This window comes from Bartonella refiksaydamii (assembly GCF_902652675.1).
In the GTDB taxonomy this organism is placed as follows: domain Bacteria; phylum Pseudomonadota; class Alphaproteobacteria; order Rhizobiales; family Rhizobiaceae; genus Bartonella; species Bartonella refiksaydamii.
Window position 1 is genome coordinate 1 of sequence record NZ_LR736301.1, and the last position, 44,806, is coordinate 44,806.

Genomic DNA, 44,806 nt, shown 5'->3' on the forward strand with positions numbered 1-44,806 from the left:
ATAAATTGGTACAAAACCTAGTGGCAAAATATACAAAACCTGCCGTCAAGCTACATACAGTCAGGCTACAGTCAAGCTACAGCCATTAAAGAGAAAGTAGACTAATATGCAAACTATGGAGCGGGCGATGGGATTCGAACCCACGACCCCAACCTTGGCAAGGTTGTGCTCTACCCCTGAGCTACACCCGCTCACCGATTCGAAACATATTTTGCTTCAGATGCTGCTTGTATGGCGTAGGCTTTTGCGAATTGCAACAAAAAAATAACATTTCTGTTTGATTTATTGACTCATGTTTCAAAAAGAGAAATAAGGATTGATTTTGGAAGATTCTTCAGTAATAAATTACTTCCTTTAATTGATTGTTGCAAAAAGGGGCGGAGTAAGATGTTGAGAAGAGTAAATGTATTATGGATTGCAGTTGCAGCTGTTTTTATCATCAGTAGTTTTGCAAAGGCGAGTGATCACGTTAAACATGTTAAAGTTGCACTTACACAAATTATGGTACATCCTGCTGCAGATGCAGTTCGTAAAGGTGTGGAAGATGCGCTCGCAGAAAATGGTTATAAGCAAGGTGAAAATTTCGAACTCACTTTTTTATCAGCGCAGGGCAATATTTCTACAGCAACCCAAATTGCACGTAAATTTGTTGGTGATAAACCTGATGTGATTGTTGCAATTAGTACGCCTTCAGCACAGACAATGTTCGCAGCAACGAAAACAATTCCTATTGTCTTTGCTGCGATTTCTGATCCTATGGGAGCGAAAATCGTGTCTTCGCTTACCAAGCCTGGTGGCAATGTGACTGGAGCTTCTGACCGTATAAATGTTGTAGAAAGCCTCAAGCTTTTGCAAGAAGTGAAACCAGATTTGAAAAAACTTGGTTATCTTTATAACGCTTCTGAAGCCAATTCTGTTTCAACACTTAAGGTGTTAAAAGATGCAGCGAACAAAGTGAGAATAGAAGTCATTCCTTCATCGGCGTCTAAACCTTCTGATGTTCAGGCGGCGACACGCGCTTTGGTTGGTAAGGTGGATCTTATTTTTATTCCCGCTGATAATACGGTTCTTTCTGTTTTAGAGGGAGCATCAAAAGTTGCACAGGAAACAAACATTCCTTTATTTACTGTCGATTCTAACTCTATTGGACGTGGTCCTTTTATGACTCAGGGCGTAAATTTCTACGATGTGGGGGTTGAGGCTGGGAAATTGGTTGTGCGTATTCTGGAGGGTGAAAAGCCTGGAGATATTGATGTTGTGCATGCAGCTAATAATGACCTCCGAATTGATATGAAAGCAGCCAAAAAAGCTGGTATTGTTATACCTCAGACAGTTATTAAACGCGCAACAAAAATTCTTCAATAGGTTTCCATTCATATGACGTTGACACAGTAAAAGTATGTTAAATTTTCATGGAGTGGTCTTTGGATGAGTATATTTGCGTTTTCTGGTGCTATAGAGTTAGGCCTTGTTTATGCATTTGTTGCACTTGGAGTTTATCTTTCGTTTCGCGTTTTAGATTTTCCTGATTTAACTGTCGATGGTTCGTTTCTTCTTGGATCATGTGTTTGTGGTGTTTTGATTCTTTTAGGTTTCAACGCATGGATTGCTATGGCATGTGCTTTTTGCGCGGGTATGGTGGCAGGTTTATTAACAGCTTTGCTGAATTTACATTTTGGTATTTTAAATCTTTTGGCTTCCATTTTAACAATGTCAGCACTTTATACGATTAATCTTCGTATTATGGGGATTATGGGAGGCTCTAATGTTAATTTGGCACTTTCTGATACTGCTTTAACACCCTTGTATGATTTGTTTGGCTTGCCTGATATTTTTGTGCGTCCTCTTTTTGTTGGTGCTGTATTGCTGGTTGTGGCATTTTTGGTTTGGCGCTTTTTGGAAAGTGAAATCGGTCTTGCTATGAGAGCGATGGGTGCTAATCCACGGATGGCTACGGCGCAAGGGGTTCATACGTCAGCGTTGATTTATTTTGGCATGGGGCTTTCAAATGCTTGTGTTGCGCTTGGTGGTTCTCTTTATATTCAAACTGCGATTGCTACCGATATTACCGGTGGAGCTGGTACAATTGTTTTTGGTTTAGCGGCGGTTATTATTGGGGAGACTCTTTTTCGTACGCGCAATATTTTTTGGATTATTGTTAGCTGTATTGTGGGGTCTGTACTTTATCGTGTAGCAGTGCAATTTGCGTTTGAGGCAAACGGGATTGGTATTGATACGTCGACAGATCTTCAATTGATCACTGCGCTTTTAGTTGTTTCAGCCCTTGTTATACCACGCTATTGGGGGAGGCATAAACATGATTGAGTTTTCTCATGTTGGGGTTACGTTTAAACCGAAGACGCCTTTGGAAAAACAGGCATTAATTGATATTAACCTCAAGATTGATCGGGGCAGTTTTGTTACGGTTATTGGTTCAAATGGTGCTGGTAAATCAACTTTGCTTAGTGTTTTAGCAGGTGCAACTCTTCCTACGGAAGGAAAAGTGGTGATCAATGGACAAAATGTTTCTAGGCAATCTGTAAGTGAGAGAGCTGGGGGGGTTGCTTGTGTTTTTCAAGATTCATTAATAGGAAGTTGTGGTTCTTTAACAATTGAAGAAAATTTGGCTCTTGCTGCTCTTCGGGGGAGTCGCCGCGGTTTGCGTTCAGCCTTAAATCATGAAAAACGGCAATTTTTCCGAGATGAAATTGCTCAATTAGGTATTGGTCTTGAAGCGTATATCCATAATCCTATGGACAGTTTATCAGGTGGACAACGTCAAGCAGTTTGTCTTGTGATGGCTACTTTAGCGCATGCGGATGTTTTATTGCTTGATGAACATACCTCAGCATTAGATCCAGGAATGGCTGATTTTGTGATGCGGTTAACCGAAAAAATCGTTGAAGAGAAAAAATTGACAACTATTATGGTAACGCATTCTATGCGTCAGGCTCTTGATCATGGAGATCGGACATTGATGTTGCATGGTGGAAAAGTGATTTTTGATGTGTGTCAAGAAGAACGTAAGGGTTTAAATGTAAATGATTTAATTGGTATGTTTCAGAAAGTTCGCGGGGAAGCCCTTGATGATGATGAACTGTTAATGGATTAATATTTTGGCTCAGAAAAAAGCGCATGAAGTTGACACTTTTCTAACGCGTCTTTCACGTTCTTTTCCTATCGTTCTCATTTACGGACCAGATCGCGGTCTTGTTTGTGAACGTGCGCAGCGTTTTGCTAAGCTTACACAAGTTGCGGTAGAGGATCCATTTTCAACGATTCGTTTGGATGCTACTGAGATTGATAAAGATCCTGCTCGTTTAGGAAATGAAGCGCGTACTTTATCGCTTTTTGGGGGAGATCGTTTGATATGGGTTTCTCATGGTGCTAACCAAAAAGGTTTTCTGACAGCTTTAAAGCTTGTAATTGAGGAACCCCCAGAAGCGTGTTTTATTCTTATTGAAGCAGGGGATTTGAAAAAAGGAACGGGTTTACGCAATGTTGTTGAAACGGCATCAAACGCGATGGCTCTTCCCTGTTTTGCGGATGATGCTCGTTCTCTTGATGGCTTGATTGATGAGATTTTAGGGCATTTTAAGAAAACCCTTTCTTTGAATGCGCGTAAGTGGTTGCATGAAAGTTTGGGAGGGGATCGTCTTGTTTCACGCAGTGAATTGGAGAAGCTTTGTCTTTTTGCTTCAAATGTCCATATTACTCTTGAAGATGTGAAAGCTATTGTAAGCAATGTGAGTGCTCTTTCTTTAGATGAAGTGATTGATGCTCTTCTATTGGGTGATGTATCAAGTTTTGAAGCTCATTTTAGTCGACATGCAACACTGCATGGTGCGCTTTTTTTTATTTTGAGTACGGCACAAAGGCATTTCCAGCAATTACAGCTTTTGCGTTATCAAGTGGAGGTTGAAGGGAAAGCGCCTTTTACAGTGGTTTCTCAAGCGCGACCACCGATTTTTTTTCAACGGAAAAAAATAGTTGAACAGGCTTTAAGATATTGGAAATTAGAGCATATTTCCTACGCAATGGAGAGAATTCAAAGCGCTGTTTTAGATAGCCGTAAGAATCCACTTTTGGGTGAAGCTATCATTCGTCAAGTTTTGCTAGGGCTTACAATTGCTGCGCGGCGCAAAATGGCTGGTTAAAATATTCAGTTGTGTTTTTGGTGGTTTATTTGAAAACCTTTTATGAAATAAGTTTTTTCTCATAAGATTTATTTGTTTTTTGAAAGCTAAAGATAGCGGTTTTCAAAAGTGGATATGACATAATTTGCATTTATCATTCTTGTAATCTGTTATGGTGATAATCAGAGGCTTATGGAGAGAAAACTTTTTGTTTTTATGCCTTTGATGAAAGATAAATATTATTTTTATCTATGAATTTGTTTCATAATAAGGATATTAAGTTACTCACAGAATTTTCTTTGTGGGAGAACGCGTTTGCCTCATTGGCTTGATTTATGGCGTTGAGGGAAGAAAACATACTTTTAGAATTACGGCATCTTTTTGCACGATTTGTTTAACGGAATTTTCAACATTAGAAAATTATATTGACTGTTGTTATCAGAGAGTTTGGTACAATGTAACTCAAGCACTATACGAAGATTAGTATCTGTTTAGTAATGCATGCTTGTAAGCAATGAATTGTCAGATTTTAGGGTTTGATGTTACGTTTTCTATTACTTATTTTTTGTGCATTTTCTAGGTAAAAATGATCTGTTAGTGGTTTGCGCAGAAGATTATTGGGCTGCGTGTGGTTTTATTTGTTCTTTTATCGGTTGTGGTTTTTTAAATGTTTGGTACATAAATCTTGAACAAATAGAGAGAAAAATCGTGGTTTTGTTACCTTTTTCAAAGAGTTTTTAAAGGTGAAAGATGCTCCATATTCAGTTTGAAAAAATAGCACTCATTGGAATCGGTCTTATTGGTTCTTCTTTAGCAAAAGTGATTAAAAAGAAAAATCTTGCAGTTCAAATTTCTATTGCAACACGACGGCAAGAAACTTTGAAAAGGGCGCGTGAGTTGGAACTTGGGGATTTTTATACAACCGATAATGCAGAAGCTGTTGAAGGGGCAGATTTAGTGATTGTCTCTGTTCCTGTTGGAGCGAGTGCAGAGGTGGTAAAAACTATTCGTAATCATTTAAAGGCGGGAGCGATTATAACTGATGTTGGCTCTACAAAAGCCTTGGTTATTGAGGAAATGGCGCCTTTATTACCCAAAACAGTTCATTTTATTCCTGGCCATCCGATTGCGGGAACTGAATATTCAGGACCGGATGCTGGTTTTGCTGATTTATTTATGAATCGCTGGTGTATTTTAACTCCTTTTGCTGAAAGTGATGCTGTAGCTGTCACACAATTGACAGCGTTTTGGGAGGCTTGTGGTGCGCGTGTCGAGAAGATGACTCCTAAACATCATGATCTTGTTTTGGCGATTGTTTCGCATTTGCCGCATTTGATTGCTTATAATACTGTTGGGACAGCGAGTGATTTAGAAAAAGTGACGAATTCAGAAGTGATTGCTTATTCTGCGTCGGGTTTTCGTGATTTTACGCGTTTAGCATCTTCTGATCCTGTTATGTGGCGAGATATTTGTTTGCATAATAAGGATGCTATTTTAGAAATGTTGAGCCGTTTTAATGAAGGGCTTGCTTCTCTAGAACGGGCAATTCGTTTGGGAGATGGCGAAACACTTTTTAACTTTTTTACGCGTACGCGTGCTGTGCGTCGTAGTATTATTGCTGCGGGACAGGAAATTGATGTTCCTGATTTTGGACGTCATAATGTTTCTAAAGAGAGGGGATAGAAACAAAGTTTTTTCTAGAAATCTATATTCCTTTAAGTTGCGAATTGCCGTAAAGAAGATAAGTGATTGATCGGGTACAGATGACTAAAGTTTAAAAGGTTTTATGTGTGCAAGATTATTATCTGTGGCATGTGATGCATAAGGAGATCACGAGATTTAGAAGAAGGGCTCCCGAATTAAGGGGTTGTGGATCTTTATATAACGCGTTGCTTTTTTGTGCTTATGTTAAGGATTATTTCTAGGCAATCTCACGCACTGCGTTTATACTTAGATTGCTCTTTCGCGGCATTTGGCATATTCTGAAGTTTTAAAAAGTTATTTGGTATGTATCCAATTTGTAATATCACAGGTTGCTTTGGGTAGGTTTTTGTAGACGCCTACCTGTTTTGCCGACTATATGAATGGGTTGATATGGATAGATTTTATCGTCTTTGGTAGGTGTTCTTTGCGGTTTTGCTACGAAGTGAGGCTTGACCATATTGATCATTGTACTTTATAATTGGTAGAGGTTCGTTTTTAGATTTTAATGATTTTTATAGAGCTTGAATAAGTTAGAAAGAGTGTTACCAGAAAGTATTAAGATTTGTTAAGAAATATCTTTTGGTATAGCTATCGTATTCTTGTTGATGCAGTAAGCCATTATTGGCGTGGTAATGGTAGTGCTTTTGCCAGTCATATCGCTCTTTCTGGGCTTTTAGCATTTTTCCCTTTCGTTATTTTTGGGACATCTCTTGCCAGTTTTATCGGTGCTTTTACTTACACGCCGCAAAAAATAAAAGCGCTTGTACAGTTGTTGCCAGATGTCATTGCAGAGCCTTTATTTCAGGAAATTATCAATGTTTTAACTATTCAGCGAAGGGGTGTGTTAACACTTTCTGTCATTGGAGCAGCCTATTTTGCTTCTAATGGGATAGAGGCTTTGCGTACAGCTTTAAATAAAGCTTATCGCGTTGTTGATCGACGTAGTTTGTTGTTTTGTCGTTTTCAAAGTTTGTTTTTTGTAATTCTTGGTACCGTTGGTCTTGTTGTGATCAGCTTTTTATTGATTTTGGCACCTTTACTGATCAAAATTATGCAAAATCATTCTTTTTTTATTACCGAATATATTGGTATAATTCGTTTATGGCGTTACATAATTGCAGCAGTTGTTCTCTTTGTAAGTCTTTTGATCGTTCATAAATGGTTACCAGCAGAGCGGCGGAAATTGGTAGATATTTTACCAGGAATCGTAGTAACGATGTCAGTGTGGTTTATGGCTTCTATTGCTTTTGCGCAATATTTAACGATGTTTGATTATATTTCTACTTATGCGGGGTTAGCATCTATTATGGTTGCGATTATTTTTCTTTACATGTTGAGCGCAATTTTTATTTTGGGAGGTGAAATAAACGCAGCAATAATGTTTTATCGCAAGCATTTACGATTTTCAGATGAATGAAAGAACCTATTATTGTGTGAAAGCCAAGTAACGAATACACGAGCAAAACCTGCCATCACTTTGTTGATTGATGCAGATGCTTGTCCTGTAAAAGCAGAAATTTATCGTGTTATGAATCGTTATCAGTTAAAAACCTTTGTTGTAGCAAATCGTTTTTTCTCTCTTCCAGATGAAACACTCATTGAAAGAGTGGTCGTTTCTGGCGGACTTGATTGTGCGGATGATTGGATTGTAGAACATGTACATGAAGCTAGTGTTGTTGTTACTAGTGATATCCCTTTAGCAGCACGCGTTGTGCGGGCTGGAGGCGTTTGTCTTTCGCCAGTGGGGCGTGTTTTTGATGCAAGTTCAATCGGTCAAGCGTTAGCTATGCGCAATTTGATGGAAGATTTACGAGGACAAGGGCATATAACAGGAGGACCTCGTCCTTTGTCTCGCAAAGATCGTTCTGCTTTTTTGTCAGCACTAGATCTCGTTATACAACGTTTAAAAAGGCGCGGTTATTAGGTTATTGTGCTTCTTTTATAACAGCTTTTATAAGCGCTTTTGCATCATCATTGGCCCATGGAGCTGCACCATTGAATGAAGCAATAAGGTACCCCTCTTTATTGATAAGAAGTGTGACGGGTAACCCTAAAGCAAGCCCTTGTTTTCTAACGTTGTTGAAAATATCCATTGTTTCATCGCGATAATAGAGTAAATTATCAGCGTGAACATCTTGTAAAAATTTCTGAATTTTTTCAGAAGAGGCTGTTTTGTCTATATTAATAGCTATGACATCAAAATTTTCTCCACCCATCTCACGTTTTAATTGCGCTAGTTCGGGAATTTCCGTGCGGCAGGGGGCACACCAAATAGCCCATAGATTGATCAACAGCGGTTTTCCGGTAAATTCAGCGAGTTTGTGATCTTTTTTTTGAATATCTTTGAAAGAAAGTTGATTCATATCTGAGAGTGTATCAGCAAACCGCATGTGGGTAAAAAAGCCTTTTGCTGCTTTTCTGATTGCTGTTATTTTTTCTTCTTGCGTTTTTTCGGCATTTTTTCCGGAAATGGTGAAAGAGGACATTATCTTGTCATGAGGGCTTTTTATTGCGTATAAACTGATAGCGGCTAAGATCACGATAACAAAAAATGATGCGATGAAGAGCTTCTTTTTGTTCTTCTTTTTTTGAGTTTGAGGAATCATGGTTTTTATCCTTTTTATGGGTGTTTTCAGAGTATGACAGGTAAGAAGTTAAATAACCAATATGGGGTGACTATTTTATAGCAGGGCCTGCGGCAATTATAGAAAAAATTAATGCTGCGATTGATTTTGGTCAAAAAATTTATCGGCAACATATTGAAGGTTCACTTGCTCATGCTGCTATTTTGGTGCAAACGGGGATTATTTCACAATCAGATTATGAAAAAATTGTTCATGGTTTAGAGCTTATTCGTCAAGAAATTGAGGGCGGTAGATTCGTTTTTTCCCGAATGCTTGAAGATATTCATATGAATATTGAATCACAGTTGAGAGAGTTGATTGGTTCTGTAGCAGGGTATTTGTATAGACGGCGCCTTTACGCAATGATCAAGTTGCTGTTGATTTACGTCTGTAGGTATGTGAGGCGTCGCAGAGAATAGCAGCAAGCTTTAAAAAGATTAATAGGGCAATTGCTTGTTCGAGCAGAACAGCATATCGGTATCTTTATGCTAGGTTTTATGTATTTACAATCGGCACAGCCTGTAACATTTTATCTTATATGATGGCTTATGCTGAAATGTTTGATCGAAGTTTATCACGAATATGCGATGTAGTTAAGCGAATGAATGAATCGCTCTTGTGGGCTACGGCTTTGTAAGTACAAGCTTTCTGATTGATCGTTTTATGACGGCAAAAGCGTTAGATTTTCAAGAACCAGTATGTAATTCAATTGATAATGTTTTTGATCGTGATTTTGCGTTGGAGTTTTTAAGCGTTGGTGCTCGTTGTGCAACGCATCTTTCGCGTTTAGCAGAAGAAATTGTCCTTTGGTTTGAGTGAATAATTTCATTTTATTCGTTTATCTGACGCTTTTTCAAACGGTTTATCCATTATGCCACAAAAGAGAAATCTTGATGTTGCGAAATTTGTGCGTGTAAAAAGTGGGTAGCTGAATGGGGATGCGATTGGATTGTTAACAGTGTGAAAGAATTGCCACTTGCTCATTCAAAAGATATGCAGGAAGATAAAGAATGTTTGGTTTGATGGGGCTTTGTGTCTAGAGTTAGCGCTGGAAGTAATGACAGGGATTATGGGTGATCTTAAAGTTAATAAAGGAGCTGTGAAACAAGCAGCTGATTCTGGTTATGTAACCGCAACTTATGCAACAACGACGAATTTTGTCGATTGATTTGTGCGTGAGTTAGGGCTTCCTTTTCGTGAAGCACACCATATTATGAGGTGTGGTATAGCATTGGCAGAAACGAAACAATGTGCTTTGAATGATTTGCCATTGGTTGAACTTCAAGCGATATATCCAGATATTCATGTGGCGTTTTTTGATTTTTTTTCGGTTGAAAAATCAGTTAAAAGCCGTAAAAGTTTTAATGGAACAGCGCCTTCAGAAATATTTTGTCAATTGCCTATTGGAAAAAACGCCTTGTAACTGTCTGAATGGTTGGATTGTAAATCCAAAAAATAATAAAAAGAAGTATTGATAGGAGAAAAAAGGGCGTATGAAAATCATTTTAAAGAATTTAACAATTGTCCTTTTGGGGTGTGTTGTTATTGTTGGGTGCGGTCGTAAAGGGCCATTAGAGGTGCCTTATTCAACTATGGAAAAGCCTGTGCGAGGAGCACCTTCTACTAAAAGTGAAGAAGATAAACCTTTTGTGCTTGATCGTTTGATACAGTAAGGGGAGAATATGCATTTTTTCACTTATCATCAAGGCATACTTCATGCTGAAGGGCTTTCGCTTTCTGCTCTTGCTCAGGATGTTGGAACACCTTTTTATTGTTATTCTGCTAATGCGTTGGTGGAGCGTTTTCAAGAGTATCAAAGGGCATTTCAAGAGATGCCCAGTTTGATTGCTTATGCGGTTAAAGCCAATTCTAATCAAGCTGTTTTACGGCTTCTTAGCTTGAATGGATCGGGAGCTGATGTTGTTTCAGAAGGTGAGTTGCGGCGTGCTCTTGCTGCTGGGATTCCTGCGAAGCGTATTGTTTATTCTGGTGTTGGTAAAACAGTGCAAGAGATAGATTTTGCCCTTTCTCAGGATATTTACTGCTTTAATGTTGAATCAGAGCCGGAACTCGAACAATTGTCAGCTCGTGCTGTTGCACTTTCAAAAACAGCACGGATTTCACTACGCATTAATCCAGATGTTGATGCAAAGACTCATGAGAAAATTACAACGGGAAAATCTGAGAATAAATTCGGTATTCCGCTGTTGTTGGCAAGAGAAGCCTATAAAAAAGCGGATTCTTTACTTGGATTACATGTTTGTGGTGTCGACATGCATATTGGCAGTCAGATTTGTGATTTAAAACCATTTGAGGAAGCATTTCTTATTATAACAGATTTTGTGCGTCAATTGTGGAGCGATGGTTATGCGATAACGCATATAGATATTGGTGGTGGGCTTGGTATTGCATACGGTAATGAACAGCATAACATACCTTCTCTTTTTGATTACGCAGCGCTTGTAAAGAAGCATATTGCACCTTTAGGGATCAATATTATCGTGGAGCCGGGACGTAGCATTGTTGGCGAAGCTGGTGTGTTGGTGACTTCTGTTCTCTATTTAAAAAGAGGGAAAGGGCGAAATTTCGTTATTGTTGATGCGGCAATGAATGATTTTATACGTCCAACGCTTTATGATGCTTGGCAGAATGTAGTGCTTGTGAAACAAGCACCAAATGATGTGCCGCTTATTCGGGCAGATATTGTTGGTTCAGTTTGTGAAACCGGAGATTATTTGGCATTAGATCGTTGTGTTCCTATCTTGGCACCAGGTGATCTTTTGGCATTTACGGGAGTGGGCGCTTATGGTGCGGTGATGGCGAGTACCTATAATAGTCGGCTTTTGGTGCCAGAAGTTCTTGTTCAAGATACGCGTTACGCGATTATTCGTCCGCGTCTTGATTATGCGCAATTGATAGGCTGTGACCATATTCCAGATTGGCTCGAGTGTTGTTAAGTGTTTGTGGTCTTATTTTTACTAAACTTTGATGAAACAATTTATTTTCTGGAAATAGTTTTGTATGGGTTTTATAATCATAATTCGCCACTGTAAAAGGGGACAAATTTTTGTCTATGAAAAATGAAAACATTAGAAGTTTTGCAAGAATAAAGCTTTTGTATGTGCGCATTTTAATGTGGTTTATCCTCTCATTTGAGCGGATATGGGTACAATTGTTGCCGTTTTTCTTAATTCTTAGTCTCTTTTGTTCGCTTAGTTGGTTTGGTATTTTTGGTATTCTAGATTATTGGCTACATTTACTCTTACTTGGGTTTATGCTTTTTTTTGCTGTGGGGAGTTTGTTTTTTCTTATTCATTTTCGGTTTCCTACAACGAGGGAAATTAATCAGCGTCTTGAAAAAGAAAACGGTCTTAAAAATCAGCCTTTAAGCGTTCAGACGGATCATTTATGTTCCGAAAATAGTGAAGATTTTAGTGCTATTGTTTGGCGTGAACATCAACGCCGTATGGCGAAGCAATTATATCATTTAAAAACCGGATTTATCTATCCTAATAGTGCAGCTCGTGATCCTCTAGCACTGAGGACTTTATGTATTCTCCTTTGTGTGTGTGCCTTTAGTTTTTCTTTTGGCTCATGTGGGGGGCGTTTGGCAGATGCGTTCGATTTCCGCCCTCTTGTTGATGAAACATCCATGCGGATTGATGCTTGGGTAACACCTCCTGCTTATACCGGTGTTGCGCCTATTTATTTAACAAAAGATGAAAAAACACAGCTTGCAGTTCCTGAAGGGAGTAACGTCGTTGTACGTATTTTCAATGGTGCTGGTGTTACGGTGGAAGCAAAATTTGAAAAAGATGCGCGCGAAGTTTTGTTTTCAAAGAAAAATGAAAAGGTGGCTTTGGATGATTCAGTTGTTCATTTTGAAACACATTTAAAACATTCAATAGTTTTGTTTGTCTCATCACGCCACAAGCAACAACAGTGGCATTTGCAGGTGATTAAAGATCAACCTCCAACAATTCGTTGGCTAGAAAAACCGGGGCGGATTTTGACTGGTTCATTAGAACTTCAGTATGAGCTGGATGATGATTATGGTGTGACAAAAGCTTTTGTTGCAATAGAGCCTTTTTTAAATCAGCACAAAAATACTTCCTCTCTTTATAAGGCACCTGAAATAAAACTTCTTCTTCCACGTGGTGGAAAGGGTAAAATGAGGACGGTACAAGATGTAGCGACGCATCCATGGGCTGGTTCAGAAGTTAAAATAACTTTGGTGGCAGAAGATGGTGCGGGGCAGCAAGGTCGTAGCAAAACTTTTGTTATGACATTACCACAGCGTGTTTTTTCTAATCCTGTTGCGCGCGCAGTGATTGAATTGCGTCGTTTGCTGGTTCTTAATGCTTGCGCAAAAGAGCATGTACTTGATATGCTTTCTGCTTTGTTTGTGCGCCCAGAAGAGGGGCTTAAAAATATCACACATTTTCTTGTTTTACAGAGTGCCTGGACAAGGCTTTCTATGGCAGAAACAGAGGATGATTTGCGCAGTGTGGTCGATTATTTATGGCAGATAGCTTTGGGTATTGAAGGCAATCAGTTCGAATCTGTTCAGAAAAATTTAAAACAAGCACAAGCTGCTTTACGTGATGTACTTCGTTATGGTGCTCCAGCTACAGAAATTGAACGCCTTATGGCAGATTTACGTCAAGCTATGGATGATTATATTCACACTTTGGCTGAAAATGCACAAGACAAGAGCAGCCCTAACAAAGGCAATTTTAGCCGTCCAAATCTTTCAGAAGATTCATTACAAAAAAAGCTCGATTTAATTGAAGAAATGGCCAAGGTGGGCTCTTCATTAGCAGCCGAACAGCTGTTGGCTGAAGTTGAACAGACTCTTGATCATTTGCAAGTGCAAAAAGGTAATCAAGGTGAGGAGAAGAGTCAGAGTAAATCTGCACAAATGAAAGAAAAAATGGATCATCTTGGAGATTTGATGCATCGTCAGCAAGAAATTCTCAATGAAACACATCAATTAGAAATGGACCAACAGCGTGGAGAAACTATACCGGAAAAGCAAAGAAAATCTTTAAAAAAACGTCAAGCTGAGTTGCAGTCTGAATTATCAATGTTAGAAAAAGAATTATTAGCGCAAGGGTTTAAACCAAATGGTGCATTCAAAAGGGCAGAAGAAAAAATGAACTCTGCAGAAAATGCTCTTGAACACGGAAATAATAAAATATCCATACAAAATCAGTCAGATGCTTTAGAATCTTTGCGGCAAGGTGCGCAAAATATTTTAGAAAAAATGCGTGAAGTACTTAAAGAAGCCGGAGAAAATCAAAATGCTGTTTCTAGTCCTGAAGATCCGCTGGGACGCTCACTTTCTCCAAAAACGGATCAAGAAGGGCAGGAGGGTATGGCTATACAACAAGAAAGTAATCAAATGCGTGCGCGACAAATTTTGGAAGAAATTCGCAAACGTCTTGGTAAGGAGCATATTCTGGAAGAAGAAAAAAACTATCTTGAAAGACTGCTTCATTTTAATTAATCACTTTGTATTTCTTTTAACTGATGTCAAAAAGGATGCGTTGGAAGTTTTTTCAGGATGCGAAATTCAAGGATAAAAAGAATGGTGAAAGTGCTTGTCATGAAGTGATCCTAGAATATTCTATACGTTTTTTGTTATTTGGGTTTAAAGTATAAAATATTAAGGTTTCCGTCATGGCGGAGAGAAGGCAGGAATCCATATAAGTGGGATATGAAGCCTTGTGATGTTTGAAGTTTTTTTCTACACGGTATGTTGAGTTGGATATAATCACACTGAAAGATTTTTACGCTTCGGCACTTGGGCTGTGTGTGCAGGTAACGCTGTGTGACCAATTAAATTTATGGTGGCCTGATCTTACTGATAAACGGGTTATGGGTTTGGGGTATGCACTTCCTTATCTTTCTGTATTGCGTACACGTGCGCAACAATGTTTCGCTTTTATGCCTGCTGCACAGGGTGCTTCACCTTGGCCTTGTGCTGAGAAAGTCGCTACAGCACTTGTTTTTGAAGAAGATTTGCCGCTTTCTGATGCTTCAGTTGATTGTATTTTACTGGTACATGCGCTTGAATATACAGAAAATTCATACGAAACATTGAATGAAATATGGCGTGTTTTAGCTCCCAATGGCAGCTTGATTGTTATTGTTCCTAATCGCCTTGGCTTTTGGGCGCGCAATACTTGTACACCTTTTGGTTACGGCGAACCTTATAGTCGGCAACAGATTGTTCGTTTGTTTGAAAAAACAAATTTTATCTCTGGACCAGTGCAAGAAATTGTACATTATACGCCTTCTTCAGGTTATGTCTCGCGGTTATTCTCATTTTTTTATGAGCCATTTACACGCCATTTTTTGCCTTATTTTGGCGGACTCTTAATGTGTCAGGCAAAGAAACGTACTTATCAAGGCTTACTTGTACAGCGTCGACAATCGCGGCGTATTTTTATTCCTGCGTTATCTCCACAAGCTTACGAAAGCTCTTTTCACTTTGCTCCAAGGGATATTTTACGACAGTGTCCGTGAAGCATATAACGCAAAACCCATAGGGTACCGCCATTTTTACTTATGCGAGAGGGGCAAGTGGGTGCTATCATTCTCTCTGCTAGCTCAGAACGTCGCGACTTCTCTTGCATTAAAACGGTTTTTGAGAGATGTATTAAATTTTGTCTCAAATGGCTTTTTATATACACGCCTATCTTACTTATGATGTGCAAGCAAAAGGTTTCCATTAGTTCATTATAAGATGGATTTGCAATGAGACAAACTCACTCTATTAGATGCTCTCATTCCAGTAGCAGAACGGTAAATTATAATTATAAATCGAAGTGTTGTGTCTAATTTCTGTTTTATTCTGTTTTAGAGAAAAATTGAGGCATCAAAAGCGTTTTTGAAGTTGTCAATGTTCGAGAAGCTTTAAAGGTTTAAGCGATAGCCATTTTGATCGGTGATGAGAATTTGTGCATTAGAGGGGTCTTTTTCGATTTTTTGTCGTAAACGATAAATATGAGTTTCTAAGGTATGGGTGACAATGTTTTCGTTATAACCCCAAACTTGTTCTAACAGTGTTTCACGGCTCACGATTTTGTCATTGGTGTCATGGAGGTATTTAAGAATTGCTGTTTCTTTTTCTGTGAGGTGTGTTTTGTTGTTGTGTTGATCAATGAGAAGTTTTTGTCTTGGTTTAAAAGTATAGGGACCAATATATGAGATTATATCGTTATTTTGCTCATATTGACGTAATTGAGCGCGGATTCGTGCCAATAACACTGCAAAGCGAAAGGGTTTTGCTACATAATCATTAGCGCCTGCTTCAAGATCTAAAATGGTATCGCAATCTGTATCATGATTTGTGATCATGATAATGGGAGCGCGAAAGCCTTGAGTGCGCAATTTCCTAATGGCTTTATGTCCATCAAGATCAGACAGTTCAATACCAAAAATAGCGAGATCAACATTTTTCTCTTGGGTTATTGTTATACCTACTTCAGCCGTTTTTGCCTGGAATACTTCAAACTCCTCATACATTTGCAATTGTTCTACCAAAATGGGGCGCAGATCATCATTTTCTTCAACGATTAAAAGGGTGTAGCGGTTCATTTTTTTCCTTATAAAATCTGTTGATGCACCAAGTGGTGGAGGGTAGTTTCATGAAAAATGAGATTTTATGCAAGAAAAATTACAAAAGAAACGCTATAAAAAAACAAACTTTTATTGCTTCTATGGTTATGCGCCAACAAGCCGGTGATGACACGCGGGATATTTTACGCGTTGGTCAGAATTATTTTTTTTGCGCTCTAGGGCGAGTTGGTATTTCTGCTTTTAAGCGTGAAATTGATAGCACAGTACTTCTGGTTCATATGCCTTGTTTGAGCGAATTTCGTAGTAATTCTTGTCGTTCTTTCCTATGTTCCATTTTGCCTTTTCGTTGTATTCGAGTGCAAGATGATTGGTATGATGCAAGTGGTGATGCCAATTATAATTGCTTAGTACGCCTTCCTTCCTGCCGTAGTGCTGAAAAGATGCATCGTGAAGTGTGAAGATGGCCTTTATGCTATCGTTTTTATGTTGGATTGGAATAGTACAGAACAAAAAATAGCAAAAGGGAGTGCCATTTTTATGCATTTAGCGCGAGAAGATTATAGGCCGACAGAAGGATATATCGTGCTCTTTTGTCGTGACATGGAACATCTTTTGCTGCATATTAGCCAACGAGCAAAAATTATCGTTTTAGGTTGAAAACGTTTTCATCTCAAGGTTTCCCATCAAACAGATTTCTTTCCATTCATCTTCTGTTACAGGTTGTACTGATAAGCGGCTGGCATTGACCAGCACCATATTTTCCAGTTTTGTATTTGCTTTAATCTGTTTTAATGAAACTGGTGTTGGCATATCACAAAGTGCACGGATATCCACACATTCCCAGCGTGGATCAGAGGTAGTAGAGTCAGGATGTGCTTCAGCACAGACTTCTACAATGCCTACGATTTCTAATCCTTTATTTGAATGATAAAAAAAACCTTTGTCGCCATATTTCATAGCGCGCATATTGTTACGGGCTTGGTAATTGCGTACACCATCCCATTGTTCACCATCAGCACCTTTTTGCTTTTGCATGTCCCATGACCATTTATGGGGTTCAGATTTAAAAAGCCAATAAGCCATGCTTTCTCCTTTTCATAGACTGTTCTGTATTTCATAAGTCATGTGCGTTTTTATAAGCATCTGTATAACGTCATCAAATATGATTTTTAAAATGGAATAAAGAGTGCATATTATCGATTTGTGTTTTCTTGATTGAAAATTGTCGAATTGTGGTAGAAAAATGAGCCATATTTTTTATGTTTTCATATGATGTATGAAAATGTCTTATCTTCACTCATTTCCAGCAGAAAAGATATGCGTGTGGTTGAAGAATAGGCTTAAAGTAAAGCGTTAAATATAAAAAGTTTGGGTGTTTTTTAACTTTGGTCTGGGAAGGCTTGTCAATATGCTTGTCAATATGATTGTGTTGAGTTGAAAAAATGATGCAAGTAAATTAGTTTCAAAGGCTTAAAATCTACAATGATAATAGCCATACGGCAACGAGCAGTTGTTAAATGATGGTGTTCCGTATTGTTTTTCGTGGAGGATATAAGCACTGCTCTATTTTTCTTATGCTTTTGTTCCACGGCGTCCCATCCCAATTAAGGGAGCAGCTTTTTCGTCCAGAGGCCAGCGTGAGCGGGGGGCGATATCAAAGGGGCTTGTTTCTCCTCGTACGAGTTTTTGTGCACCGGCAAAAGCAATCATTGCAGCATTATCGGTACATAAGGAGAGAGGGGGAGCTATAAATTCAAAACCGTGTTGATGTGCGAGTTCTTGCAATGTGGATCGAATGGCTTGGTTGGCAGCAACTCCGCCTGCGACAACTAAAGCAGGTGGACGGCGTTTTTGATATTGAGAGAAGGGATATTGGTGGATAAAGTGTTGCAGAGCCAAATGAACGCGATCATATACTGTATCGGTAACTGCTGCTTGAAAACTTGCCGCAATATCGGCAACATCGCTTTCTGTAAGGGGAGCCATGGCTGTTGCTGCTTGTCGAACGGCAGTTTTGAGACCAGAAAAAGAGAAATCTAACCGTTTTTCACCTTTTAAAGGTCGTGGAAGAGGGATACGATTTTTATCACCCAATAAAGCTGCTTTTTCCAGTGCTGGACCTCCAGGATAAGGAAGACCTAAAAGTTTTGCTGTTTTATCAAAAGCTTCTCCCAATGCGTCATCAATAGTAGTTCCTAAACGCTGGTAGTTACCTATTCTGTGAACAAGGATTGTTTGTGTATGACCACCTGAAACCAACAGCAATAAATAGGGAAAATCAACATTATGCGTTAGAACGGCTGTTAAAGCGTGTCCTTCTAGATGATTTACGGCAATAAAAGGTTTTCCGGTGGCAAGAGAGAGAGCTTTTGCACTCATAACTCCGACTAAAAGTCCTCCTATCAAACCTGGGCCATTTGTGGCTGCAATGGCGTCAAGCTCTTTTAATTTTGTATTCGCTTTTGTTAGTGCTCTCAAAATTAAACTATCGAGAATTTCAACATGGGCACGGGCGGCAATTTCAGGGACAACACCGCCGTAAGGTGCATGATGATCAATTTGGCTCCAAACAATATTGGAAAGAATTTTACTGTTTCCTTTATTATTGTATTCCACGACAGCCGCTGCTGTTTCATCACAACTTGTTTCTATTCCCAACAGGCGCATTTCAAACAAAACCTTAAGTTGAAGATTCTTTCCTGTGTGCGTACCACGGACAGGCAAAGATGCAAAGAATTTCTCTTGGGGGATCTTCTTTTGGAGTTTATTTTTCTATGAAAAAATGTGGTTTAACACTTTTCGTGAATATAATAACAAGCTCTCTCTTTCAGTATAAAAGACTTCTTTATTTTCATTTATTTTCAATAATACAGTTTTATTAAATTATATCATTAAAAATATTTCTGATAGAGGTGTAATGTTAGAAATTTTGGTAAGGTTATACTTTTTGTAAAAAGAGTGTAAAACGAGCTATGGTATTTGAGAAAAGCTTAATTTTAAAACTTTTTTCATTTTATTATTTTATCGTTAAAAGAAATTATGCACAAAAAGTGATAGAAATGGTAGACTCTTCAAAACCAAAAGTTAAACCGCATTATACTGGTGATCGCCGTAAAAAGCCTGTGATTGAACATGAAGCTGTGAGCTATGATTCAGAGCAAGTCATACAAAACTCTGTAGAAACGGATACAGAGAAACAAAGTATGCAAAGTAAACACGGGTCTGGTTTGACTTGGCTGTTCTCGTTTATTTCAGGAATTTTTGGTGGTCTCATTGCTTTAGGCTTTTTGATAGGGTTTCAATGGGTGGGCTTGCTTCCTTTTTCTTTCATGGAAAGTCATGTTGGTGGAGAAAAAGCTTTACAAATTGCGGAAACCGCAAAAAGTCAAGGAGAAGAAATAAGAGAGCAATTGGAGCGGGTGTTTGAAGAAATTGATGCGTTGAAAACAGAATTTTCCTCTTTTTCATCACGACAGGTTGAAACAACGCGAAGTGATGAAGCATCGCAAGAAGAAAACAGAAAAGCTTTTGGAGTTTTAGAGGAAAAAGTAAGAGGTCTTGAAGAATCTGCGCAAGCCTTAGCAGGTGTATCAAAAGAGATAGAAACAGCTTTGTCTGCTGGACAAAGCAATGCAAATGATCTTGTTGTGTTAAAGCAACAGTTGAAGATTATGCAGGAAGAGATTTCTGCTAAAAATGATGAACATAAAATAAATACTGCGCTCTTTATTGCAATTAGTTCCCTCAAGAACGCTGTAGAACGTGGTGGGTCTTATAGTAATGAATTAAAATTGTTACAGCAATTATCACCTTCAATTGAGGGACTTGATCTGTTGCAAAAGACAGCTATGATAGGTCTTCCAAGTTCAGCGCAACTTTCAGCTGATTTTGCTCGTGTTGCAGATGCAATCGTTGGTACGCAAAATGATGTTGCATCAGATGTTGGTTTTGGGGGACGGATTTTGGCATGGATAAAAGGTCTCATTGTCTCGCGGCCAATTGGTAATGTTGAAGGAATGACATTAGGGGCGATTGCGGCACGGATGGAAGTTGCTATTCAGGCGGGTGATTATGAAAAGGCTTTGAGTGAATGGAAAACGTTGCCCCAAAATGCAAAAGATGTTTCGGTAGATTTTATTCATCAACTTGAAAAACACGTTACTGTTCATCATTTTCTTCAACAGTTGTTGGTGTCTGTGCAACAAGGGCCTTTTAAAGCAACAAAGATGTAAATAGGCTTAAGATGATACGTGCTTTTATTTATAGTTTTGTTGTATGTGTGCTCGGACTTGCTTTCGGATGGGTAGCTAACCACAATGGTGTTTTTGTTATAACATTTTTGCACTTTCGGTTTTCTTTTTCATTGCTAACAGCTTTAAGTGCGCTCATTTTACTGTTTGGAATGCTGGCGTTTTTATGGTGGCTTTTATCTGTATTTTTTTCTGTACCTAGTGCTCTTTCCAGTTACTTTTATAAACGTCACCAAAAGCGTGGTTATGAAGCTCTTTCACAGGGGCTTCTTGCAGTTTTTGCTGGAGATGGTATTTTGGCACAAAAAATGGAGGCACAAGTTATAAAATATTTTGCAGATAAACATGAGCCGTTGGTAAAGCTTTTACAAGCTCAAACCTTATCCTTGCAAAATAATTCTTTGCGCGCGATTGGTCTTTATGAGGAGATGAGAAAAGAAACACCGACAAAATTGGCTGGGCTGTACGGTTTGTTTCGTGAAGCTATGAAGAGCAAAGCTTATGAAGCAGCGCAGCAATATGCAGAAGAAGCATTGGCTTTATCGCCAGCACTTTTATGGGCTCATCAAGCAGTACTTGATCAACTCAGCGTGAGCGGGCAATGGGACAAAGCACTCGGTGTCTTTGAGCGAGCACAAAAAACTTTACCGCGCTCTGTCCGTTCAACTCAAGAGCGACAGCATATACAGGCTTTGTTGTTAAGTGGGAAGGCGCTTCATCTGTTCGAAAATCATCCTACTGAAGCACGTACCGCCATTTTGAAAGCACATAAATTGGCACCTGATTTTGTTCCAATAACAGTTATTGCTGCTGATATTCTTTATAAATTAAATGAGACGAGTAAAGCTGATAAAATGATTATTACAGCTTGGCAGAAAGAACTTCATCCTGATTTGGGAGCGCTTTATCTTGAAAGAGAAGAAGGGGCCATTGGACGATTAAAAAAGGCTAAGACACTTGCTTCTTATAATAAAGATACATTTGAATCGGCTTTCCTTATTGCCAAGGCTGCTTTGGATGCTGGTGAAACAGCACTCGCAAGGGAGGAGGCAAAAAAAGCACTTCAGTATCATCCGCGAGAAAGTGTTTATTTGTTGTTGGCAGATATTGAAGAGGCACAGGGAAATAATCAGGGAGCAGTGCGTCAATGGCTTTCTTTGGCACTTCGTGCTGAACGTGATCCGGTGTGGATGTGTGATGGGTCCATTTTTTCTTCTTGGTTGCCGGTTTCTCCAATAAGTGGACGTCTAGGTTGCTTTGAATGGAAAGTGCCTCCCTGTATGCCTCCTCTCACATTAGAGGCTGCCAATATTGTGCCAAAAAAACAAAATAAAGAAGATATTATAGAGAAAAGTTCTGGTGTTGAAGTTAAGAGGCTTGAAGAATTATCTTCTGTAGAGGATTCTTTTTTGCATAATATGCAGGTAGACAAACAAGATACAAGAAATGTCAAAGCTTTTAGTCGAACTCACTTAAATGTTGATGATCCAGGGATTAAAACAGAAGAAGAGGGGACTCCTTTGCCAAAGGAGAAGTTCCGTTTATTTTAAAAAAAGAGGGTTATAGTGAATATTGTTCGCTCAAATTATTCTATTGTGCTTAAAAAATAAAACTTTACTTGATTGTAAAAGTGAGTGGTTAAAAAATGTTTTTAAGTCAAAGGTGTCTTGATAAAAAGCTGAGAAAGAGCAAACCAAGAATTGCAGTCGTTATTCATCGTCGATCTACATATACTGGTCGTTTGGGGAAATTTTTGCAACAAAGCGGTTTTGTTCTTGATGTTTATCGTCCTATTTTAGGACAAAAGCTTCCCTATACATTGGAGCATTATGCTGGTGTTGTTATTTTGGGCGGGCCGATGAGTGTGAATGACAGGGAAGCATATATTACTGAAGAAATTGATTGGATTTCTTTGTCACTAAAAGAGAATAAGCCTTTTTTGGGTATTTGTCTTGGAGCACAAATGTTAGCGCAAAATCTAGGGGGGCGTGTTGGTACAAGAAGTGACGGAACTGTTGAAGTTGGCTGGTATCCCTTAGAAGCCACTCTACAAGGAAAGGCGTTGATGAATTGGCCAGAAATGGTCTATCATTTTCATGATGAAGGTATTTATGATTTACCTAAAGAGGCAGTGCTTTTGGCAACAGGTCATACATATCCTACACAAGCTTTCCGTTATGGAAACAATGCATGGGGTTTGCAATTTCATGCTGAATTTACTCGTGCTATGATGCGGCGTTTAGTGATTCGCTCAGCGCATAAATTGACCGAAAAAGGTGCCCAACCCGCTTCTGCACATTTGAAAGGTCGTTTAATCTATGATCAGGCTTTAAGTCAATGGTTTGAAAATGCATTGCAACGAATTTTTTGTACACCCGTCGTAAGTGTGTGAGAATTAAGAGTTTTAATCATTGTCTTAAGATAAGGAAAGTTTTCATTTTGACTATGTTTTTTTCATTGAAATCAATACGGAAAAGCCTTTCTTTAAGCTATCTATTTTGTGGGATATTTTGTCTTATTCTGATACTCATTTATAGCTCGTTCTGGTTTTTTTTTCACGTAAAATAGAAGATTGTGCTTCCGTTATACTCGCAAAGGCATCTTCGCGGGATATGATAGCGGTGTGCGGACATCTGAACAAGAATGGTTATCCGTTACGTATTGGTGTTGTTTGTGATCAGTTTCAATTTGCTTGGCCTTTGCGCGGGTTTTCTTTATCAACGGATCGTTTGACGGTTGGTGCACCAATTTATGCACCACAACGGGTAGAGTTAAACGTTCATTCTCCTGCATCAATTCTTTTTGCTGGAAAAGCTCCTATAATGTCACATTGGCACAATCTGGTAATTGAAACAGAGCCTTATTGGAAGGCGGGTAAAACATTGAAACTTATGGCTGAAGGGCTTGAAGTTTCCATCCTTAACACATCTGTTGAGGATCAAAAATTCCAAAGTAAATTGAAATCGCAGACGACTGATAAAAAGACAACACAAGAAAATGTTGAAGATCAGGTATCTTTGAGAGATGATGATGACACCGTTGTGTATCCATTAAGCCCAAAAAGTGTGCTCCCAAAAATAACGGCAGAATTTATACGGCTTGATGTTAAACACGAGAAGAATCGCTTATCGGGGCATGTTACTTTTGATAGTTTGGATTCTGCTATGTTTCTTGCACCTTACTTTGTTGATTTTCCAAAAATTGATGGCAATTTGACATGGGCACTTAATGAGGTACCTCATCTGTTTGAAAAGGGAGAAGACAGTTGGAAGCAGCATTTGTATGGAAAAAGTGGTATTTTAAAGCGTGGCGAATTAATTTTTCATACAGGCGGCACATTGCGTATAAGTGGACCTTTTTCCTTTGATAATGAGGGATATTTGACAGCAAAATTTGAACTTGCTTTTGTGAAGCATATGGAGCTTCTTACAACTATGCAGCGTTTATTTCCCACGCAAGCTAACAATCTTCAAGCTTTATTTTTTATTTTAGGCGCTATGCCTAAAAATGCAGATGGTATTCCAGTTCTACCTTTGTTGATTACCCATGGGTGGGCAAAATTAGGATTTTTAAAACTTGGCCGTCTTGCACCGCTTTAAGTTTGAAAGGTAGTATTGTACAGTTGAGCAATCATCCCTGCTGCAAAGGTAAAACGAGAAATATTGAGATCGTTTTCAATGAGGGCAGCAATGCGGTTTGTTACATTATGAATTTGCTCTTCATTTGTTTTGTTCCAAGCGGCAAATGAAGCCTCTTTCGAGCCATAATTTTTCAAGATTTTTGTAACAATTTTTCGCAAGCTTTCAGAGATATTTTCTTTGGCTTGGTTTAAAGCCATACTATCATAGTAATCAAGTACAGAAATTGTTCTACTTGCTTCATTAATGCGGTTTATACGAATGATTTGAGCCAGTGAAAAATAGATTTCTGCTGTTTTAATAAGGTCACTGTTGCTTTGTTTTGCAATCAAAGAAATGTCACAAATTATTGGAGCAGCTTCCAAGAGAGACAATTGCTTTGCTAAAGATTTTGGTGCTCCTTCTTCACTATAATGGAGCGTTTTTTCTTTAATTTTTTGATTAATATCTTTATCGTTGGAGTGTGTCAGTTGTTCTTCAATAATGTTACGGGCTTGCTTTATTGTTTTTACAAGTTCTTCTAATGGAGTTGAAAGGTCCATATTGCGCAACCCCCAATTTGTTGTCTCAAAGAGCATTGAAGTAATAGTTGCGTAAAATTTGTTTTGGACAAGACCAGGTATCTTATTATCAAGTTTATCAATTTGATCAGATAATTGGGGTATTTCAAAACCGTCACGGATTGTAATGAAAACACGAATAATATTTTCAACCTTTTGTTCTGTTGCATCTTGTAGTTGATTAACAAAAGTAGGCCCTCCACGATTCACAATATCGTTTGCAATCAGTGTAGCAATAATATTACGACGCAACTGATTATTAATGATTTCTTTCTCAAAATTTGTCTGAATTTGAGTTGGGAAATAGTGCAACAAGAGTGCATCAAAATAACAATCATCAATAATAGGACTGTGGACGATTTCTTCTTTTAGAGTTAATTTGGCATATGCCAAAATAACGGCGAGTTCCGGACGTATAAGGCCTTGACCTTGTGTTATTCTTTGCCGCAAAATTTGTTCATCAGGGAGAATCTCAACTCTACGATCCAGAAGTTTTTTCTGTTCCAAATCATGCATAAAACGTATTTGATAAGGCAAATCGGCAATACTTTGGCTTTCAGCTAAAGAAAGAGCAAGGGGTTGCAAATAATTGTTGCGTAGGACTAATTGTTCAACTTGTGGAGTCATTTTTTTCAAGAGTTCGTTGCGTGCTTCTTTGGTAAGCGTTTTTGCACGGAGCGCTGATGCGAGAACAATTTTGATATTGACTTCAACATCTGAACAATTAACACCTGCAGAGTTATCAATGGCGTCCGTATTGCATCGTCCACCGTTTAAGACATATTCAATTCGACCACGTTGTGTAACGCCAAGATTAGCACCCTCACCAATAACTTTTGCACGAACTTGTTCACCGGTAATGCGGAGTGCATCATTTGCACGATCCCCTACTTGTGCATCAGTTTCTGTTGTTGCACGGATATAGGTACCAATGCCGCCAAACCATAAAAGATCAACAGGTGCTTTGAGAAGTGCAGAAATAATTTCAAAGGGGGTTCCCGTTTGTTGTTCAAAGCCAATGGCTTGTGCTGCTTCGGGTGAGAGAGTAATGGTCTTTGCTGTACGTGAAAAGATGCCACCACCCTTTGATAATTTTGTATGGTCGTAATCCTGCCAGCTTGAACGAGGAAGTTGAAAGAGGCGCATACGTTCTGCATAGCTCTCAGCTATGTTTGGATCTGGGTCAATAAAGATATCGCGGTGATCAAAGGCGGCGATAAGTTTTGTTTGTTTGGAAAGGAGCATTCCATTGCCAAAAACATCGCCAGACATGTCACCAACACCGATACAGGTAAAGGGAGTTGTTTGAATATCGCGATTAAACAATTCTCGAAAATGTCTTTTAACTGCTTCCCATGCACCTTTAGCTGTAATCCCAATGGCTTTATGGTCATAGCCTGCTGAACCTCCAGAGGCAAAAGCATCATCGAGCCAAAAGTGGTTTGCTTGGCTGATGCTGTTTGCTGTATCAGAAAAGGTTGCTGTGCCTTTGTCGGCAGCAACAACAAAATAAGGATCATGGCCATCATGGCAGATAATGTCGTGAGGGGGGGTTATTTTGCCGTTAACTAGATTGTCGGTGATGGAAAGCAAAGCCGTGATAAAGTCAATATAAGCTTGTCGCGCGGCTTCTATAATTACGGCACGGTCATTGGTTTGGGGAAGACGATGAGGATAAAATCCACCTTTTGCACCAACGGGAACGATAACTGCATTTTTAACCTGTTGGGCTTTGACTAGGCTGAGCACTTCAGTGCGATAATCCAATGCGCGATCAGACCAACGAATTCCACCGCGGGCGATAGGACCAAAGCGCAAATGGACCCCTTCAACTTCTGGTCCATAAACAAAAATTTCTCGATAAGGGCGCGGTTCAGGTAAGCCTTCAATTTGGCGTGGATCCAACTTGGTTGCTAAAATACGCCGCGGGCTACCATTTGCTAGAGGGGTAAAGGCGTTGGTTCGTAAACTTGCATCAATGAGATTACGATAACGGCGTAAGATGAGATCATCATCTAAACCTGATACTTTCTGTAGTTTTTCTTCAATACGTTGTTGAATGACCTGTTGGTTTTTTTCTCGCTCTTTTTCTGTATGGCTTTGATGAAATTTCAAATGAAACAGAGCATACAGATCTTGGGTAATATCTGGGTAGGCGTTTAAAGTTTGGGCAACGCGGTCTTGTGAATAAGGGATTCCAGCTTGTTGGAGATAGCGTCCATAATGGCGCAAAATGACAATTTCACGCCAATCAAGTTGAGCGGTTTGCGTTAAAGCATTGAAGGCATCATTATCAGCATCTTGGGACCAAATAGCTTCGAATGTTTCAGCGTGCTTTTGACTGTTTTTGTCGAAATCAATACAAACTTGGAAGGCGCTCTCTAGTTGCATATCATGAAGATATACGGAGTGTTCATTACCATCTGGTAATTCAAGTGTTTGCTCAGCAATGACCCGAAATCCCATATTTTCAAGGAGTGGTACGCGCTTAGAAAGGGCTAGTGCTTTATGGCGGTGAAAAAGCCGAAGAGAAATGCCTTGTTTTTCTTTGTTGTGTGTATGATAGAAAGTAACGAAAAGCGGTTTTTTATCATGAAGACTTAAAATATGACCAGCATCTTCAATTGCATCTTCAGCCGAGAATAAGTCACGATAGCTGTTGGGAAACTGGCTAGCTAAACGCATTTGTTGATCTGTTGCTTTGCGGGTAAGAGCTATGGTTTGAACACTGTCTTCCCAACTGCGTGCTATGGAACGAACATTTTGTTCAAGCACTGTGCGCTCAATAACAGGGGCGCTTTCGCTCCCTTTTCGATGGATGATATAATGAACGCGGATGAGAGTGCTTTCTAAGAAGAGTGGATAGGATTCAAAAAAATCACCTTGGTAGAGTTCAACAAAGTATTCACCAATTTTTTCGCGAATATTGCTGCTATATTGGTCACGGGGAACATAGACAAGTATAGAAACAAAGCGCCCAAAAGAATCAATATGGGCGAGCACTCGTAGACGTGGGCGTTCGTCTAATTGCATGATAAGTTTGGCATTTTCTGTTAATGTATCAACATCAGAGCGAAACATTTCATCTCTTGGATATGTTTCTAAAACACTGATGAGTGCTTTTCCAGAATAGTCGGCGCGATTGTGTCCAAGGCGTTGAATAATGGTTTTTGCTTTTTCTTTTAAGAAAGGGATTTGCAAGATAGAGCGCGTATAAGCTGAGGAAGTAAATAACCCTACAATGCGCAATTCTCCACACAACTTGCCTTCTTTATCAAAGATTTTAAGACCAATATAATCAAGCCAAACAAGACGGTGAATTTTTGAACGGCTGTTGGCTTTCGTCACAATAAGCAAGTTATCGCTTTCCATAAAAGAGAGGATTTCTTGGGGAGGTTCTTCCACTCTTGCATCACCAATAATACGAATAGAGGTATCGGTGAGAATACCCAATTCAACGTCGCTGGCTGTAAAGGCTTTTGTGGGTTCTTGGTTTTTGGTGAAGTTATAAGTGCGCATGCCAAGGAAGATAAAATTGTGGTCCATCAACCAGTTAAGAAATTCAATGGCTTTTTCACCTTCTTGTTTGTAGTGTGCTGGGAGATTTGTTTGATAAGCATGGATATGCTTTTCGACTTCTTTAAGCATAGGTTCCCAGTCTTGTACAGCTGCATTAACTTGTTCAAGAACTAAGGTGATTTCATTTTGCAGTTTTTGTATTTGCTGTTCGTTTAATGGCTCTATATGAATTTGCATGAGGCTGATGCGCTGTCCAGAAGCGCAATCAAGTACGGGATGTGCAATCAAATAAATATGATTTTTGTGCTGATTAAAGATATTTAAAATCGAATCAAGCAGGAAGGGTTTGTTATCGTTGACAAGCGTGACAACGGTTATAGGTTTATGGTTGCGGGTCAAATTTTGTTCAAAGTAGATGGTGCTTTTTCCTGCTTGATGGAGATTAAAGGCTTTAATCGCGGTGGTTACGGCTTTTTGAAGTTCCTCATTCTCGTAACAAGCAATATCTTCTTTATCAGTATGAGCAAAAAGGATTTGTTCTATTTTATCTTGATTGCTTTTTATCTCTGATGTTTTTTGTTTTATCACAATATTTTTCCCTTTTTTGCTTTTAGCAGTCTTTACTTATTTATAAGAATAGGCCGTTATACCATTCTCTGCACTGTAGCACCTTCTTTTTGCGGGGAATAGTTATTTATATTGGAGATAATAAAATTATTTCTTCCACTTTATAAGTAATAATTTGGCATTTTAAAAAATTATGTCGATGAAAGGACATTTTTAGTGTTTTTTTATGTTAATAGTTTGTTTGTCAAAATATACAAAATGAAAGTAAATAAAGAATGATGTGTTTGCCAGAAAGACTTTTAAGTGGTTACCGATCCTTTATAAAAAATCATTTTTCATATAAAACAGCACATTATCAACAATTGGCGCTTGAGGGGCAAAAACCTGAGGTTTTGGTCATTGCTTGTTGTGATTCGCGCGCAGTACCAGAAACAGTTTTTGATACTAAGCCAGGCGAAATTTTTACGATACGTAACGTGGCAAATTTGGTTCCTCCTTTTTCTCCTGATAACCAATATCACGCAACATCAGCAGCTCTTGAACATGCGGTGCAGTTGCTTGAAGTTAAGCATATTGTTGTTTTTGGTCATGCGCATTGTGGGGGGATTAGCACTGCTCTTAAGGGGACATGTAAGTCTTTATCGTCAAATGATTTTATTGGTCAATGGATAAGCCTTTTGGCGCCAACAGCACAAGAGGTTGTTGGCAATAAGTCGTTGACTGTGTTAGAACAGCAGACTGCATTAGAGCAACTTTCTATTCGTCATTCGTTGAAGAATTTAGAAACATTTCCATGGATAAAGGCGAGAAAAGATCAGGGTATTTTAACGTTGCATGGGGTTTGGTTTGATATTTCAAGTGGTGAATTATGGAATATAGAACAGGAAACAGGTCGTTTTGTGCCTGTTGAGGTTTGGAACTTTGAAGTATAACGCTTGCTCTCTTTTAAAGATATTGTATGATAAATCTTGACAAAGCTAGGGTTTTATTGTTTGAAAGAGCGAGCTTTCGGTACAAAATTAACTTGGAGCCACTGACTGAGACCCCATTTTAAGGGTATAAAAAGATCTCAGAGGTCAACATCCGATAACGCGGTGCGTCCTCGGGTGCCACTTTGGTTTGTGTGTTATGCAGCAATGAGGTAGATAATGTTTGAATCCTTACAAGAGCGTCTTGGCTCCATACTGTCTCATTTGACAGGGCGTGGAGCTTTGTCGGATCAGGATGTAGCAGAGGCCCTGCGCGAAATTCGTCGCGCTTTATTGGACGCTGATGTTGCACTTGATGTCGCGCGTTCTTTTACCGATAGGGTTCGTGAAAGAGCTGTTGGGGCCGAAATTGTTAAGTCAATTAAACCTGGCCAGATGGTTGTCAAAATTGTTCATGATGAATTGGTTAATGTTCTTGGAAATGAAGGAGTTCTGAGTGATTTAAATGCACCAGCACCTGTTGTTATCATGATGATTGGTTTGCAAGGTTCTGGAAAAACAACGACAACAGCAAAGCTTGCAAAGCGTTTAACCGACAAAAATAATAAAAAAGTTCTCATGGCGTCATTAGATACACGCCGACCTGCGGCACAGGAACAACTCCGCCAATTAGGAGAGCAAGCAAAACTTGCAAGTTTGCCTATTATTGCGGGTCAGTCTCCCGTTGATATTGCAACACGTGCGGTACAAGCCGCTAAATTAGGTGGTTATGATGTTTTGATTCTTGATACGGCAGGACGTAACCATATTGATGAAGCTTTGATGCTTGAGTTGGCTGCGATTAAAGCGTGTTCTCTTCCTCATGAAATTATGTTGGTTGCTGATAGTCTTACAGGTCAAGATGCTGTTCATCTTGCGCGTTCTTTTGATGAGCGTGTGGGAATTACAGGAATTATTTTAACACGTATGGATAGTGATGGCCGTGGTGGTGCTGCTCTTTCAATGCGTGCTATTACGGGAAAGCCGATTAAAGCAATTGGAACTGGTGAAAAAATAGATGCTTTGGAAGAGTTTCATCCTAGTCGCATTGCTGATCGTATTCTCGGAATGGGTGATATTGTTTCTTTAGTTGAAAAAGCTGCTGAGACAATGGATCATGAGAAAGCGTCTGCTTTTGCAAAAAAAATGCAGGCTGGAAAATTCGATCTCAATGACCTTGCAGAACAATTGCAGAAAATGAAAAAACTTGGGGGAATGGGCGGAGTTATGGGAATGTTGCCGGGTTTTGGTAAGGTAAAAGATCAGATTGCTGCTGCGGGACTTGATGATCGTTTGTTTAATCGTCAATTGGCTATTATTTCGTCAATGACTCCCTTAGAGCGTGCTCGTCCTGAAGTTTTGAAACATAGTCGTAAACAACGGATTGCTAAGGGTTCTGGTACAAGTGCTGCTGATATTAATAAGCTTTTGAAAATGCATCGCCAAATGGCTGATATGGTCAAAGCCATAGGGGGTAAGGGAAAAAGCGGCTTGATGGGAAAAATGTTGGGAGGGTTTGGTTCTAAGATGGGGCTTGGTGGTATGGGAGCTGTTGTCAGGGATTCTGAAGCTTTGCCCGATTTATCGGGGTTTGATCCAAAGCAGCTCTCAACACTTCAAAAACAGATTGAAAGTGGTAATGGAGGGAAGGCTTTACCTGGTCTTCCAAGGCGTTGTGGGCCTGTTTTTCCTAGCCTTTCCAATGGTACTGCTGATAAGGGGTTGTTTCCTCAGCATCTCAAGAAAAAATAAGATGTAAAGAGAGAAGGAAATATCATGCAGGAAAAAATATTGGATGAATTGGCGCGTTTACGTACCTCTATTGATAATTTTGATGCAGCGTTGATCCATATTTTGGCAGAGCGTTTTCGTTGTACGCAAGCTGTTGGGCACTTAAAAGCCCGTTATGATTTGCCTACGGTTGATCCTCTGCGTGAGCAGCGACAAGTTGAGCGGTTGCGGCAATTGGCTACAGATAGTCATCTCGATCCTGATTTTTCTGAAAGATTTTTGAAGTTTATCATTAAAGAGGTTGTGCATCATCATGAGCTGATTGCTGAAGAACAAAAACAAGTAAATTTAAACGAAAGCCAGAGCTGAAAATAGGAGATAAAATATGGCATTAAAAATTCGTTTGTCTCGTGGAGGATCCAAAAAGCGTCCTTACTATCACATTGTGGTTGCAGATGTTCGTAGTCCGCGTGATGGGCGGTTTCTTGAGCGTGTTGGTGCATGGGATCCCATGTTGCCTAAAGATGGGCCACGTGTGAAGCTGAACGAAGAACGTATTCAATATTGGCTTGGTCAAGGTGCACAGCCAACAGACCGCGTTTTACGGTTTTTGGATGCGGCTGGTTTAAAAAAGCGTCCAATCCGCAATAATCCACACAAAGGTGAACCTGGTAAAAAGGCACAAGAACGTATTGCAGCAGCAAAGCAAGCTGCTGAAGAAGCGGCAGAGTCAACAGCAGAAGCCTGATTGCTTTTAAAAATAATCAATTGTTCTTTTAGAAGCTTTTATCGAGAAAAGTGATTGTTATCCGTTTTTGTTTATCAAAAACGGATCTTCACTTAATAAGGTGTTTGTTTTTTCTAAAATCAGTATGACTCTTTTAAAAGTCAATGGCGCGGCCTTTAATTTCCCAGTCTCCATAACGTGAAGGGTCTTTGCCGCCGCGTCCACCATTTTCTAAAGGTCTTTCTTCCTTTATTTCATGTTTACGCCTTTCCTCGGCTTCGTTTAGGGCGCGTTTTGCTGCGGGAGAGAGGGATTGTTGTTTATCTGCGGTTGCATTTTGATTGCTTATTTTCTTGTCTTTTTTATCCATTTTACACCTATTCCATTGAAGAAGCAGAAAGAAAACCCCATCATATAGGAATGATTGTCTTTTATCATGGAGTTTTTTGAGTAATGAATATAATGCGTACGGCAATGCTTTTGGCTTTTATGACCGCTCTTTTTATGGGGGTTGGTTATCTTGTTGGGGGGGGCAGTGGCATGATCATTGCTCTATTGATGGCAAGTGGTTTGAATTTTTTTTCTTATTGGAATTCTGATAAAATCGTTTTACGCATGTATGGTGCGCGTGAAGTTAATCAGTATTCCTCACCAATTTATTATAAGATTGTGAGCGATTTAGTACAAAAAGCTTCTCTTCCTCAACCAAAAGTTTATGTTATTGAAAGTGCGCAGCCAAATGCTTTTGCTACGGGACGTAATCCTCAAAATGCGGCTGTTGCTGCGAGTACTGGGTTGTTAGAGCAGTTGAGTGTGGAGGAAATTGCGGGCGTTATGGCGCATGAGCTAGCACATATTGAGCACCGTGATACGTTAACAATGACTCTGACCGCAACGATTGCAGGAGCGATTTCTATGCTCGGTAATTTCGCTTTTTTTATGGGGGGAACGCGTAATTCTTCAGAAAATTCTCATGGTGGGGGGCTTGGGGGCATTATTGCTTTGCTTGTGGCGCCTTTTGCGGCAATGTTGGTGCAAATGGCTATTAGTCGTACGCGTGAATATGCTGCTGATCGGCGGGGAGCTGAAATATGTGGTAATCCTTTATGGTTGGCTTCGGCATTGCGTAAAATTGCCGATGGTGGACGTGGAGTATACAATGAGGAAGCAGAGCATAATCCGGCAACAGCACATATGTTTATTATCAATCCGTTAAGCGGGGAAGGGGCCGATAGCCTCTTTTCTACCCATCCGGCGACTGCGAATCGTATTGCGGCTCTTCGTCGACAAGCAGAGGAGATGAAGGGGGCAATATCCAAAGGTATGGGGTGGAATAAAGAAGGTGGTTTGCATGAAAAAAGGGGGATAGGTTATGGAGGTTTTGATCATAATGAGCAAACTAGTGTATCAGGTAATCAGGAAAATGATGCTGTTCAACGCGTTACAAAACGCCCTTCTTGGCTTCGTTATGAAGATACAAAAAGATCTCGATCATAGAGCTTTTGAGGGGATAAAGGCATAAAGGTGTTGTTTTGAAGCACGAAAAAGCGGGGCGTGTATCCGAAAAAAATGTTCCGGGATTAGCTGTTCGGCAGGTGTGTGTGCGTCTTTTAGGGGCAGTGCTTGATAAGCATGCGTCTCTTTCAGGTTTAACGGATAATGAACATGGACATCCACAATATTTAAGGTTTTCACATCGAGATCGTTTATTGTGTCGTGCTATTTTGGCAGCGGCGTTGCGTCATCGGGGACAAATTACAGCTGCTTTATCACGCTTTTTGGTGCGACCTTTGCCTTCACAAGCATTTTCATTGCAGCATCTTTTGCATATCAGTATGGTACAGATTCTGTACCTTGATATTCCTGATCATGCTGCGATTGATTTAGCAGTGCGTGTAGCTAAACTTGATCCTCGTATGCGCCGTTTTTCAGCGATGGTGAATGCACTTTTACGCAATGTTGCACGTGAGGCAGATGTGTTGCGCCAACAGGTTCCTACCATTGAAGAGATTCCGGTGTGGTTTGGGGAGCTGTTAGTTTCAGCTTATGGAAAAGAAAAGGCTGAACAGATTTTAGAAATTCAAAGTGTTCCGCCGCCTCTTGATTTGACAGTTAAATCCGACAGTGTTGAATGGGCTAAGCGGCTTGGCGGTGTTGTTTTGCCCAATGGTTCGGTTCGGTTAAGCCATGTGGATTGTTCTGTTTCTGATTTACCAGGCTATAGGCAAGGGGCTTGGTGGGTTCAAGATTTTGCTGCGGCGTTGCCTGCTTGTTTACTTGGAAATATTCAGGGCAAAAATGTTGCTGATCTTTGTGCGAGTCCGGGAGGAAAAACAGCACAATTGGCTTTGCAGGGGGCTGATGTGACAGCCGTTGATATGTCTGCTAATCGGGTAAAGCGTTTAAAAGAAAATATGGAACGGCTTCATTTTTCAGTTCGCACTTGGCAGGGGGATGTGAGAAATTTTCATCCCAAACAGCTTTTTGATGCTGTTCTTCTTGATGCCCCTTGTTCTTCTACAGGAATAATACGGCGTCATCCGGATATTTTATGGACAAAATCGGTAGATGATATTGGCAAATTAGCGGCATTGCAATATGATTTACTCTTGGCGGCAATTGCTTTGGTGAAGAAGGGGGGGCGTATTGTTTTTTCCAATTGTTCATTAGCAAGAGAAGAAGGTGAAGATCTCATTGAGAAAATTTTATCGGCACGTGGTGACATTGTTTTAGAGCCTATTTGTGCAGAGGAAATGGGAGCACTGGCGCATTTGCTCTCTTTTGCGGGGACTTTGCGAACAACGCCTGCAGACTTTTGTCACCAAAATTTTACTGATGAAAAAAAAGTGTTTTTAGGAATGGATGGTTTTTTTGCAGCTCGCTTGCGGAAAGTATCTTAATTAACGGTTCATTTACTAAAATGGCCGAAATTGTACACGATTCAGTATATATGGAGATAGATTGTGGCAATTGCGGTAAAAGGACCTCAAGTAAAAACGTCGGATTTGGTATATGGGGCACACCAGTTTATACGGCGTTTATGGGTGGGACCGCTGTTTCGTTGGCGATTTTCAGGGTTTCGTCCCCATAAAATTTTAGCACATCCCGTTGATTTGCATTTAGCTGATCCGGTGATAGCACGCGAATTTTATCATGGTCGTTTTGCTTTTGCCGGTCATATTGTTCATTCTGGTGTTGCTTCCCCTTTTTCATTAGTTCCACCAACATCGGAATGGGAAGCTGCTCTTCATGATTTTCATTGGTTGCGGCATATGGCGGCAGCGGAGAGTGATTTAGCTGTGGCACATGCGCGTTCTCTCTTAGAAGATTGGTTTCATCATGGTGGCAAAAAGGTAACGGGGCTTGCTTGGAGTGCACCGGTTGTGGCACGGCGTCTAATTTCGTGGATCTGTCATTCGAAAATGTTATTACAAGGAGCAAGTGAACGGTTTGAGAAAAACTTTTTGCGTGCGCTTGGTTTTCAATTTCGTTATTTGCGTGTCACGATTTCGAGTATGGAAAACAATGACCAACGTTTACAAGCAGCAGTGGCTTTGACATTTGCATCTCTTGCTTTGCCTGTTTCTGCGGCAATGAAAAAAAAGGTGCAAACCTTTCTCATCGAAGAGCTTTCACACCAAATATTGGTCGATGGCGGACATATTTCGCGTAGCCCTATTATTTTACTCAATTTGTTATCGGATTTATTGTCTTTACGTTACCTTTTTATGCGTAGTAATGAAACAGCACCGCGTGTTTTGATTGATTCTGTTGAGCGTATGTTGCCAGCTTTACGATTTTTTATTCATGAAGACCAAACATTAGCGCATTTTAATGGAGTTGGTCCTCTTGTTCCCGAACGCTTATTGGCAATTTTACAGCTTGATGAGACTGCAGGGCATCCTTTTAGTTATGCACGCTATTCAGGGTTTCAACGTCTACAAGCCAATAAAACGACAGTGCTTGCGGATACCGGAAAGTTTCCGCCACGCTCTGCTGCCCAATACGCTTGTTCGGGGTGTTTGTCTTTTGAAATGTCTTCACATGGGAGCCGCTTTATTATCAACACGGGTGTTAATCCTTATGGGCGTGAAGAATATCGACATTTAGGGCGTTTCACTGCTGCACATTCAACAGCAACGGTTAATGATTGTTCGGTGGGGATTTTTCATAAAAAAAAGAGAAGTGGCACTTCATTTCTCCTTGAAGGGCCAACGGATGTTAAAGTGCGTCGTATAGAGGATTCAGAGAAAACGGGTTTTATTGCGAGCCATAATGGTTATGTGCGTCCTTTTAATCTTGTTCATGAACGTGGTCTTATTTTAGCGACAAATGGAGAAATGATCGAGGGTTTTGATCGCTTTTTTATGCCAAACAAGGAGCCTTCCAAGAGACATAGGATAGATCAAAGTGAACAAAATAATGTTGCTGTTCGGTTTCATCTTCATCCGCAAGTTCAAGTCAATTACGATGGCAAGCGTGTGCGTTTAGCTGTGGGGGATGAGCAAGTGTGGTATTTTATATCGCCTGACACTGATATTTGTCTTGAAGATTCCATTGATTTTGCTGCACTAACAGGACCACAACGCACACAACAGATTGTTTTATATTTTCGTCCTGCATTTCAGGAAAAGGTTCGTTGGCGTTTTATTCGCTGTCCGTTAGAGCAATGATTTGCTTTTTTATAACATTGATAAAGAAAGTTATTCTTTAGTGTATTAAAAAGCATACTATCCTTTCAGTGTATTTTGATAAAGGCATGTGCTATGAATGTATAAACTGGCTTTATGCATGTAAGCCAATTTTGTTTGAATTTTAACCATTTCATTTTTAGGGTTCCTGTTATGGGTGTTGTTGCAAAAAATTTTCCCATACCTGATCTTCATCGGGTCCGGCGTGTTCTTCTTTCTGTGTCTGATAAAACGGGCGTGGTTGCATTTGCAAAAGCGCTTCACGCTTACGGTATTGAATTGATTTCAACAGGAGGAACAGCTAAAGCTTTAATGGCTGCTGATTTACCGGTAAAAGATGTTGCCGAAGTTACAGGATTTCCGGAAATAATGGATGGACGTGTAAAAACACTTCATCCCTTAATTCATGGTGCTCTCTTAGGTGTAAGAGAGAATCCTAGCCATGCAGATGCGATGGAGAAACATGGTATCCATGAAATCGATCTTTTGGTCGTGAATCTTTATCCTTTTGAAAAAACTTCACAATCTGGAGCGGATAGGCAAACAATTCTTGAAAATATTGATATCGGTGGACCGGCAATGATCCGCGCTGCGGCAAAGAATCATGCTTATACAGGTGTTGTAACAGTGGTGCGTGATTATGCATTGGTTCTCGCTGAATTAAAGAAGCATGATGGGTGTTTAAGTTTATCCATACGACGTCAATTAGCAATGCGTGCTTATGAACATACTGCTGCTTATGATGCGGCGATAGCGGCATGGTTTGCACAGGATTTAAAAATTGAAATGCCATCTTGGCAAAGTTTTTCTGGTCATATTGAAAGCGTTATGCGCTATGGGGAAAATCCGCATCAACAGGCGGCATTTTATCGCAATAGTGATAAACGTTTTGGTGTAGCAACAGCTGAACTTTTGCAAGGAAAAGCACTCTCTTATAACAATATGAATGATACAGATGCGGCATTTGAGCTTGTGGCAGAATTTGATCCTAAAATGACTGCTGCTGCTGCTCTTATTAAGCATTCAAACCCTTGTGGTGTTGCAGAAGGGCGGAGTTTGAAAGAGGCTTATTTGAAAGCTCTACAATGTGATAATGTTTCGGCGTTTGGGGGAATTGTTGCTTTAAATCAACCTCTTGATGAAGAATGTGCGGAAGAGATTGTTAAAATTTTCACGGAAGTGATTATTGCTCCTAGTGCAACAATGGCAGCACGTGAAATTATTGCAAGGAAAAAAAATCTCCGTTTGCTGGTAACAGGTGATGTTCCTAATCCTCGTTGTGGAGGGTTGATTGCAAAAACGCTTGCGGGTGGGATTTTAGTGCAATCGCGTGATAATGTGGTAGTTGATGATCTTAAATTGCAAGTGGTGACAAAGCGGGTGCCAAGTCAAGATGAAATGCGTGATCTTCAATTTGCTTTTCGGGTAGTTAAACATGTCAAATCAAATGCTATTGTTTATGCAAAAAATAGCGCAACAGTTGGAATTGGTGCGGGACAAATGAGTCGTATTGATTCAGCAAAAATCGCTGCGCGTAAAGCTGAAGAAAGTGCACAAAGAGCAGGCTTAACAGAATCTTCTGCGAAAGGGTCTGTGGTTGCGTCGGATGCTTTTTTTCCTTTTGTAGACGGTTTATTAGCAGTTGCTGAAGCAGGTGCAACAGCGGTTATTCAACCGGGGGGATCAATGCGTGATGAAGAGGTGATTGCCGCTGCCGATGCGCATGGTTTAGCCATGGTTTTTACAGGTGTACGGCATTTTCGTCATTAACGGTTTTCGTTGGTGATCTTTTCGTATGAGATAAAGTTTTAGTTAAGCTTATCGTGTTGTAGGTGCATATCTGTTATGAAGTTATAGCACAACTCTTTTTTGTAATTTGCTCTATCTTATCTTCTGAAGAAAATGATTATAGGATTTGAGTAAAAAATATGAGTATTCTGCGGTTTTATAATAATTGGCGTCGTTATCGTCGGACGGTTAATGCATTGAGTCATCTTTCAATATATGAACTTAATGATCTTGGTATTTGTCGTGGTAATATTGATTCAATTGCACGGCTTTATTCTCGTAAATTTTTCTAAAATTTGTTTATAGGGGCATTTGAGAGAGTATTTTATTGTAAGGGGGAGTGTCTTATGAGGGCATTTTTTCTCTCTGTTTTTGCTGCAATAAAGAGGGCGCGTGTAAGGGTGATGTTTATGTATTTACCTTGGCGCTTGCTGTGTGCTGTTTCCTGAAAAAACAAAGGGAGTGGTGTGTAAAACTCTCAACACAATGGTGTGATGGTATGTTCTGTTGTGGAATAACGCTTTTTAAAGCAAGGCTATTTAACAGTTATGTTTTATAAGGTGAGTACCTAGCCTCTAATCTTTTTTAGTTTTTTTGCCGTAGCAGGAAAAGAAAGGCTCCTAGAACACCTGCAGCTAAGGTAAACCACGTAATAGCATAGACAAGATGATTGTTCTGAAAGTGTACGACAGTGAGACCACCAATGGGGAGGTCTGCTTGTGTGTCTGTTTTTTTGCTAGCATCGATGAAATAAGGAGCAACGGTGGATAGGCCAAGCTTTTGTGCCATAGCAGGAAGATCGCGCGTATACCATAAGTTCGTGTCAGGATTATTTTTGCGTGGAAAAAACCCATTTTTCTCACTCATACGTAACAAACCTATAACTGTCGTTTGTTTTATCTCTGTGGCAGAATGCGGGATGTTCGTGTGTGATTGCTCTGAGTTTTGAAAGTCATGGCGTGCGTCCATGGGGATAAAACCACGATTCACAAAGGTTAATGTGTTGTCAGCTGTTTGTAAAGGGGTTAAAACCCAGTAGCCCGTGGTATCTTGAGCAACGGCAGTGATAAAAATATTTTTATCTGTCAAAAATTTTCCCGTAATGATGACAGGGCGATATTCATCTTTTTCAAAAGTGGTATGCGCCCATTGATCTTGCGGTGGTGCTTTTATGGGAGGCAAATGGACACGTTGATTGGCACTGATGATAAGGTTTGTTTTCCAATTTAATCGTTGTACTTGCCATACACCTAATGCACTAAAGAGAAGAAAAAAACATATACACAAAATACCGAACACAAGTGAAGAAAAACTGGTGTGTTTTTGTTGAAGCTCTGTCATGGAAAGATCTGTTTGGTTCATGATTGATGCTTCCTTTATAGTATGATAAGCGTTCTTTTAGCACGGTGAGCATTAAAAAAAAGCATTTTGTATGCCTTTTATGGGAAATGATGAAAGAATGAGCCAATAAGGGATGCAAAAGGTTTTACAAAAGGCTTGACCTTTTGTTGTCAACGCCTTATTAGAAAAGTAGTTTCCCAATAGTACTCGTTCAAGGTAGTGTTGTGCGTTTTTTTGTTCGTTCTATTTTGCAGGTATTGGGATTGAAAAGTTTTTTAGAGTTTAAAGGTGAAGTTTATGTCTCGTGCCTGCGAATTGACAGGAAAAACAGTTCTGTATGGTAATAATGTTAGCCATGCAAACAATAAAACCCGTCGTCGTTTTTTACCAAATCTTTGCAATGTGACATTGATTTCCGAAGTGTTGCAGCAGAGTTACCGTTTGCGTGTTTCGGCAAGTGCTTTGCGTTCTGTTGAGCACCGCGGTGGTCTTGATGGTTTTTTGGTTAAAGCTGCTGATAAAGAGTTATCGCAACGTGCGCGCTTGTTAAAGCGCCAAATTGTTAAGAAAAAAACTGAACAAGAGGCTGAGCAAGCAGCGTAATTGTCTTTGATATATTACGCTGTTGGGTTATTTGTTTCCTTTCTATAGGGGTGTATTCTTTCAGTTTTCTACGGTTTTGTCGTTGTATTTGATCGATTCCATTGCCCAAGTAAAAAAATGTTTTCAGAGCGCAGGTTTTTGTTAGCACAGCAAGAGAGAAGGTTTATAGTTTTTTCTATCTTTGCAATGTGTTTTACTGTTACTGCTTCTAATGTTTTGGTTCAGTATCCTGTCTATTGGTTTGGGTTGAATGAACTTTTGACCTATGGTGCTTTTACCTATCCGATTGCTTTTCTGATTAATGATCTAACCAATCGTTTTTATGGTCCATCTGCTGCACGGCGTGTGGTTTATGCTGGTTTTTTTGCTGGTGTTTTTGTTTCTTGGATCCTAGCTACGCCGCGTCTGGCAATTGCTTCTAGTTTAGCATTTTTATTTGGTCAGCTCTTGGATATTATTGTTTTTACTCCTTTGCGACGTAAAACATGGTGGAAAGCGCCGTTAGCAGCAGCGTTGGTTGGTTCAGCTTTGGATACGGTTGTGTTTTTTGCTCTTGCTTTTTCTAGCTTTTTTACCTTTATCGATCAGATGACAGGGTATGCTAATAGTTTACTCATGGAAAGCGTTGTTTTTTTGGGGTTTGAGATTCCAGTATGGCTTTCACTTGCTTTTGGAGATTTTTCGGTAAAAATTGTTATGAGTCTCCTTATGTTGATTCCTTATGGAACAATCCTTAGCGCTGTGGGAATCCCTCTTTATCAAAATTATTCAAAGGATGATTCATCTTTTGTTGGTCGTAAATAACCATCTTTATTCTCTCATTTTCTTGAAGCTGAAAAGATTATACGTTGTGTTTTGTAAGAGTAGTGTTTTAGAGTCATGTTTGGTAAAGATATTTTTATAATAACACACTGATTTATAAGGATGCCTTATCCTTTTGCAAGTTGGATAAGAGTTCTGGATACAATAAGGCCTATCTCTTTCAAGTCCTCTTATTATGAATCATCATTCATTCGTATGTCACGGTTGTATCCAATGTGTGAATAAAAGTCGTTTGAGAAAGGGCACAAAATGCTTTTCATGAATGATCTAAATGTGAGTGCAATTGTAACTTTGAGGGGTGGCAAATAAAGTGATGATTCTGGCTTGTATAGACGCATATTTTAACGTTAAAATATAATCGTTACTGATTGAGGAGTTTTTTAAAATTTCTTATGAGAATAAAGTTTCTTATCGCTAAAAAGTGTTTCTAATTGTTTTGTTATAGCATTGGCAAGTTCTTCGGCATTCATAATTGTTACAGCGTGTTGATAATAGCGTGTAACGTCATGACCAATCCCAATTGCAATGAGTTCTATAGGTGAATGTGTCTGAATTTCTTGAATCACGGCCCGTAAATGCCTTTCAAGATAATTGCTGGAATTAACGGACAGTGTTGAATCGTCAACAGGAGCTCCATCAGAAATAACCATGAGAATACGACGCTGTTCACGCCGTGATAAAAGACGTTGATGCGCCCAAATCAATGCTTCACCATCAATATTTTCTTTCAGTAATCCCTCCTGCATCATTAAACCTAAATTACGCCGTGCGCGACGCCATGGTGTATCAGCACTTTTATAGATGATATGACATAAATCATTAAGGCGCCCTGGGTTATTGGGTTTGTTTTGGGTAAGCCATTGTTCACGTGATTTTCCTCCTTTCCAAGTTTTGGTGGTAAAGCCTAAAATTTCGACTTTAACGCCACAACGTTCAAGAGTTTGTGCTAAAATATCCGTGCAACTTGCTGCAACAGTCATTGGCCGTCCTCGCATTGAGCCTGAATTATCAATGAGGAGTGAAACAACGGTATCTCGAAATTGCGTCTTACTTTCCATTTTGAAAGAGAGTGGTTGTGTGGGATCAATGATAAGGCGTGGGAGTCGTGCTGTATCAAGATACCCTTCCTCAAGGTCAAAGTTCCAATTACGATTTTGTTGTGCCATGAGGCGGCGCTGTAAGCGGTTTGCTAAGCGTCCAACAATGTTTTGGAGATGATTGATTTGTTTATCAAGATAATGGCGCAAGCGATCCAATTCGCTTTCAGAACAAAAAGCTGTTGCTTCCAAAACTTCATCAAATTGACGGGTAAAAACTTTATAATTGCCAAGTTTTTCCATTTGTTCTGAAATGGTGAAAAAGCGTTTAGATTTGTTCGATTTTCTCTGCCAAGGGCTTCTTTCTTGTTCTTCCTCGGCTTTATCATTTTCGTGTGATTGTGTCGCTTGCGTTTTTCCTTTGTCTTGCACATCGCTTTCTTGTTCAGTTGTCGCTTTTTCTTTGTTCTGGGCGTGTTTTTTGTTTTTGCTTTCTTCTTCTGCTTGGTTTTGTGGTTCACAGCCGTTTTTTATTTTTTTATTGTTTTCATTGTCAGAATTTTCTTCTAGTTTGGTTGAAATTTTGAGTGTAACAAGCATTCGACGGACAATCCGTGCAAAAGCATGTTGATTATGGATATGATGTGTCAGTTCGTTCAGTTCTATTGCGGCTTTTTGTTCAATTTCTTGACGCCATAACTCCAAGACAGGTCCTGCTTCTTTTGGAGTAGAGCGTTTTGTTGTTTTTTCGCGGAGTAAAAGCGCGATGGCTTCTTGTATAGGCGCTTCACTTTGGCTGCTTATCTTTTGATAATGGGCTCTTTTATATTTATCCGCGAGCATTACATCAAGGTTTTGTGCAATTCCCTCCATGGCTAAAGTGCCGATTGTTTCAACACGTGTTTGCTCAAGAGCATCAAAAATGGCGCGTGCTTCTGATTCTAGTGGTGCGAATTGCGTGTGGATGTTGTTGTCATGCCACGCTTTGCGTAGTGCCATAGAATCGCCTAATCCGCGGGTAATTTTTATATCTTTATCTGTTGCATGTTGTGGCAATTCTGGTAAGCGTGCATCATTTCCGCTTAACGAGGGTCTGTTGTGGCTAAAGGAAATTTCAAGGTTAGGCGTGCAAGCAATTGCACGGATACAGGTGGAAAGTGCTTTTTTAAAAGCTTCAGTATCAAGAGTATTGTCGGGATAATCGTTTGTGAGATTTTCGCTATTGTTGCCAGTCTTGGCAGCCATGATTGACATATCCTTTAAGGCAAAACACCATGAATGAGTGATTCGGGAAGTTCTTGCCCAAAGGCACGTTGATAAAATTCTGCGACAGTAGCATGTTCTAGTTCATCACATTTATTGAGAAAAGTTAACCGAAAGGCAAATCCAACATTTTGAAAAATGGTCGTATTTTCGGCCCAAGTAATGACGGTGCGTGGGCTCATGACTGTTGAAAGATCTCCGTTGATAAAAGATTGGCGTACCATATCAGCAACATGAACCATTTGTGAAATTGTCTTTTTTCCCTCAATTGTCTGAAAAGACTTTACTTTTGAACAAACGATATCAATTTCTTTATCATGGGGCAAATAATTTAGTATCGTTACGATGGACCAGCGGTCCATTTGTGCTTGATTAATTTGTTGTGTACCATGATAAAGCCCTGTTGTATCGCCAAGACCAATGGTATTTGCGGTCGCAAAAAGGCGAAATGCTGGATGAGGTGTGATGACACGGCTTTGATCAAGCAAGCTTAACCGTCCAGAGGCTTCAAGGACACGTTGGATGACAAACATAACATCGGGACGACCTGCATCATATTCATCGAAAACAAGGGCAATATTGTTCTGATAAGCCCATGGTAAAATACCTTCTTTAAATTCAGTGATTTGTAAGCCGTCTTTTAAAACAATGGCATCTTTTCCTACCAGATCAATGCGGCTGACATGACTGTCGAGATTAATTCGGATACAAGGCCAATTGAGACGTGCAGCAACTTGTTCAATATGTGTCGATTTACCTGTACCGTGATAGCCAGAAACCATAACACGGCGGTTAAATGCGAAACCTGCTAAAATCGCTAAAGTTGTTTGTTGATCAAAAAGATAATCGGGATCTACATCAGGAACGTGAGGGTTTTTTGTGCTAAAAGCGGGCACTTTCATATCTGTATCAATATTAAACAGATCACGAGCGCAGAGCGTAATATCGGGCACATTTTCGACGGGAAGCTTTGTTTTTGTCATTGTTTTTCTGGAAGGAAGGACGCCATTTATTTTCGTTCGTTAAGAACGATACAAGAGTTATAGCTCTTATGCAATGCTTTACAATGAGAGTCCTAGTAGAAAAGAAACACTTTAGCAGATATTTTAACCTGCCTGTGGGAAAATAATAAATCAATTTGTCATGATCATTTACTGTTTTGCTACTTAAACGAGAGTTCCGAATAAGAATACACATTATATATAAAAAACTAATAAAGTCAAAAGGTTGTATGCAATCATTTTCTATGA

General features: G+C 39.6%; 37 protein-coding genes, 1 tRNA gene and 1 pseudogene. 29 read left to right on the forward strand and 10 right to left on the reverse strand.

The genetic code is table 11. The features are described 5' to 3' along the window. Positions 1 to 116 precede the first annotated feature (116 nt). Positions 117 to 191, reverse strand: a tRNA-Gly gene (locus GQO39_RS05145). A 196-nt stretch (positions 192 to 387) separates the two neighbouring features. Here GQO39_RS05145 and GQO39_RS05150 point away from each other — a divergent pair. The 7 genes from GQO39_RS05150 to GQO39_RS05180 all read left to right on the forward strand — a co-directional run bounded on the left by GQO39_RS05150 (position 388) and on the right by GQO39_RS05180 (position 7,764). Then, positions 388 to 1,365 (forward strand): ABC transporter substrate-binding protein, encoded by a 978-nt coding sequence (locus tag GQO39_RS05150; RefSeq protein ID WP_156851212.1) that lies wholly within the window; start codon positions 388 to 390, stop codon positions 1,363 to 1,365. Between the two features lie 63 nt (positions 1,366 to 1,428). Next, positions 1,429 to 2,325, forward strand: coding sequence for an ABC transporter permease (locus GQO39_RS05155; RefSeq protein ID WP_156851213.1), 897 nt, complete (start codon positions 1,429 to 1,431; stop codon positions 2,323 to 2,325). Then, on the forward strand, positions 2,318 to 3,112 hold the full coding sequence (locus GQO39_RS05160) for an ABC transporter ATP-binding protein (RefSeq protein WP_156851214.1): 795 nt from the start codon (positions 2,318 to 2,320) through the stop codon (positions 3,110 to 3,112). Before GQO39_RS05155 ends, GQO39_RS05160 begins: the two co-directional genes overlap by 8 nt. Before the next feature lie 4 nt (positions 3,113 to 3,116). Beyond that, the gene (holA, locus tag GQO39_RS05165; protein WP_156851215.1) at positions 3,117 to 4,157 is read left to right on the forward strand and encodes a DNA polymerase III subunit delta; all 1,041 of its coding nucleotides are present in this window, start codon (positions 3,117 to 3,119) and stop codon (positions 4,155 to 4,157) included. 729 nt (positions 4,158 to 4,886) lie between these two features. After that, the gene (locus GQO39_RS05170) at positions 4,887 to 5,819 is read left to right on the forward strand and encodes a prephenate/arogenate dehydrogenase family protein (RefSeq protein WP_156851216.1); all 933 of its coding nucleotides are present in this window, start codon (positions 4,887 to 4,889) and stop codon (positions 5,817 to 5,819) included. A gap of 583 nt (positions 5,820 to 6,402) precedes the next feature. Then, positions 6,403 to 7,257: a YihY/virulence factor BrkB family protein gene (locus GQO39_RS05175; RefSeq protein WP_156851217.1), complete on the forward strand. Its 855-nt coding sequence runs from the start codon at positions 6,403 to 6,405 to the stop codon at positions 7,255 to 7,257. Between the two features lie 12 nt (positions 7,258 to 7,269). Next, positions 7,270 to 7,764, forward strand: a complete 495-nt coding sequence (locus GQO39_RS05180; protein ID WP_156851218.1) for a YaiI/YqxD family protein — start codon at positions 7,270 to 7,272, stop codon at positions 7,762 to 7,764. A gap of 1 nt (position 7,765) precedes the next feature. On the opposite strand, the gene GQO39_RS05185 is transcribed toward GQO39_RS05180, so the two are convergent. Then, complete coding sequence (locus GQO39_RS05185) at positions 7,766 to 8,446, reverse strand: TlpA disulfide reductase family protein (protein ID WP_156851219.1); 681 nt, start codon at positions 8,444 to 8,446, stop codon at positions 7,766 to 7,768. Between the two features lie 59 nt (positions 8,447 to 8,505). Here GQO39_RS05185 and argH point away from each other — a divergent pair. The 5 genes and pseudogenes from argH (at position 8,506) to GQO39_RS05210 (ending at position 14,995) form a co-directional block, all read left to right on the forward strand. After that, positions 8,506 to 9,895 (forward strand): annotated as a pseudogene (gene argH / locus GQO39_RS05190) (argininosuccinate lyase). 62 nt (positions 9,896 to 9,957) lie between these two features. Further along, positions 9,958 to 10,137 (forward strand): LPS translocon maturation chaperone LptM, encoded by a 180-nt coding sequence (lptM, locus tag GQO39_RS05195; RefSeq protein WP_156851220.1) that lies wholly within the window; start codon positions 9,958 to 9,960, stop codon positions 10,135 to 10,137. Positions 10,138 to 10,146: 9 nt separating this feature from the next. After that, on the forward strand, positions 10,147 to 11,421 hold the full coding sequence (lysA, locus tag GQO39_RS05200; RefSeq protein ID WP_156851221.1) for a diaminopimelate decarboxylase: 1,275 nt from the start codon (positions 10,147 to 10,149) through the stop codon (positions 11,419 to 11,421). A gap of 116 nt (positions 11,422 to 11,537) precedes the next feature. Further along, positions 11,538 to 13,973: a TIGR02302 family protein gene (locus tag GQO39_RS05205; RefSeq protein WP_156851222.1), complete on the forward strand. Its 2,436-nt coding sequence runs from the start codon at positions 11,538 to 11,540 to the stop codon at positions 13,971 to 13,973. Positions 13,974 to 14,200: 227 nt separating this feature from the next. Then, a complete protein-coding gene (locus GQO39_RS05210; RefSeq protein ID WP_156851223.1) occupies positions 14,201 to 14,995 on the forward strand; it encodes a class I SAM-dependent methyltransferase in 795 nt (264 codons plus the stop codon). Positions 14,996 to 15,385: 390 nt separating this feature from the next. Here the strand turns inward: GQO39_RS05210 and GQO39_RS05215 are convergent, their stop codons facing one another. Next, the gene (locus GQO39_RS05215) at positions 15,386 to 16,069 is read right to left on the reverse strand and encodes a response regulator transcription factor (protein ID WP_156851224.1); all 684 of its coding nucleotides are present in this window, start codon (positions 16,067 to 16,069) and stop codon (positions 15,386 to 15,388) included. A 50-nt stretch (positions 16,070 to 16,119) separates the two neighbouring features. On the opposite strand from GQO39_RS05215, the gene GQO39_RS05220 reads away from it, so the two are divergent. Then, positions 16,120 to 16,509, forward strand: coding sequence for a hypothetical protein (locus tag GQO39_RS05220; protein ID WP_246668528.1), 390 nt, complete (start codon positions 16,120 to 16,122; stop codon positions 16,507 to 16,509). Next, the gene (locus GQO39_RS09195) at positions 16,499 to 16,708 is read left to right on the forward strand and encodes a hypothetical protein (protein ID WP_246668529.1); all 210 of its coding nucleotides are present in this window, start codon (positions 16,499 to 16,501) and stop codon (positions 16,706 to 16,708) included. The genes GQO39_RS05220 and GQO39_RS09195 overlap by 11 nt, the downstream gene beginning before the upstream one ends. Here GQO39_RS09195 and GQO39_RS05225 read toward each other — a convergent pair. After that, complete coding sequence (locus tag GQO39_RS05225) at positions 16,700 to 17,134, reverse strand: EVE domain-containing protein (RefSeq protein ID WP_007552167.1); 435 nt, start codon at positions 17,132 to 17,134, stop codon at positions 16,700 to 16,702. The genes GQO39_RS09195 and GQO39_RS05225 overlap by 9 nt on opposite strands. Before the next feature lie 489 nt (positions 17,135 to 17,623). Next, positions 17,624 to 18,718 (reverse strand): tRNA (adenosine(37)-N6)-threonylcarbamoyltransferase complex transferase subunit TsaD, encoded by a 1,095-nt coding sequence (gene tsaD / locus GQO39_RS05230; RefSeq protein ID WP_156851225.1) that lies wholly within the window; start codon positions 18,716 to 18,718, stop codon positions 17,624 to 17,626. Between the two features lie 392 nt (positions 18,719 to 19,110). On the opposite strand from tsaD, the gene GQO39_RS05235 reads away from it, so the two are divergent. The 4 genes from GQO39_RS05235 (at position 19,111) to GQO39_RS05250 (ending at position 23,900) form a co-directional block, all read left to right on the forward strand. Further along, positions 19,111 to 20,283, forward strand: a complete 1,173-nt coding sequence (locus GQO39_RS05235; RefSeq protein ID WP_156851226.1) for a COG4223 family protein — start codon at positions 19,111 to 19,113, stop codon at positions 20,281 to 20,283. 11 nt (positions 20,284 to 20,294) lie between these two features. Continuing rightward, entirely contained in the window at positions 20,295 to 21,851 is a 1,557-nt protein-coding gene (locus GQO39_RS05240) for a heme biosynthesis protein HemY (protein WP_156851227.1), read from the forward strand. A gap of 95 nt (positions 21,852 to 21,946) precedes the next feature. After that, positions 21,947 to 22,693 carry a glutamine amidotransferase gene (locus tag GQO39_RS05245; RefSeq protein WP_156851228.1) on the forward strand — a complete coding sequence of 249 codons (747 nt, stop codon included), beginning with the start codon at positions 21,947 to 21,949 and terminating at the stop codon, positions 22,691 to 22,693. A gap of 220 nt (positions 22,694 to 22,913) precedes the next feature. Next, positions 22,914 to 23,900, forward strand: a complete 987-nt coding sequence (locus GQO39_RS05250; RefSeq protein WP_246668530.1) for a DUF2125 domain-containing protein — start codon at positions 22,914 to 22,916, stop codon at positions 23,898 to 23,900. Here the strand turns inward: GQO39_RS05250 and GQO39_RS05255 are convergent. After that, complete coding sequence (locus GQO39_RS05255; protein ID WP_156851230.1) at positions 23,897 to 28,606, reverse strand: NAD-glutamate dehydrogenase; 4,710 nt, start codon at positions 28,604 to 28,606, stop codon at positions 23,897 to 23,899. The genes GQO39_RS05250 and GQO39_RS05255 overlap by 4 nt on opposite strands. A gap of 254 nt (positions 28,607 to 28,860) precedes the next feature. Between GQO39_RS05255 and GQO39_RS05260 the strand changes: the two genes are divergently transcribed. The 4 genes from GQO39_RS05260 to rpsP all read left to right on the forward strand — a co-directional run bounded on the left by GQO39_RS05260 (position 28,861) and on the right by rpsP (position 32,032). Continuing rightward, entirely contained in the window at positions 28,861 to 29,517 is a 657-nt protein-coding gene (locus tag GQO39_RS05260; protein WP_156851231.1) for a carbonic anhydrase, read from the forward strand. A gap of 216 nt (positions 29,518 to 29,733) precedes the next feature. Beyond that, positions 29,734 to 31,305 (forward strand): signal recognition particle protein, encoded by a 1,572-nt coding sequence (gene ffh / locus GQO39_RS05265; RefSeq protein WP_156851232.1) that lies wholly within the window; start codon positions 29,734 to 29,736, stop codon positions 31,303 to 31,305. Between the two features lie 24 nt (positions 31,306 to 31,329). Then, positions 31,330 to 31,653: a chorismate mutase gene (locus GQO39_RS05270; RefSeq protein ID WP_156851233.1), complete on the forward strand. Its 324-nt coding sequence runs from the start codon at positions 31,330 to 31,332 to the stop codon at positions 31,651 to 31,653. Between the two features lie 16 nt (positions 31,654 to 31,669). Beyond that, positions 31,670 to 32,032 carry a 30S ribosomal protein S16 gene (gene rpsP, locus GQO39_RS05275; RefSeq protein ID WP_007552152.1) on the forward strand — a complete coding sequence of 121 codons (363 nt, stop codon included), beginning with the start codon at positions 31,670 to 31,672 and terminating at the stop codon, positions 32,030 to 32,032. A 133-nt stretch (positions 32,033 to 32,165) separates the two neighbouring features. Here the strand turns inward: rpsP and GQO39_RS05280 are convergent, their stop codons facing one another. After that, the gene (locus GQO39_RS05280) at positions 32,166 to 32,381 is read right to left on the reverse strand and encodes a DUF1674 domain-containing protein (RefSeq protein WP_156851234.1); all 216 of its coding nucleotides are present in this window, start codon (positions 32,379 to 32,381) and stop codon (positions 32,166 to 32,168) included. An 83-nt stretch (positions 32,382 to 32,464) separates the two neighbouring features. On the opposite strand from GQO39_RS05280, the gene htpX reads away from it, so the two are divergent. The 5 genes from htpX (at position 32,465) to GQO39_RS05305 (ending at position 38,783) form a co-directional block, all read left to right on the forward strand. Beyond that, positions 32,465 to 33,508 (forward strand): zinc metalloprotease HtpX, encoded by a 1,044-nt coding sequence (htpX, locus tag GQO39_RS05285; RefSeq protein ID WP_156851235.1) that lies wholly within the window; start codon positions 32,465 to 32,467, stop codon positions 33,506 to 33,508. 35 nt (positions 33,509 to 33,543) lie between these two features. Beyond that, the gene (locus GQO39_RS05290; RefSeq protein WP_156851236.1) at positions 33,544 to 34,911 is read left to right on the forward strand and encodes an RsmB/NOP family class I SAM-dependent RNA methyltransferase; all 1,368 of its coding nucleotides are present in this window, start codon (positions 33,544 to 33,546) and stop codon (positions 34,909 to 34,911) included. 63 nt (positions 34,912 to 34,974) lie between these two features. After that, positions 34,975 to 36,684, forward strand: a complete 1,710-nt coding sequence (locus tag GQO39_RS05295; protein ID WP_156851237.1) for a heparinase II/III family protein — start codon at positions 34,975 to 34,977, stop codon at positions 36,682 to 36,684. A 171-nt stretch (positions 36,685 to 36,855) separates the two neighbouring features. Further along, a complete protein-coding gene (gene purH, locus GQO39_RS05300) occupies positions 36,856 to 38,472 on the forward strand; it encodes a bifunctional phosphoribosylaminoimidazolecarboxamide formyltransferase/IMP cyclohydrolase (protein ID WP_156851239.1) in 1,617 nt (538 codons plus the stop codon). Positions 38,473 to 38,630: 158 nt separating this feature from the next. Beyond that, positions 38,631 to 38,783 (forward strand): DUF1127 domain-containing protein, encoded by a 153-nt coding sequence (locus GQO39_RS05305; protein WP_156851241.1) that lies wholly within the window; start codon positions 38,631 to 38,633, stop codon positions 38,781 to 38,783. Between the two features lie 292 nt (positions 38,784 to 39,075). Here the strand turns inward: GQO39_RS05305 and GQO39_RS05310 are convergent, their stop codons facing one another. Continuing rightward, positions 39,076 to 39,852, reverse strand: a complete 777-nt coding sequence (locus tag GQO39_RS05310; protein ID WP_156851243.1) for an SURF1 family protein — start codon at positions 39,850 to 39,852, stop codon at positions 39,076 to 39,078. Positions 39,853 to 40,128: 276 nt separating this feature from the next. Between GQO39_RS05310 and rpmB the strand changes: the two genes are divergently transcribed. Both rpmB and GQO39_RS05320 read left to right on the forward strand, forming a co-directional pair. After that, on the forward strand, positions 40,129 to 40,434 hold the full coding sequence (rpmB, locus tag GQO39_RS05315; protein WP_156851244.1) for a 50S ribosomal protein L28: 306 nt from the start codon (positions 40,129 to 40,131) through the stop codon (positions 40,432 to 40,434). A 117-nt stretch (positions 40,435 to 40,551) separates the two neighbouring features. Next, the gene (locus GQO39_RS05320; protein WP_156851246.1) at positions 40,552 to 41,238 is read left to right on the forward strand and encodes a VUT family protein; all 687 of its coding nucleotides are present in this window, start codon (positions 40,552 to 40,554) and stop codon (positions 41,236 to 41,238) included. A 398-nt stretch (positions 41,239 to 41,636) separates the two neighbouring features. Here the strand turns inward: GQO39_RS05320 and cobT are convergent, their stop codons facing one another. Further along, on the reverse strand, positions 41,637 to 43,538 hold the full coding sequence (cobT, locus tag GQO39_RS05325) for a cobaltochelatase subunit CobT (RefSeq protein ID WP_156851248.1): 1,902 nt from the start codon (positions 43,536 to 43,538) through the stop codon (positions 41,637 to 41,639). Between the two features lie 14 nt (positions 43,539 to 43,552). After that, the gene (gene cobS, locus GQO39_RS05330; protein ID WP_156851250.1) at positions 43,553 to 44,539 is read right to left on the reverse strand and encodes a cobaltochelatase subunit CobS; all 987 of its coding nucleotides are present in this window, start codon (positions 44,537 to 44,539) and stop codon (positions 43,553 to 43,555) included. Positions 44,540 to 44,806 lie beyond the last annotated feature (267 nt).

Excerpts from the sequence above, each read along its gene's own strand:
- GQO39_RS05150 (WP_156851212.1), top strand. The coding sequence starts at position 388 with ATGTTGAGAAGAGTAAATGTATTATGGATTGCAGTTGCAGCTGTTTTT.
- GQO39_RS05155 (WP_156851213.1), top strand. The coding sequence starts at position 1,429 with ATGAGTATATTTGCGTTTTCTGGTGCTATAGAGTTAGGCCTTGTTTAT.
- GQO39_RS05160 (WP_156851214.1), top strand. The coding sequence starts at position 2,318 with ATGATTGAGTTTTCTCATGTTGGGGTTACGTTTAAACCGAAGACGCCT.
- GQO39_RS05170 (WP_156851216.1), top strand. The coding sequence starts at position 4,887 with ATGCTCCATATTCAGTTTGAAAAAATAGCACTCATTGGAATCGGTCTT.
- GQO39_RS05185 (WP_156851219.1), bottom strand. The coding sequence starts at position 8,446 with ATGATTCCTCAAACTCAAAAAAAGAAGAACAAAAAGAAGCTCTTCATC.
- lptM (WP_156851220.1), top strand. The coding sequence starts at position 9,958 with ATGAAAATCATTTTAAAGAATTTAACAATTGTCCTTTTGGGGTGTGTT.
- lysA (WP_156851221.1), top strand. The coding sequence starts at position 10,147 with ATGCATTTTTTCACTTATCATCAAGGCATACTTCATGCTGAAGGGCTT.
- GQO39_RS05205 (WP_156851222.1), top strand. The coding sequence starts at position 11,538 with ATGAAAAATGAAAACATTAGAAGTTTTGCAAGAATAAAGCTTTTGTAT.
- GQO39_RS05215 (WP_156851224.1), bottom strand. The coding sequence starts at position 16,069 with ATGAACCGCTACACCCTTTTAATCGTTGAAGAAAATGATGATCTGCGC.
- GQO39_RS05220 (WP_246668528.1), top strand. The coding sequence starts at position 16,120 with ATGAAAAATGAGATTTTATGCAAGAAAAATTACAAAAGAAACGCTATA.
- GQO39_RS05225 (WP_007552167.1), bottom strand. The coding sequence starts at position 17,134 with ATGGCTTATTGGCTTTTTAAATCTGAACCCCATAAATGGTCATGGGAC.
- tsaD (WP_156851225.1), bottom strand. The coding sequence starts at position 18,718 with ATGCGCCTGTTGGGAATAGAAACAAGTTGTGATGAAACAGCAGCGGCT.
- GQO39_RS05235 (WP_156851226.1), top strand. The coding sequence starts at position 19,111 with ATGGTAGACTCTTCAAAACCAAAAGTTAAACCGCATTATACTGGTGAT.
- GQO39_RS05240 (WP_156851227.1), top strand. The coding sequence starts at position 20,295 with ATGATACGTGCTTTTATTTATAGTTTTGTTGTATGTGTGCTCGGACTT.
- GQO39_RS05245 (WP_156851228.1), top strand. The coding sequence starts at position 21,947 with ATGTTTTTAAGTCAAAGGTGTCTTGATAAAAAGCTGAGAAAGAGCAAA.
- GQO39_RS05250 (WP_246668530.1), top strand. The coding sequence starts at position 22,914 with ATGATAGCGGTGTGCGGACATCTGAACAAGAATGGTTATCCGTTACGT.
- GQO39_RS05260 (WP_156851231.1), top strand. The coding sequence starts at position 28,861 with ATGATGTGTTTGCCAGAAAGACTTTTAAGTGGTTACCGATCCTTTATA.
- ffh (WP_156851232.1), top strand. The coding sequence starts at position 29,734 with ATGTTTGAATCCTTACAAGAGCGTCTTGGCTCCATACTGTCTCATTTG.
- GQO39_RS05270 (WP_156851233.1), top strand. The coding sequence starts at position 31,330 with ATGCAGGAAAAAATATTGGATGAATTGGCGCGTTTACGTACCTCTATT.
- rpsP (WP_007552152.1), top strand. The coding sequence starts at position 31,670 with ATGGCATTAAAAATTCGTTTGTCTCGTGGAGGATCCAAAAAGCGTCCT.
- GQO39_RS05280 (WP_156851234.1), bottom strand. The coding sequence starts at position 32,381 with ATGGATAAAAAAGACAAGAAAATAAGCAATCAAAATGCAACCGCAGAT.
- htpX (WP_156851235.1), top strand. The coding sequence starts at position 32,465 with ATGAATATAATGCGTACGGCAATGCTTTTGGCTTTTATGACCGCTCTT.
- purH (WP_156851239.1), top strand. The coding sequence starts at position 36,856 with ATGGGTGTTGTTGCAAAAAATTTTCCCATACCTGATCTTCATCGGGTC.
- GQO39_RS05305 (WP_156851241.1), top strand. The coding sequence starts at position 38,631 with ATGAGTATTCTGCGGTTTTATAATAATTGGCGTCGTTATCGTCGGACG.
- GQO39_RS05310 (WP_156851243.1), bottom strand. The coding sequence starts at position 39,852 with ATGAACCAAACAGATCTTTCCATGACAGAGCTTCAACAAAAACACACC.
- rpmB (WP_156851244.1), top strand. The coding sequence starts at position 40,129 with ATGTCTCGTGCCTGCGAATTGACAGGAAAAACAGTTCTGTATGGTAAT.
- GQO39_RS05320 (WP_156851246.1), top strand. The coding sequence starts at position 40,552 with ATGTTTTCAGAGCGCAGGTTTTTGTTAGCACAGCAAGAGAGAAGGTTT.
- cobT (WP_156851248.1), bottom strand. The coding sequence starts at position 43,538 with ATGGCTGCCAAGACTGGCAACAATAGCGAAAATCTCACAAACGATTAT.
- cobS (WP_156851250.1), bottom strand. The coding sequence starts at position 44,539 with ATGACAAAAACAAAGCTTCCCGTCGAAAATGTGCCCGATATTACGCTC.